Origin of the sequence: Nonomuraea montanisoli (assembly GCF_013363975.1) — a bacterium.
Lineage (GTDB): Bacteria > Actinomycetota > Actinomycetes > Streptosporangiales > Streptosporangiaceae > Nonomuraea > Nonomuraea montanisoli.
In genome coordinates this window covers 1-56,880 of sequence record NZ_JABWGN010000009.1, presented here as the reverse complement: position 1 = coordinate 56,880, position 56,880 = coordinate 1, and the positions used below count along the sequence as shown (strand labels likewise).

47 protein-coding genes, 1 tRNA gene and 2 pseudogenes (1 of these 50 only partly in view) are annotated in these 56,880 nt (G+C 72.3%); 24 read left to right on the top strand and 26 right to left on the bottom strand.

What is annotated here, in order from left to right; genetic code table 11:
- Nucleotides 1-3,805, top strand: partial view of a WD40 domain-containing protein gene (locus tag HTZ77_RS23530; protein WP_175591846.1) — the 3' portion only. 1,790 nt of this gene lie to the left of the window's left edge; 3,805 of the gene's 5,595 nt are visible here — the last part of the coding sequence; the start codon falls outside the window, past its left edge; its stop codon occupies nt 3,803-3,805.
- 106 nt (nt 3,806-3,911) lie between these two features.
- Here the strand turns inward: HTZ77_RS23530 and HTZ77_RS23525 are convergent, their stop codons facing one another.
- From HTZ77_RS23525 to polA, 9 genes are all read right to left on the bottom strand, one after another.
- Nucleotides 3,912-4,967, bottom strand: a complete 1,056-nt coding sequence (locus HTZ77_RS23525; RefSeq protein WP_175591845.1) for a pentapeptide repeat-containing protein — start codon at nt 4,965-4,967, stop codon at nt 3,912-3,914.
- Nucleotides 4,968-5,003: 36 nt separating this feature from the next.
- The gene (locus HTZ77_RS23520) at nt 5,004-6,182 is read right to left on the bottom strand and encodes an HD domain-containing protein (RefSeq protein WP_175591844.1); all 1,179 of its coding nucleotides are present in this window, start codon (nt 6,180-6,182) and stop codon (nt 5,004-5,006) included.
- 97 nt (nt 6,183-6,279) lie between these two features.
- Nucleotides 6,280-6,609 carry a PadR family transcriptional regulator gene (locus HTZ77_RS23515; RefSeq protein ID WP_175591843.1) on the bottom strand — a complete coding sequence of 110 codons (330 nt, stop codon included), beginning with the start codon at nt 6,607-6,609 and terminating at the stop codon, nt 6,280-6,282.
- A gap of 84 nt (nt 6,610-6,693) precedes the next feature.
- Nucleotides 6,694-7,296, bottom strand: coding sequence for a dephospho-CoA kinase (gene coaE / locus HTZ77_RS23510; protein ID WP_175591842.1), 603 nt, complete (start codon nt 7,294-7,296; stop codon nt 6,694-6,696).
- Nucleotides 7,297-7,328: 32 nt separating this feature from the next.
- On the bottom strand, nt 7,329-7,781 hold the full coding sequence (locus tag HTZ77_RS23505) for a GNAT family N-acetyltransferase (RefSeq protein WP_175592172.1): 453 nt from the start codon (nt 7,779-7,781) through the stop codon (nt 7,329-7,331).
- 54 nt (nt 7,782-7,835) lie between these two features.
- Nucleotides 7,836-8,972 carry an epoxide hydrolase family protein gene (locus HTZ77_RS23500; RefSeq protein ID WP_175591841.1) on the bottom strand — a complete coding sequence of 379 codons (1,137 nt, stop codon included), beginning with the start codon at nt 8,970-8,972 and terminating at the stop codon, nt 7,836-7,838.
- 351 nt (nt 8,973-9,323) lie between these two features.
- Nucleotides 9,324-10,805, bottom strand: coding sequence for a 30S ribosomal protein S1 (gene rpsA / locus HTZ77_RS23495; RefSeq protein WP_175591840.1), 1,482 nt, complete (start codon nt 10,803-10,805; stop codon nt 9,324-9,326).
- A gap of 213 nt (nt 10,806-11,018) precedes the next feature.
- Complete coding sequence (locus HTZ77_RS23490; RefSeq protein ID WP_328808725.1) at nt 11,019-12,101, bottom strand: polysaccharide deacetylase family protein; 1,083 nt, start codon at nt 12,099-12,101, stop codon at nt 11,019-11,021.
- Nucleotides 12,102-12,941: 840 nt separating this feature from the next.
- Nucleotides 12,942-15,632: a DNA polymerase I gene (gene polA, locus HTZ77_RS23485; RefSeq protein WP_175591839.1), complete on the bottom strand. Its 2,691-nt coding sequence runs from the start codon at nt 15,630-15,632 to the stop codon at nt 12,942-12,944.
- Nucleotides 15,633-15,751: 119 nt separating this feature from the next.
- Here polA and HTZ77_RS23480 point away from each other — a divergent pair, with 119 nt between their 5' ends.
- From HTZ77_RS23480 to HTZ77_RS23455, 6 genes are all read left to right on the top strand, one after another.
- Entirely contained in the window at nt 15,752-16,156 is a 405-nt protein-coding gene (locus HTZ77_RS23480) for a PaaI family thioesterase (protein ID WP_175592170.1), read from the top strand.
- Between the two features lie 568 nt (nt 16,157-16,724).
- Nucleotides 16,725-17,876, top strand: a complete 1,152-nt coding sequence (locus tag HTZ77_RS23475; RefSeq protein ID WP_328808724.1) for a branched-chain amino acid ABC transporter permease — start codon at nt 16,725-16,727, stop codon at nt 17,874-17,876.
- 11 nt (nt 17,877-17,887) lie between these two features.
- Nucleotides 17,888-18,874 carry a branched-chain amino acid ABC transporter permease gene (locus HTZ77_RS23470; protein ID WP_175591837.1) on the top strand — a complete coding sequence of 329 codons (987 nt, stop codon included), beginning with the start codon at nt 17,888-17,890 and terminating at the stop codon, nt 18,872-18,874.
- Nucleotides 18,864-19,820 carry an ABC transporter ATP-binding protein gene (locus tag HTZ77_RS23465; protein WP_175591836.1) on the top strand — a complete coding sequence of 319 codons (957 nt, stop codon included), beginning with the start codon at nt 18,864-18,866 and terminating at the stop codon, nt 19,818-19,820. The genes HTZ77_RS23470 and HTZ77_RS23465 overlap by 11 nt, the downstream gene beginning before the upstream one ends.
- On the top strand, nt 19,817-20,692 hold the full coding sequence (locus HTZ77_RS23460) for an ABC transporter ATP-binding protein (RefSeq protein ID WP_175591835.1): 876 nt from the start codon (nt 19,817-19,819) through the stop codon (nt 20,690-20,692). Before HTZ77_RS23465 ends, HTZ77_RS23460 begins: the two co-directional genes overlap by 4 nt.
- Nucleotides 20,693-20,775: 83 nt before the next feature.
- Nucleotides 20,776-21,186, top strand: a complete 411-nt coding sequence (locus HTZ77_RS23455) for a hypothetical protein (RefSeq protein ID WP_175591834.1) — start codon at nt 20,776-20,778, stop codon at nt 21,184-21,186.
- Nucleotides 21,187-21,252: 66 nt separating this feature from the next.
- Here HTZ77_RS23455 and HTZ77_RS23450 read toward each other — a convergent pair whose 3' ends face one another.
- The gene (locus tag HTZ77_RS23450; RefSeq protein ID WP_175591833.1) at nt 21,253-22,548 is read right to left on the bottom strand and encodes an ABC transporter substrate-binding protein; all 1,296 of its coding nucleotides are present in this window, start codon (nt 22,546-22,548) and stop codon (nt 21,253-21,255) included.
- A gap of 215 nt (nt 22,549-22,763) precedes the next feature.
- Between HTZ77_RS23450 and HTZ77_RS23445 the strand changes: the two genes are divergently transcribed.
- Complete coding sequence (locus HTZ77_RS23445; RefSeq protein WP_205303284.1) at nt 22,764-23,585, top strand: hypothetical protein; 822 nt, start codon at nt 22,764-22,766, stop codon at nt 23,583-23,585.
- Nucleotides 23,586-23,607: 22 nt separating this feature from the next.
- Here the strand turns inward: HTZ77_RS23445 and HTZ77_RS23440 are convergent, their stop codons facing one another.
- The gene (locus HTZ77_RS23440; RefSeq protein WP_328808723.1) at nt 23,608-24,192 is read right to left on the bottom strand and encodes an ANTAR domain-containing response regulator; all 585 of its coding nucleotides are present in this window, start codon (nt 24,190-24,192) and stop codon (nt 23,608-23,610) included.
- A 115-nt stretch (nt 24,193-24,307) separates the two neighbouring features.
- Between HTZ77_RS23440 and HTZ77_RS23435 the strand changes: the two genes are divergently transcribed.
- The 3 genes from HTZ77_RS23435 to dapD all read left to right on the top strand — a co-directional run bounded on the left by HTZ77_RS23435 (nt 24,308) and on the right by dapD (nt 26,008).
- Nucleotides 24,308-24,381, top strand: a tRNA-Leu gene (locus HTZ77_RS23435).
- A 229-nt stretch (nt 24,382-24,610) separates the two neighbouring features.
- Entirely contained in the window at nt 24,611-25,030 is a 420-nt protein-coding gene (locus HTZ77_RS23430; RefSeq protein ID WP_175591831.1) for a pyridoxamine 5'-phosphate oxidase family protein, read from the top strand.
- A 15-nt stretch (nt 25,031-25,045) separates the two neighbouring features.
- A complete protein-coding gene (dapD, locus tag HTZ77_RS23425; RefSeq protein ID WP_328808722.1) occupies nt 25,046-26,008 on the top strand; it encodes a 2,3,4,5-tetrahydropyridine-2,6-dicarboxylate N-succinyltransferase in 963 nt (320 codons plus the stop codon).
- 478 nt (nt 26,009-26,486) lie between these two features.
- Here the strand turns inward: dapD and pyk are convergent, their stop codons facing one another.
- The 4 genes from pyk to HTZ77_RS23405 form a co-directional block, all read right to left on the bottom strand.
- A complete protein-coding gene (gene pyk / locus HTZ77_RS23420; RefSeq protein WP_175591829.1) occupies nt 26,487-27,917 on the bottom strand; it encodes a pyruvate kinase in 1,431 nt (476 codons plus the stop codon).
- 35 nt (nt 27,918-27,952) lie between these two features.
- Nucleotides 27,953-28,300 carry a DUF2784 domain-containing protein gene (locus tag HTZ77_RS23415; protein WP_205303391.1) on the bottom strand — a complete coding sequence of 116 codons (348 nt, stop codon included), beginning with the start codon at nt 28,298-28,300 and terminating at the stop codon, nt 27,953-27,955.
- Nucleotides 28,300-30,054 carry a S8 family peptidase gene (locus HTZ77_RS23410; RefSeq protein ID WP_175591827.1) on the bottom strand — a complete coding sequence of 585 codons (1,755 nt, stop codon included), beginning with the start codon at nt 30,052-30,054 and terminating at the stop codon, nt 28,300-28,302. The genes HTZ77_RS23415 and HTZ77_RS23410 overlap by 1 nt, the downstream gene beginning before the upstream one ends.
- A gap of 64 nt (nt 30,055-30,118) precedes the next feature.
- Nucleotides 30,119-31,342, bottom strand: a complete 1,224-nt coding sequence (locus tag HTZ77_RS23405) for a cytochrome P450 (protein WP_328808721.1) — start codon at nt 31,340-31,342, stop codon at nt 30,119-30,121.
- 174 nt (nt 31,343-31,516) lie between these two features.
- Between HTZ77_RS23405 and HTZ77_RS23400 the strand changes: the two genes are divergently transcribed.
- The gene (locus HTZ77_RS23400; RefSeq protein ID WP_175591826.1) at nt 31,517-32,707 is read left to right on the top strand and encodes a glycoside hydrolase family 16 protein; all 1,191 of its coding nucleotides are present in this window, start codon (nt 31,517-31,519) and stop codon (nt 32,705-32,707) included.
- 73 nt (nt 32,708-32,780) lie between these two features.
- Here HTZ77_RS23400 and HTZ77_RS23395 read toward each other — a convergent pair whose 3' ends face one another.
- Nucleotides 32,781-34,259 (bottom strand): glutamate synthase subunit beta, encoded by a 1,479-nt coding sequence (locus HTZ77_RS23395; RefSeq protein ID WP_175591825.1) that lies wholly within the window; start codon nt 34,257-34,259, stop codon nt 32,781-32,783.
- 14 nt (nt 34,260-34,273) lie between these two features.
- Entirely contained in the window at nt 34,274-38,782 is a 4,509-nt protein-coding gene (gltB, locus tag HTZ77_RS23390; protein WP_175591824.1) for a glutamate synthase large subunit, read from the bottom strand.
- 222 nt (nt 38,783-39,004) lie between these two features.
- Between gltB and HTZ77_RS23385 the strand changes: the two genes are divergently transcribed.
- Entirely contained in the window at nt 39,005-40,549 is a 1,545-nt protein-coding gene (locus HTZ77_RS23385) for a bis-aminopropyl spermidine synthase family protein (RefSeq protein WP_235995047.1), read from the top strand.
- 144 nt (nt 40,550-40,693) lie between these two features.
- Here the strand turns inward: HTZ77_RS23385 and HTZ77_RS23380 are convergent, their stop codons facing one another.
- From HTZ77_RS23380 to HTZ77_RS23370, 3 genes and pseudogenes are all read right to left on the bottom strand, one after another.
- Nucleotides 40,694-41,377, bottom strand: a complete 684-nt coding sequence (locus tag HTZ77_RS23380) for a hypothetical protein (RefSeq protein WP_175591823.1) — start codon at nt 41,375-41,377, stop codon at nt 40,694-40,696.
- Nucleotides 41,378-41,516: 139 nt separating this feature from the next.
- Nucleotides 41,517-42,737: an RNA-guided endonuclease InsQ/TnpB family protein gene (locus HTZ77_RS23375; RefSeq protein ID WP_175591822.1), complete on the bottom strand. Its 1,221-nt coding sequence runs from the start codon at nt 42,735-42,737 to the stop codon at nt 41,517-41,519.
- Nucleotides 42,734-42,859: pseudogene (locus tag HTZ77_RS23370) on the bottom strand (IS607 family transposase); the annotation flags it as partial. The gene HTZ77_RS23375 and the pseudogene HTZ77_RS23370, both read right to left, overlap by 4 nt.
- A 189-nt stretch (nt 42,860-43,048) precedes the next feature.
- Between HTZ77_RS23370 and HTZ77_RS23365 the strand changes: the two are divergent.
- Nucleotides 43,049-43,534 (top strand): inorganic diphosphatase, encoded by a 486-nt coding sequence (locus tag HTZ77_RS23365; RefSeq protein WP_175591821.1) that lies wholly within the window; start codon nt 43,049-43,051, stop codon nt 43,532-43,534.
- Nucleotides 43,535-43,555: 21 nt separating this feature from the next.
- Here the strand turns inward: HTZ77_RS23365 and HTZ77_RS23360 are convergent, their stop codons facing one another.
- Nucleotides 43,556-44,356, bottom strand: a complete 801-nt coding sequence (locus HTZ77_RS23360) for an SDR family NAD(P)-dependent oxidoreductase (RefSeq protein WP_175591820.1) — start codon at nt 44,354-44,356, stop codon at nt 43,556-43,558.
- A 91-nt stretch (nt 44,357-44,447) separates the two neighbouring features.
- Between HTZ77_RS23360 and HTZ77_RS23355 the strand changes: the two genes are divergently transcribed.
- Complete coding sequence (locus HTZ77_RS23355; RefSeq protein ID WP_175591819.1) at nt 44,448-45,065, top strand: TetR family transcriptional regulator; 618 nt, start codon at nt 44,448-44,450, stop codon at nt 45,063-45,065.
- 175 nt (nt 45,066-45,240) lie between these two features.
- Complete coding sequence (locus HTZ77_RS23350; protein ID WP_175591818.1) at nt 45,241-46,215, top strand: NAD(P)-dependent alcohol dehydrogenase; 975 nt, start codon at nt 45,241-45,243, stop codon at nt 46,213-46,215.
- A gap of 21 nt (nt 46,216-46,236) precedes the next feature.
- Here HTZ77_RS23350 and HTZ77_RS23345 read toward each other — a convergent pair whose 3' ends face one another.
- The gene (locus tag HTZ77_RS23345) at nt 46,237-47,184 is read right to left on the bottom strand and encodes a LysR family transcriptional regulator (RefSeq protein ID WP_175591817.1); all 948 of its coding nucleotides are present in this window, start codon (nt 47,182-47,184) and stop codon (nt 46,237-46,239) included.
- Nucleotides 47,185-47,303: 119 nt separating this feature from the next.
- Between HTZ77_RS23345 and HTZ77_RS23340 the strand changes: the two genes are divergently transcribed.
- Nucleotides 47,304-47,996, top strand: coding sequence for an MBL fold metallo-hydrolase (locus HTZ77_RS23340; RefSeq protein ID WP_175591816.1), 693 nt, complete (start codon nt 47,304-47,306; stop codon nt 47,994-47,996).
- A 67-nt stretch (nt 47,997-48,063) separates the two neighbouring features.
- Here HTZ77_RS23340 and HTZ77_RS23335 read toward each other — a convergent pair whose 3' ends face one another.
- A complete protein-coding gene (locus HTZ77_RS23335) occupies nt 48,064-48,765 on the bottom strand; it encodes an SDR family NAD(P)-dependent oxidoreductase (RefSeq protein ID WP_175591815.1) in 702 nt (233 codons plus the stop codon).
- 106 nt (nt 48,766-48,871) lie between these two features.
- Here HTZ77_RS23335 and HTZ77_RS23330 point away from each other — a divergent pair, with 106 nt between their 5' ends.
- From HTZ77_RS23330 to HTZ77_RS23315, 4 genes are read left to right on the top strand one after another with little or no spacing between them, the layout of a single operon-like run.
- Nucleotides 48,872-49,264: a winged helix-turn-helix transcriptional regulator gene (locus HTZ77_RS23330; RefSeq protein WP_205303273.1), complete on the top strand. Its 393-nt coding sequence runs from the start codon at nt 48,872-48,874 to the stop codon at nt 49,262-49,264.
- Nucleotides 49,265-49,315: 51 nt separating this feature from the next.
- Nucleotides 49,316-50,584, top strand: coding sequence for a CoA transferase (locus HTZ77_RS23325; protein ID WP_175591814.1), 1,269 nt, complete (start codon nt 49,316-49,318; stop codon nt 50,582-50,584).
- Between the two features lie 43 nt (nt 50,585-50,627).
- The gene (locus tag HTZ77_RS23320; RefSeq protein WP_175591813.1) at nt 50,628-51,548 is read left to right on the top strand and encodes an FAS1-like dehydratase domain-containing protein; all 921 of its coding nucleotides are present in this window, start codon (nt 50,628-50,630) and stop codon (nt 51,546-51,548) included.
- 48 nt (nt 51,549-51,596) lie between these two features.
- On the top strand, nt 51,597-52,037 hold the full coding sequence (locus HTZ77_RS23315; RefSeq protein WP_175591812.1) for a PaaI family thioesterase: 441 nt from the start codon (nt 51,597-51,599) through the stop codon (nt 52,035-52,037).
- 172 nt (nt 52,038-52,209) lie between these two features.
- Here the strand turns inward: HTZ77_RS23315 and HTZ77_RS23310 are convergent, their stop codons facing one another.
- On the bottom strand, nt 52,210-52,968 hold the full coding sequence (locus HTZ77_RS23310; RefSeq protein ID WP_175591811.1) for an SDR family NAD(P)-dependent oxidoreductase: 759 nt from the start codon (nt 52,966-52,968) through the stop codon (nt 52,210-52,212).
- 61 nt (nt 52,969-53,029) lie between these two features.
- Between HTZ77_RS23310 and HTZ77_RS23305 the strand changes: the two genes are divergently transcribed.
- The gene (locus HTZ77_RS23305; RefSeq protein ID WP_175591810.1) at nt 53,030-53,491 is read left to right on the top strand and encodes a MarR family winged helix-turn-helix transcriptional regulator; all 462 of its coding nucleotides are present in this window, start codon (nt 53,030-53,032) and stop codon (nt 53,489-53,491) included.
- A 322-nt stretch (nt 53,492-53,813) separates the two neighbouring features.
- Nucleotides 53,814-54,710, top strand: a complete 897-nt coding sequence (locus HTZ77_RS23300; RefSeq protein ID WP_175591809.1) for a hypothetical protein — start codon at nt 53,814-53,816, stop codon at nt 54,708-54,710.
- A 9-nt stretch (nt 54,711-54,719) separates the two neighbouring features.
- Here the strand turns inward: HTZ77_RS23300 and HTZ77_RS23295 are convergent, their stop codons facing one another.
- Nucleotides 54,720-55,946, bottom strand: coding sequence for an MFS transporter (locus HTZ77_RS23295; RefSeq protein WP_175591808.1), 1,227 nt, complete (start codon nt 55,944-55,946; stop codon nt 54,720-54,722).
- 101 nt (nt 55,947-56,047) lie between these two features.
- Here HTZ77_RS23295 and HTZ77_RS23290 point away from each other — a divergent pair, with 101 nt between their 5' ends.
- Nucleotides 56,048-56,752, top strand: coding sequence for a hypothetical protein (locus HTZ77_RS23290; RefSeq protein ID WP_175591807.1), 705 nt, complete (start codon nt 56,048-56,050; stop codon nt 56,750-56,752).
- Here HTZ77_RS23290 and HTZ77_RS23285 read toward each other — a convergent pair.
- Nucleotides 56,749-56,880, bottom strand: a pseudogene (locus HTZ77_RS23285) (integrase core domain-containing protein); the annotation flags it as partial. The gene HTZ77_RS23290 and the pseudogene HTZ77_RS23285 sit on opposite strands and share 4 nt — an antisense overlap.

Genomic DNA, 56,880 nt, shown 5'->3' with positions numbered 1-56,880 from the left:
GCTGCGCAGCTTCACCGAGTTCCAGGGGCTGCTCGACCTGTCCGGGTACGTCGCCGAGCAGACCTCCCGGCTGACCGGCGACCGGCGCTACCCTCCCGGCCTGTACGTGCCCCAGCGCTACCGCGAGCTGGACCGCCCCGGCCACCCGGTCAGGGACGGGCTCACCGACGAGCTGATGCGGCTGCTCGCCAGCGACCACGGCCGGTTCCTGCTGCTGCTCGGCGACTTCGGCCACGGCAAGACCTTCGCGCTGCGCGAGCTCGCCCGGCGCCTGCCGGCGGAGCTGCCGCACCTGACGCCGCTGTTCATCGAGCTGCGGGCCCTCGACAAGGCGCACTCGGTGGACGCGCTCGTGGCCGCCCACCTCGCCACCCACGGCGAGGAGCTGATCGACCTCAAGGCGTTCCGCTACCTGCTGCGCCAGGGGCGCATCGTGCTGCTGTTCGACGGCTTCGACGAACTGGTCGCCCGGCTCACCTACGACCGGGCCGCCGACCACCTCGCGACCCTGCTCGCCGCGGCCGAGGACAAGGCGAAGATCGTGGTGGCCAGCCGCACCCAGCACTTCCGCTCGCACGGCCAGGTGTTGCGCTCGCTCGGCGAGATGGTCGGCGTGCTGCCGCAGCGGCGGCTGCTGGCCGTCGAGGACTTCTCCCGCGACCAGATCCACTCCTACCTGGTCAACCGCTACGACGACGGCGACGAGGCGGCGGCCCGCATGTCGCTGCTGGAGAGCATCGAGGACCTGCTCGACCTGGCGCAGAACCCGCGCATGCTGAGCTTCATCGCCGACCTCGACGCCGACCGGCTGCGCACCGTGGCCCGGGCCCGCCACACCACCAGCCCCGCGCAGCTCTACCAGGAGATCCTCACCTCCTGGCTGATGTTCGAGGCGCGGCGGGCGGCGCTGCCCGGCTCGGCCGCCGGCCTGACGCTGGAGGAGCTGTGGCAGGCGGTCACGGCCCTGGCGCTGCGTCTGTGGGAGTCGAACGAGGCGCTGCTCGGCGTGGAGGAGCTGACCGAGTTCGCCGAGACGCTGACGGACCTGGCCGGCGGGCAGATGTCGGCGGCGCACGCCGCGTACGCGATGGGCTCGGGCACCCTGCTGGTGCGCACCGAGGAGGGCATGTTCGGGTTCATCCACTCCTCCGTGATGGAGTGGCTGGTCGCCAAGCACGTCGCCGACACCCTCGACGACCCGGTGACCCTGGCGCGGGGGCCGCTGACGCCGCTGAGCGTGGAGTTCCTGTGCGACCTGGCCGACGTGCGGGCCCTGCGGGCGTGGGTGAACGACCCGCCGCCCGGGCGGCACGCCGGCGCCAACGCCGTCAAGATCGCCGGCCGGCTGCGCACGCCGGCGCAGTCCGACCTGCGCGGCGCCAACTTCAAGGGCGAGGACCTGTCGGAACGCGACCTGCAGGAGGTCGACCTGACCGGCGCCGACCTGTCGGAGGCGACGCTGGCCCGCACCAACCTGTCCAGGGCCGTCCTGCGCGACGCCCGGCTCACCGGCGCCCGGCTCGACGGCGCCTCGCTGGCGGGGGCCGACCTGCGGGGCGCCGACCTGTCCGGCACGCGGCTCGTCCACACCGACCTGAGCGACGTGACCGCCGAGGGCGCCCGCTGGCACCGCGCGGCGCTCATCCACGTCACCGGCACGCTGCCCGACCTGCCGGGCGCCGCCGTGGTGCCCGGCACGCCGGTCGAGGTGCAGCTCGCGCCCGCCGCCATCGGCGTCCCGTACGGCTACCACTTCCAGACCAGCCGCCTGCCCGAGCCCATCGCCTACAACCCCGACGGCACCACGATCGCCATCGGCAACGAGGACGGCGGCGTGCTGCTCTGCGTGGGCGGCGCGCCCGTGCGCACCCTCCAGGGCCACCACGGCCGCGTCTACGCCGTCTCCTTCGCCGGCGACCTGCTCGCCTCCGGCGCGAGCGACGGCAGCCTGCTGCTGTGGGACGCGGTGACCGGCACGCTGCTGCGGCGGCTGGAGGGCCACCCCGACGGCGTCTGGCCGGTACGCCTCAGCCCCACCGGTGAGCTGGTGGCGGCGGGCGGCGGCGACGGCGTCGTCCGCGTCTGGGAGACCGCCACGGGCCGCGAGGTCCACCACCTGGCCGGGCACCGGGCGCCCATCTACACGGCCTCCTTCGGGCACGCGGAGCTGGTGACGGGCGACTCCGCGGGCGTCGTACGGGTCTGGGACCTCGGCACCGGCAAGGTGACGGCCACCCTCGACGGCCACGACGGCTCGGTCTTCCGCGCGGTCCACAGCCCCGACGGCACCCTGCTGGCCACCGGAGACGAGGCGGGCACGGTGCGGCTGTGGGACACCGCGACGTGGACCCTGCGCCGCGCCCTGACCGGTCACGCCGGGTCGATCTACTGCGTCGCGTTCTCCCCCGACGGCACCCTGCTGGCCACCGGCGACACGGCCGGTGCCGTCCGCCTGTGGGACCCGGTCGCGGGCGAGCCGCGCGGCCCGCACACGATCCACTCCGCGAGCGTCTACCAGGTGACCTTCAGCCCCGACGGCCGTACCATCGCCAGCGGCGACTCCAACGGCGTGGTCCGCCTCCAGGAGGCCGGCGCCACGACCCGCGTCGAGCTGACCGGCCACCGCAGCTCCGTCTGGCCGTTCGCCTTCCGCCCCGACGGCCAGCAGCTCGCCACCAGCAGCAACGACGGCACCGTCCGCCTGTGGGACCCGGGAAGCGGCAAGTGCCAGCGGATCCTGCGCGGCCACGGCCGGCGCATCTCGTCGGTCCGCTTCAGCGCCGACGGCACCATGCTGGCCACCAGCGGCAACGACGGGGTCGTCCGCGTGTGGGAGGCGGCCACGGGGCGGCGGCTGCGCGAGTTCACGGGGGCCTCCGACCGGCTCGTCTCCGCGCTGTTCTCGCCCGCCGGGCCAGTGCTCGCCACCTCCAGCAACGACGGCGGCGTCCATTTCTGGAACGCCACCACCGGCGAGTACGAGCGCGAGCTCAACGCCGAGACCGACCACGTCTGGGCCGAGGCGTTCAGCCCCGACGGCACCCTGCTGGCCACGGCCAACGACGACGACAGCGTCCGCGTCTGGTACCGCGCGACGGGCCGCCTGGTCAGCAACCTGGCCGACCACCGGGGCCGGGTCCGCTCGATCGCGTTCAGCCCCGACGGCCGCCACGTGGCGACGGGCTGCGACGACCGGCTGGTCCGCGTCTGGCACGTGGAGTCTGGCGGGCTCGTGGCCACCCTCGAAGGGCACAAGGACCGGGTGTACGCGGTGGTCTTCTCGCCGTCCGGCCGCTACCTGGCCAGCGCCAGCAACGACGGGACGGCCCGCGTGTGGGAGCTGCGGCCCGGCCAGCCCTGGCAGCCGGTGCTGCGGCACACCCTCGACGAGCACACCGGGCGGCTCTGGTCGGTGGCCTTCGACCTCACCGGGGAGCGTCTGGCGACCGCGGGCGACGACCTGACCGTGCGCGTGTGGGACACGGTCACGGGGCGGCTGCTGCACTCGCTGAAGGGGCACACGCGGCGGGTCTGGTCGGTGGCCTACAGCCCGTCCGACCCGGACCTGCTGGCCACGGCCGGGGACGACGGCGTGGTGATCCTCTGGAGGGGGGAGAGCCGCCACGCCACGCTCCTCGGTTTACCGGAGGGCTGGGCGGCGCTGTCGCCGAGCGGCCGGTACAAGGTGGAGGGGGAGGTGGCGGGGCAGTTCTGGCACGTGATCGGGATGTCCCGGTTCGAGCCGGGGGAGCTTGATCCGTATCTGCCGGACGTACGGCCCGTGCCCCTCGACGCCCCGTTCTGACCCGCCCGCCACCGGGCGCCCGTCCGATCGTTCGGATCCGCCTCCTCGGAGGCGCGGGCGCCCGTCTCGTGTCCGGCGGCGTCCAGCGGGCGCCCCGGGGCGGGGGTCACTTCTCGTCGCGGCCCCGGTCCTTCGGACGGCCGCCGCGCCGTCCGCCGGGCGCGTCCTGACGCTTGCCGCGACCTCGCCCGCGCGCCGAGCTCGCCTGGTCGCGGCCCTGGCCCTGTTTGCGGCCCTGAGGGGTGCGCTGGGCGGGGCCGCTCGCCGTGGCGCTCCAGTGGTCGGGACGGGTGAGCCCCGGCGGGATGCGCGTGGCCGCGTCGCCGCGGGCCGCGTTGAGCTGCGGCTGCGTGAGGAAGACGCTGCCCGTCAGGTCGGCGCCGGACAGGTCGGCCCCCCTGAGGTCGGCCCCGATGAGGTCGGCCAGGCGGAGGTCGGCTCCCCTGAGGTCGGCGCCGATGAGGTACGCCCCCCGCAGGTCGGCGCCGTGCAGGTCGGCTCCCCGCAGGCGCGCCCCGATGAGGTCGGCGCCCCGGCGGTCCTTCTTCCGATCGCGCCCGCCCTTGCCGCCCGCCACCGCGGGCGCCCGGACGAGCTCGCTGACGCGCAGCAGCAGCGGGTTGACCCGCCCCCGCCGCTCGGCCACGTCGAGCCCGGCCAGCTCCTCCGGGCCCAGCCGGGTGAGGGCGTCGATCTCGTCCCTGGCCCGCAGGACCTCCTGGCGCACCGGCTCGGCCCCGGGCAGCGTCAGGGCCTCGGTGAGGTACCACAGCAGCTCGTGAAGCTGCCGTACGACCGGGAACACCGCGAACATCCGCCCGGCCGTGCCCGGCTCGCTCCGCCAGTCGTGCCCGCCGAAGGTGACCTGGGAGACCTTCTGGCCCGCGCCGAAGCAGTCGTACACCGTGCACCCCGGGAAGCCCTCCCCGCGGAGGTGCCGGTGGATGCCGCAGCGGAAGTCGTCCTGGAGGTTGTGGCAGGGCCGGCCCGCGTCCTTGTCGACGGCGAAGTCGGCGGACCTGGAGAACGGCAGCGCGACGCAGCACAGGGCGAAGCAGCTCGCGCAGTCGGCCCGCAGGTCACGCAGCTCCAGCGCGGCGCCCCGCGCCCCGGCGGCGCCCTGAGCCCCGGTGTCCTCCCCGCCCGCCTGCCCGACCGTCATGTCCTGCCTCGCCCCCCGATCCGAACTCCCGCGATCCTACCCGCCTGGTGAGCGGCGGGATCCGGGGACGCCCAGCCGTTCCCGGAGGGCCCGGACGCCGGAGGCCAGGACGGGCGGGGCGGTGATCAGCAGGGTCAGCGCGTCGGCGAGCCGCGTCGCCGCCGCGTCGGCCGTCAGCCAGAGCACCGGCGGGCCGAGCACCGCGCAGACGCGGGCATCCGTCGCGAGCACCCACCGCAGCGCCCGCAAGGCCCAGGCGCGGACACCGCGCCCTGCCGCCCCGATCCGGGCGCGCATCCCGGCGATCCGGGGGCGAACGCCGATCCCTCGGCGCGGGGCGACCTGGTAGCCCGCGGCGATTTCGTGGCCCGCGGCCGAGGCGGTCCCGGGCGTTGCGGCGATCTCATGAGCCGCGGCCGCCGTACGACGCCGGAGGGCGATCGCCATGCGGGGCATCCCCCCGAGCAGCCCCGCCACGAAACGGGCACGCTCCAGGCCCCCGTCCGCCCGGCGCAGCTCCCCCAGCCACTCCTCCAGCCACCGGCCCCGCGCCCCGGCGGGCAGCACGATCGCGGCGGCCTCCACCACGCCGAAGGAGACCCGGACGCCGTCGCGGGCCAGGGCCGACAGCCTCGCCTCGGCCAGCCGGCGCAGCTCGCGCTCCACCCCGCGCATCCCCAGACGCGCGGCGGCGGGCGCGAACACCCGCAAGGTCTGCAGGCTCTTGACGCGCTGCCTGGCCGGGGAGATCCAGCGCATCGTGCGCTGGTTGTGCAGCCGGTCGGCCAGCTTGAGCGTCAGCACCCGGGGGTCGGCGCACCGCTCCCACTCCCCGCCCAGGTCCTCGCCCTCCGCGCACTCCTCCAGCCGCCCCAGGTCCCGCAGCAGCGCGGCGATCCGCCCGCCGAAATCCCGCTCCAGGTCGGCCGCCGGGCAGGCGGTGTCGCGGAGCACGTCGTGGAGCAGCGCGGCGCACACCAGCTCATGGTCCGCGCCGAGGTCCGCGAGGATCGCCGCCACCGCGACGGGGTGGGTGATGTAGGGGTCGCCGCTGTGGCGGGTCTGGTCCCGGTGCCAGAACGCGGCGGTCGCGTGGGCCCGCTCGACCGCGCGGAGCCGCTCGGCGTCCAACCGGCCGGCCAGAAGGGCCCGTAACCGCTCGAACGACCCTTCGTAGGCGAAACCGCCATAGCGGCGGATCATCAGGGCCCTCATGAGCCGTCACCTGACGCGCGGCGGCGGGCTTCCAGGGCGCTCACGACACCCCTCCCGAGGCGCGGCGACGCATGAGGCCGCCCGCGGCCGCGGCGGTTCATGACGCGCTCCCCGTCGTGCCCAAGGGACGCGCCCAGTCGGGGACGAGCTGGCGGCGGGAGCGGTAGGCCGCGGCGATCGCGTCCCGGGCCTGCTCGGCGCCCCCGGAGGTCAGCAGGTAGTAGCGCCGCCGGGGGCGTCCCTCGCGGACGTGGACGTCCGGGTCCTCCCACCGGCTCTCCACCCAGCCGATCTCCTCCAGCGTCGCCAGGATCGGGTACACCGTGCCGCTCGCCAGCCCGGCCTCCGCGCACAGGTCGAGACCGTACCGCTCGCGGGCGGGGTCGGAGAGGAACACGCGCAACACGTCCCGTACGGACGTCGTCATACGAGGTCTTCTCGTCATATCTCGAACTCTACATAGCCCCCCGAACGGCGGATGTCTCCGTCCGGGACAGGAATCCCTACCCTGTCAGCCGCGGGCCGCCCGGCGCAGGAGGTCGTCCCACACCTCGTCGACCCGGGCCTCCAGCGCGTCGAGCGCGCCCTCGTTGTCGATCACGATGTGCGCGACCGCGAGCCGTTCCTCGCGGGTGGCCTGGGCGGCGATGCGGGCCCTCGCGTCGCTCTCGGCCATGCCGCGGTGCTCGGCCAGGCGGGCGACGCGCGTCTCGTCGGAGGCGTCCACGACGATCACCACGTCGTACATCGGGGCCAGCTTGTTCTCGGCCAGCAGCGGCACGTCGTACACCACGATCGCGTCATCGGCGGCCTGTCCCTGCAACTCGGCGACCCGCTCCCCCACCAGGGGATGGACGATCGCGTTGAGCGCGGCGAGCCGCTCGGGGTCGCTGAAGACGATGGAGCCCAGCCTCTCGCGGTCGAGCGAGCCGTCGGCGCGCAGCACCTCGTCGCCGAACGCCGCCACCACCCGCGCCAGGCCGGGCGTGCCCGGCTCGACGACCTCGCGGGCTATCTTGTCGGCGTCGATCACCACGGCGCCGCGGGCGGCCAGCCGCCGCGACACCTCACTCTTGCCGGATCCGATGCCGCCGGTCAGTCCGATCTTCAGCACCCGCAAAGCCTATCCGGCCTCCTCCTCGATGCTCACCGCCGCAGGTGGACGAGTGTCAGGTGGTCGTCCATGCGCTCGCGGCGGGTCTCCCGGTAGCCGAGGCGGCGGTAGAGCCGCAGGTTGCCCTCGGACAGGTGGCCGGTGAACAGGTCGAACGCCGACGCCTCGGCCACCTGCTCGTGCAGCGCCCGTAACAGGGCCGTGCCCAGTCCCCGCCCCTGCTGGTCGGGCGCCACGACGAGCCGGCCCACGAGGCAGGTGGCGCCGGAGAGCCGGCCGCGGACGGAGCCGACGACCCGTCCGCTCTCGACGGCCTTGAGCACGACGCCGTCGCGGATCGCCTCGCGGACCTGCTCGACGGACTCGACGAGCGGCGGGATGAACGGATCGCCGTAGAGCTGGGCCTCGGTGACGTACGCCGCCCGCTGCACCGTGAGAATCTCGCCCGCGTCGGCTTGCTCGGCCCGCTGGATCTCCACGCCCAGCACCCTAGCGGAGGGGCTCCGTCCCGGGACACCGGTCCGGTCGAACCGGATACGTCAGGCGTTCAGGGCGAAGAACGTCCGGAGGCTCCGCACCAGGGACTCCGGGGTCGCCATGGCCACCATGTGGCTGGGGCTGTGCTCGCCCGCCCAGTGGACGACGCGGTTGCGGCGCTCGGCGAGCCGGCGGAACAGGTCGGGACCGCCGTGGGAGACGCCCGTCGGGACGCCGGTCTGGTCGATCGGCAGGCCGGCCGCCCCTTCGTAGTACGTCCACGACGACGAGCCGCCCGTGCCGGTGAACCAGTAGATGCTCGCGTTGGTCAGCAGCAGGTCGCGGTCGACGGGCTCGGCCGGCTCGCCCTTGCCGCCGGGCCACCCGTCGAACTCCTTGAACCGTTCGACCAGGTACGCCAGTTGCATGACGGGCGAGTCGGCGAAGCCGAAGGCGAGCGTCTGCGGCCGGTTGGACAGGTACGGGCCGTAGCCGCTGCCTCCCGCCCAGGTCTCGCCGATGTGGCGGGCCGTCTCCCGCTCCTCCTCGGTCGCGTCCCGCAGCTCGGCCGGGTCGCCGGTGGGTATGCCGAGGCCGGCGGTGATGTGCGAGCCGATGACGTGCTCGCTGTCGAGGGCGGCCAGGCGCGGGGTGACGAGCGCCCCGGCGTCGTTGCCGTGCGCGCCGTACCGCTCGTAGCCGAGGCCGCCCATCAGCTCCGCCCACGTACGGGCGACGCGTTCGATGCTCCAGGGCCGCTCGTCGGCGGGCTCGGGGAACGGCGAGAACCCGAACCCGGGCAGCGACGGCGCGACCACGTGGAAGGCGATGGCGGGGTCGAGCCCGTGCGCGCGCGGGTCGGTGAGCGGGCCGATGACGTTCATGAACTCGGCGACCGAGTTCGGCCAGCTGTGGGTGACGATCAGCGGCACCGCGCCGGGCTCGGGCGAGCGGGCGTGCACGTAGTGGACGGTCTGGCCGTCGATCTCGGTCGTGTACTGGGGGAAGGCGTTGAGCCGCGCCTCCTGGGCCCGCCAGTCGAAGCCGTCGGCCCAGTACGCGGCCAGCTCCCGCAGGTAGCCGACCGGGACGCCCCGGCTCCAGCCACCGGGCAACTGCCCGGCCCAGCGGGTGCGGTGGAGGCGGTCACGCAGGTCGTCGAGGTCTGCCTGGGGGATGTCGATCACGAAGGACTTCATGTCTGCGACGATAGACAGCAAAGCGGAAGAATCCGTTCCGCGTTTCGCGACGTCCTGCCCATGACCCGGTGGCATGCCGCTCCCTCCCGGGGCGAGCGGGGGGCGGTGGCTTGGGGAGGCACGCCGCCGCCGCTGCGTGTCGTTCCCGCGCGAGGGCGGCACTCGCGTACAGGATGCGGCACGCGCACACGGGCACGGCGGCGAAGAGCGGGCCATGCGCGCGCCCCGGGCAGCCGGACGAGGCCGCATATCCGCACAAAGCGTCCCGCGCCCGGATGAAGAGCGGGAAGCCCCGCACGGATGATCCGTGCGGGGCTTCCCTCAGGACGCGCCTGTGGTCGGGCTGCTACCTCAGCTCTGGCCGCCGGCCAGCTTCTCGCGAAGCGCGGCGAGCGCCTCGTCCGAGGCGAGGGCGCCACCCGCGGGAGCGGAGGAGCTGCTCGACGAAGGAGCCGCGGACTCGCCGGTGTAGGACGAGGGAGCGGCCTCGCCGGCCTCCGCCTCGGCCCGGCGGGCCTCCTCGATCTGCTTCTTGTGAGCCTCGAAGCGGGTCTGAGCCTCGGCGTACTGCCGCTCCCACTCCTCGCGCTGCTTGTCGAAGCCCTCGAGCCACTCCCCGGTCTCCGGGTCGAAGCCCTCGGGGTAGATGTAGTTGCCTTGGTCGTCGTAGGTCGCCGCCATGCCGTACAGCGTGGGGTCGAACTCGACCTCGGTGCCGACACCCTCGTTGGCCTGCTTCAGCGAGAGGCTGATGCGACGGCGGTCGAGGTCGATGTCGATGATCTTGACGAAGATCTCGTCGCCGACCTGGACGACCTGCTCCGGGATCTCCACGTGGCGCTCGGCCAGCTCGGAGATGTGGACCAGGCCCTCGATGCCCTCCTCGACCCGGACGAACGCACCGAACGGCACCAGCTTGGTGACGCGGCCCGGCACGACCTGGCCGATCTGGTGGGTGCGGGCGAACTGCTGCCACGGGTCTTCCTGGGTGGCCTTGAGCGACAGGGAGACGCGCTCGCGCTCCATGTCGACGTCGAGGACCTCGACCGTGACCTCCTGGCCGACCTCGACGACCTCGGAGGGGTGGTCGATGTGCTTCCAGGACAGCTCGGACACGTGGACCAGACCGTCGACGCCGCCGAGGTCCACGAACGCACCGAAGTTGACGATCGAGGACACGACGCCCTTGCGGACCTGGCCCTTCTGGAGGGTGTTGAGGAACGTCTGACGAACCTCGGACTGCGTCTGCTCAAGCCAGGCGCGACGCGACAGAACCACGTTGTTGCGGTTCTTGTCGAGCTCGATGATCTTCGCCTCGAGCTCGCGGCCGACGTACGGCTGCAGGTCGCGGACACGCCGCATCTCGACCAGGGACGCCGGGAGGAAGCCACGGAGGCCGATGTCGAGGATGAGACCACCCTTGACGACCTCGATGACGGTGCCGGTGACGATGCCGTCCTCGTCCTTGATCTTCTCGATCGTGCCCCAGGCCCGCTCGTACTGAGCGCGCTTCTTGGACAGGATCAGGCGGCCCTCCTTGTCCTCCTTCTGGAGAACCAGGGCCTCGACGTGCTCGCCGACCTCCACGACGTCAGCGGGATCGACATCGTGCTTGATGGAGAGCTCACGCGAGGGAATGACACCCTCGGTCTTGTAGCCGATATCGAGAAGGACCTCGTCTCGATCGACCTTGACGACGGTGCCCTCAACAATGTCACCGTCGTTGAAGTACTTGATGGTCTCGTCGATCGCGGCGAGGAAGGCTTCCTCGGACCCGATGTCGTTGACCGCTACCTGCGGGGTGCTCGAGGTGGCCTCAGTGCTGGACGTCATGTGTGGAAGTGCTCCGAACGCGGACAGGATGTCGATGTGGCGGATGCGCGGCAGGCCCTCTTCCGCATCAAGCCGAGGAGTTACGACATCGACGTGACCGAGCGCGAGCCCGCTCCGTCTGAGGCGCGCGCGAGCCCACAGCGCAGCGATCAGCATATGAGACGTCGGCCACGGGGTCAATCCAAGTCACGCACGCCACCTGATCGACAAGCATCAGTAGGCGTTGATGCGGCCGCGCCACTTGGCGTCAACATTACCCTGAAGTCGTGACGGGATGGAGATCCGCCCGGGGTCGCCATCCGAGACGTAGCGGTCGTCAGGGTGCTTGTCCAGCCACTCCAGCCAGTACTGCGAGCACCATTTGCGACACTCGCCCTTTTTGCCATTGCTCTGGATGCGCTGGATCGCACCGGGACGGAACTTTTTCGCGTAGGGCGAAAGCGACGGCTCGGCCCCGGCCAGGAAGACGCCCGTGAAGTCGTACCGGGTGCCGTCCCACTTGCCCTTGCGGGCCAGCTCGCGCGGGTGCGGCGCCACGCCGAAGGGCAGGGCGAGCGTGCGCGGGGTGCCCGCGCCGAGCTTCTCCAGCATCCGCTGGACCCTGACGATCTGCTTCTGGACCGTCTTCTTCGGCAGCACGCCCAGGTTGGGGTGGGACCAGGTGTGGTTGGCCACCTCGAACCCGTGGCCGACGAGCCAGCGCACGGCCGCCGCCTGAGACGCCTCGTCCCGCAGCCCGAACGGCTCCCGGTTGACCCAGAACGTGGCCGTGGGCCGGAACGACGGGTAGCGCCGGGCCACGTCGAGGATGACCCCCGCCGCGGTGTCGGGCGCCGGGTTGCCGGAGGCGTCCAGCCGGAAGTGGCTCTCGTGCCCGTCGTCGAAGGTCAGCACCACAGGGAACTTCCCGGCGGGCACCCGGATGTCGCCCGCGACGAACTCGGCCGCGGTGATCGGCACGTAGCCGCGCTTGGCGAGGCCCTCCAGCTCCTGCCGGAGCTGCTCGGGGGTGCGGTCGATGGAGGCGTAGCGCTTCTTGATGATGCGGTGGTACATCAGCACCGGCACCACGCCGGCCTCGTTGGCCTTGACCTGGCGGGCGAACTCGGGCGTGGCCGCCACGCCGGGCGGCTGCCCCGTGGGGGACGCCGAGGGGCCCGGTGAGGGCGTTCCCTGGGGTGGGGTGGGGTCGTGGGGCGGTTTCGCGGTCGGCGGCGCCGCGAGGGCCGCCTGGGGGCGCGGGACGGGCTCCCCGCTCGAGGGGACCACCGTCAGCCCGACGATGGCCACGGCCACCACCACGACGTTCGCAACGCCGATGAGGGGGCCGACGATCGGGGGGAGAGACGACGCTGACCGCACAGAACTCCCGTGCACTCGGGGGACCTAGCCTTCAGGGTAGTGCAGGGCCACCCGGAGAGCGGCCCTCCGTACGGAGGCCCATCTGCCCCGCCATATCGCGAGGAAACCGCCTCAGGGACCGGAGAACACCCGTCGCGGCACACAACCGGACACCTCTCCCCTGCTCCACTCCTGCTCCCCGCCCGCTCGTGCCCCGTCCCGATCCCCCACCTTCGTCCCGATCTCTCACGTCCACCCCTCGCCCGGGTCTCTCACATCAGCTCTTCGTCCCGGTCTCTCGCATCCGGGCCCGGTCTGCTTCGCGACGCGATCCGGCCCCTCTCCGCCCCGGCTCCGGCCCGCGGCCGCCCTGCCCGTCCTGTCCGCCCCGATCTCCCGAATCGCAGCCGGGCACCGTGAGGGCGTCGGCCTCGTCAGGACATGCGGGTTACGGAGGGCGTAGGCGTCTCGGGAGCGCGGGCCGGACGGCGCGAGCTAGCGGTCAGCGGCTGGGCCTCGCGGGCTGGGCGTCGCGGGCTAGAGACGTCGCGGGATGGGCCTCGCGGAGTGGACGGCGGCGTGAGGGCGTGAGAGTCGTGAAGGCACAGGCGGCGTGGGAGTCGTGAAGGCACAGGCGGCGTGGAGGTGTGGAGGGCAAGGTGGAGTGTGCCCCGGGTGGCGTGAGCAGCGCGCCCGGAAACGCGCTCACGCCGGCCAGGCCAGGCATCGTGTCACCTGACCGGACCGGCGTGCCGCACGATCATCACGGCGACCGCGCCGGACGGCCGCGAACCGTCAGTGGCCCGCGTCCTCCCACGTACGGCCCACGCCGACCGAGACCTCCAGCGGCACCCGAAGGTGGTAGGCCGCGTTCATCTGGTCGCACACGAGCTGCCTCAGCGCCTCCAGCTCGCCCGGCGCCACCTCGAACACCAGCTCGTCGTGGACCTGCAGCAGCATCCGCGAGGCCAGCCGCTCCTCGGCGATCGCCTGGCGGACGTGCAGCATGGCGACCTTGATGATGTCGGCCGCCGAGCCCTGGATCGGGGCGTTGAGCGCCATCCGCTCGGCCATCTCGCGGCGCTGGCGGTTGTCGCTGGTCAGGTCGGGCAGGTAGCGGCGACGGCCCATGATGGTCTCGGTGTAGCCGTCGGTGCGGGCCTGGCGGACGATGTCCTGCAGGAAGTCGCGGACCCCGCCGAACTCCTGGAAGTACTCCTCCTTGAGCGCCCGCGCCTCGGCCACCGGGATGTTGAGCTGCCCGGACAGCCCGAAGTCGGACAGGCCGTAGGCGAGGCCGTAGTTCATGGCCTTGATGCGCGCCCGCAGCTCGCCGTCGACCTGCTCCGGCGGCAGGTCGAAGACGCGCGCCGCGGTGGCCTGGTGGAAGTCGTGCCCGGACTCGAAGGCCGCGATCAGCGACTCGTCGCCCGACAGGTGGGCCATGATGCGCAGCTCGATCTGGCTGTAGTCGGCGGTGAGCAGCGTCTCGTAGCCCTCGCCCACCACGAAGCCCTGCCGGATGCGCCGGCCCTCGGCGGTGCGGATGGGGATGTTCTGCAGGTTGGGCTTCTCGGACGACAGCCGGCCGGTGGCCGCGATGATCTGGTTGAAGGTGGTGTGGATGCGCCCGTCGTCGGCGACCTCCTTGATCAGCCCCTCGACGGTGGTGCGCAGCTTCTGCTGGTCGCGGTGGCGCAGCATGATGGTCGGCAGCTCGTGCTCGGTCTGGGTGGCGAGCCAGGCGAGCTGGTCGGCGTCGGTGCTGTAGCCGGTCTTGATCTTCTTGGTCTTGGGCAGGTTGAGCCGGACGAAGAGGATCTCCTGGAGCTGCTTGGGCGAGCCGAGGTTGAACTGCTCGCCGACGACCCGGTGGGCCTCCTCGACGGCGTGCTTGACCGCGGCGCCGAACTCCGCCTCCAGGCCCGAGAAGTACGGGCTGTCGACGGCGATGCCGGCCCGCTCCATCTCGGCCAGCACGGTCACCAGCGGCAGCTCCACGTCGGCCAGGAGCTGGGTGCCGCCGCGCCCGGCCAGGAAGCCCTCCAGGGCCTCGGCCAGCTCGCGCACCACGTGGGCGCGCAGCGCGAGGTCCTTGGCCGGGGCGTCCTCGTCGTCGCCGAACAGCGCGGCCTGGCCGTCGGACTCCTCCTCGGCCCGCAGGTCGCGGTTGAGGTAGCGGCGGGCGAGGTCCTCCAGCGTGAACGTGCGCTGGCCCGGCATCGCGAGGTAGGCGGCCAGCGCGGTGTCGCAGGCCAGCCCGCGCAGCGTCAGGCCCTGCGCCCACAGCGCGAGCATGGGGCCCTTGGCGTCGTGGACGGCCTTGGGCCGGGCCTCGTCCTCCAGCCAGGCGCGCAGCGCGCTCTCGTCGGCCTCGGTGAGCTTGACCGGGTCGATGTGGGCGGCCGTGCCGTCGGGCGAGGCGATCGCGATGCCGTCGACGCGTCCGGTGCCGCGGCCGTAGACGCCGCGGAAGGCCAGCCCGGCGCGGCCCTCGGGCATCGCGGCCAGCCAGCCGGCCACCCGGTCGGGGCCGAGCAGGACGGTCTCGACCTCGAAGCCCTGGTCGGGCTCGCGCTCGCCGGAGCCGAGCGTCTTGAAGACGCGCTCGCGCAGCTCGCCGCGGATCTGCAGGCTGTCGAAGAGCTTGTTGACCTCCTCGCGCTCCCAGGCGCCCTGCTGGAGGTCGGCCAGGTCGACGTCGAGGGCGACGTCGCGCAGCAGCTCGGTGAGGCGGCGGTTCATGAGCACCTGGGCGACGTGCTCGCGCAGCTTGTCGCCCACCTTGCCCTTGACCTCGTCGACCCGGTCGATCAGCGCGGTGAGCGAGCCGAACTCGCGCACCCACTTGGCCGCGGTCTTCTCCCCCACGCTCGGGATGCTGAGCAGGTTGTCGCTGGGGTCGCCGCGCAGCGCCGCGAAGTCGGGGTACTGGGCGGGCGTCAGGCCGTACTTCTCCTCGACCGCCTCCGGCGTGAAGCGGGTCATGTCGCTGATGCCGCGGCGGGTCATGAGCACGGTGACGTGCTCGTCGACGAGCTGGAGCGCGTCGCGGTCGCCGGTGACGACCAGCACGTTCATGCCCTCGGCCGAGGCGCGGGTGGCCAGCGTGGCGATGAGGTCGTCGGCCTCGAAGCCGGCCTTGGACAGGTGCGGGATGCGCAGCGTGTCGAGCAGCTCGTAGATGAGCTGCATCTGGCCGCGGAAGTCCTCGGGCGTCTCGCTGCGGTTGGCCTTGTAGGCGGCGTACTCCTCGTGCCGGAACGTGGGCTCGGACCGGTCGAAGGCCACGGCCACGTGCGAGGGCTGCTCGTCGCGCAAAATGTTGGTCAGCATCGAGGTGAACCCGTAGACCGCCTCGGTGTGCTGACCATCGGAGGTCATCAGGTTGGCGTCCTTGAGCGCGTAGAAGGCGCGGTAGGCCAACGAGTGCCCGTCGAGCAGCAGCAGGCACGGTCGGCTGGGGGTCACTTCAACTTTCGGCACACCCGCAGCCTAGTCTGCGACTGCGACAGAAAACCGCTGCCCCGAAGACTGGAGGCCACCTCTTGACGCAGACGGACCCCGCCGACGCGACGCGGACGGATCCTGCCGGCACGACGCGCATGGACGCCGCCGACATCGGCCTGTTCAACGCCGTCCACGAAGGCACGCTCCCCGAGCGCATGGGCATCGAGTTCGTGGAGGCCGGCGCGGAGCGGGTGGTGGCCCGCATGCCGGTGGAGGGGAACACGCAGCCGTACGGGCTGCTGCACGGCGGCGCCTCGGCGGTGCTGGCCGAGACGCTGGGCTCGGTGGGCGCGGCGATCCACGCGGGCCCGGAGCGGATCGCGGTCGGCATCGAGCTCAACGCGACCCATCACCGCTCCGCCACCTCCGGTCACGTGACGGGCGTGGCCACGCGCCTGCACGGCGGGCGGACGCTGGCGACGTACCACATCGAGATCACCGACGACCAGGGACGACTCGTCTGCACGTCGCGTTTGACCTGTATCTTGCGCGATCGTTGAACGCCACGCGCTCACGTCTCCCTTTGCACAGGGCCCCCGTGGGTCGCTACCGTTGTTCCCGAGCAGAGCCCGCAGGGGCGACCGAGTAGATAACGTGTGAGGCCGGGGAAGCCCCGCACGGTCCCAAAGGTCGCCCCTCGGGCTCGTTCTCGTTACGGGCCCGCGGCCCCGGCGCCGGCGCGGCGCGCGGGGCCGCTCGTCACCGGCCTGTCACAGCAGGGTCCTCGGCGTCAGCGACGATTCACCGCCTGACCTGCTGCGTTGTTTGCTCACGCCTGCGACACGCACATGTCACTAATTGGTGACGGACGATAGATAAGGTCCTCCTTCCCGCAATAAGCTCCCGCAACAGCATCGAGTTGTGCCTGCGATGCGCGCGTGTCGAGATGGAGGGGCACCCATACCCCGCCTTGACCTAATAGAGGGAGCACCATTGCGCAGAGCCGTGATCGCGTTCACGGCCTTCCTGAGTGGACTCGTCCTCCTGCTCACCGCCCCGGCCCAAGCGGCCACGGCGGACCAGGGCCTCAGAGGAACACTCACATTCCAAGGCCAGCCAGTGAATGGCGTGAAAATCGTCGTGACCACCGAGAGCGGACAACCCGTCGCGCAGGTCACCACCAACGCGCAAGGTACGTGGCAGGTGCCGGTCGAGAAGGCCGGCAGGTACAAGGTCACGCTGGACGTCGCCACGCTGCCCAAGAACGCGGCGGTCCGAGGCGGGAACAACGTCCGGACCCCGACGGTGTACGAGGGCAACATGTCCACCGTGCTGTTCGCCCTGCAGCCCAAGGGAGCGCCGGGGCAGCCCGCGGAGGAGGCGGGCGGCGAGGGCAGCTTCTGGACCCAGGCGGCGCAGCTCGCCTTCGAGGGCCTCAACCTCGGCCTCATCATCGCGCTCGCGGCGCTCGGTCTGTCGCTCATCTACGGCACGACCGGCCTGACCAACTTCGCCCACGGCGAGCTGGTCACGCTCGGCGCCATCCTCGCCTACGCCTTCAACGTCGGCGTCGGCCTGCACCTCATCCCCGCCGCGGTGATCGCGGTGATCCTCGCGGGCGGTCTCGGCTACGCGCAGGACCGGTTCTTCTGGGGGGCGCTGCGCAAACGGGGCACCGGCACCATCGCCATGATGATCATCTCGATCGGTGTGGCCCTCTTCCTGCGCTACGTGTTCCTCATCTTCTTCGGCGGCCAGAACGAGGCGTTCGCCCAGTACACCGCCCAGCCCGGCATCGAGATCGGCCCGATCTCGGCGGCGCCCAAGAACTTCGTCGCCATGGGCATCGAGCTGCTCGTCCTGATCGTGGTCGGTGTCGCGCTGCTGCGCACCCGCACCGGCAAGGCGGCCCGCGCCGTCGCCGACAACCCGGCGCTGGCCTCGTCGTCCGGCATCAACGTCGACCGGGTCATCCGCATCATCTGGACCATGGGCGGCGCCATCGCCGCGCTGGCCGGCATCATGCTCGGCCTGTCGCAGAACCTGAAGTACACGATGGGCCAGGACATCCTGCTGCTCATCTTCGCCGGCGTCACGCTCGGCGGCCTCGGCACCGCGTTCGGCGCCCTCGTCGGCTCCCTCATCGTCGGCCTGTTCATCCAGCTGTCCACCCTCTGGGTGCCGCCGGAGCTCAAGTCGGTCGGCGCGCTCGCCGTGCTCATCATCGTGCTCCTCTTCCGGCCGCAGGGCATCCTCGGCCGCCGAGAGCGGATCGGCTGACGGGGGGAACCATGGACTGGGTAACGATCATCTCCACCACCGTCAAGGCCGCCGTCGGCGTCGAGACGGTGCTCTACGCGCTCGCCGCCATCGGCATCAACGTCCACTTCGGCTACACGGGCCTGCTGAACTTCGGCCAGGCGGCGTTCATGGCCGTGGCCGGCTACGGCCTCGCGGTCACCGTCACCGTGCTCGGGCTGCCGTTCTGGGTCGGCATCGGCGTCGGCCTGCTGGCCGCCGTCCTGCTGGCGATCATCCTCGGCATCCCGACCCTGCGCCTGCGCGCCGACTACCTGGCCATCGTCACGATCGCCGCGGCCGAGATCATCCGGCTCATCTTCCGGTCGGTGGCCTTCAAGAACGTCTTCGGCGGCTCCGACGGCCAGCGCGGCTTCTCCGATGGCTTCTACGCGCTCAACCCCTTCCCGGAGGGCGACTACGGCTTCGGCTGGTTCACCTTCAACAACCGGGTCACCTGGGTGCTGTTCGTGGGCTGGATCCTCATCGCCCTGTCGTGCCTCATCGTGTACCTGCTGATGAAGAGCCCGTGGGGCCGGGTGCTCAAGGCCATCCGCGAGGACGAGGACGCGGTGCGCGCCCTCGGCAAGAACGTCTTCTCGTACAAGATGCAGTCGCTCATCCTCGGCGGCGTCATCGGCGCGCTCGGCGGTTTCATCTACGGCCTGGCCTTCGCCTCCGTCCAGCCGGACATCTTCGGCACCGAGACCACCTTCTTCGCGTACACGATCGTCATCCTCGGCGGCGCGGCCCGCGTCCTCGGCCCCGTCGTCGGCTCGATGATCTTCTGGGTGCTGCTGGTCCTGGTCAACGGCATCCTGAGCGGCGCGGTCGAGGCCGGCTACCTGCCCTTCATGGCGCCCACCCAGGTGGGCCCGGTGCGCTTCCTCCTGGTCGGCATAGGACTCATCCTCTTGCTCGTCTACCGGCCACAGGGCATCTTCGGTGACAAGAGGGAGATTGCAATCGATGCACGCTGACAGCACCACCAACCCCGTGACGGCGACGACCGAGCGCAAGGCCGCGGCCCTGGCCGCGTTCAAGGACCTCGCCCGCGACCCCGGCGTGCCCAAGCCCGACCCGATCCTCGTGGTGGACAAGGTGGTGCGCCGCTTCGGCGGCCTGACCGCCGTCGAGGTGGAGCACGTCGAGATCCAGCGCGGCTCCATCACCGCGCTGATCGGCCCGAACGGCGCCGGCAAGACGACCTTCTTCAACCAGCTCACCGGCTTCGACACCGCCGACGCCGGCGAGTGGACGTTCAAGGGCCGCCCGATGAACGGCGTGCCCGCCCACAAGGTGGCGCGCGCCGGCATGGTCCGCACCTTCCAGCTCACCAAGGCGCTGTCGCGGCTCACCGTCATGGAGAACATGCGCCTCGGCGCCCAGCAGCAGAAGGGCGAGAGCTTCTTCCGGGCGCTCCTGCCGAACCTGTGGCGCGGCCAGGAGGACGAGATCACCGAGCGGGCCGAGGACCTGCTCACCAGGTTCAAGCTCGCCGCCAAGCGCGACGACTTCGCCGGAGCCCTGTCGGGCGGCCAGCGCAAGCTGCTGGAGATGGCCCGCGCGCTGATGGTGCAGCCCGAGCTGGTCATGCTTGACGAGCCCATGGCCGGCGTCAACCCCGCCCTCACCCAGTCGCTGCTCGGCCACGTGAAGGACCTGCGCGAGCAGGGTATGACCGTGCTGTTCGTCGAGCACGACATGGACATGGTCCGCGACATCAGCGACTGGGTCATCGTCATGGCCCAGGGTGCGGTGATCGCCGAGGGGCCGCCGGACACCATCATGTCCGACCCCCGCGTCATCGACGCCTACCTGGGCGCGCACCACGACGCGCCGCTGTCGGAGACGGAGCTGCAGGAGCAGCTTCACGAGGCGGAGGCGGAGCTCGAGGCAGAGATCGAGGAGGAGACTCAGAAGTGAACACCGTCCCCGAGTCCTCGAAGGCCGAGCAGCCCGCTCAGGAGGGCGCCGAGGCCCCCGAGAGCCCCTCTGCGACGGCCGCGACCGCCGAGGCGGCCGAGACGTCCCGGCAGGCCGTCACGGACCGCAGCGCGCACCTCAAGGGCGCGGAGAGCGCCGTGCTGCGCTGCGACGAGCTGATCGCCGGCTATCTGCCCGGCGTCAACATCCTCAACGGCTCCGACCTGTACGTCGGCGAGGGCGAGCTGATCGGCATCATCGGCCCCAACGGCGCCGGCAAGTCGACGCTGCTCAAGGCCATGTTCGGGCTCGTCACCATCCGCAGCGGCACGGTGAAGCTCAAGGGTGAGGACATCACCAACATGAAGGCGCACCAGCTGGTCTCGCGTGGCGTGGGCTACGTCCCGCAGACCAACAACGTCTTCCCGAGCCTCACCATCGAGGAGAACCTCGAGATGGGCGCCTTCCAGGTGCCCGGCAAGTTCAAGGAGCGCTTCGAGTTCGTCGCCGAGCTGTTCCCCGCGCTCAAGGAGCGGCGCAAGCAGCGCGCCGGCTCCCTGTCGGGCGGCGAGCGGCAGATGGTGGCCATGGCCCGGGCGCTCATGACCGAGCCGTCGGTGCTGCTGCTCGACGAGCCGTCGGCCGGCCTGTCGCCCAAGCTGCAGGACCTGGTGTTCATCCAGGCCCAGCAGATCAACAAGGCGGGCGTCACGGTCATCATGGTCGAGCAGAACGCCCGGCGCTGCCTGCAGATCTGCCACCGGGGCTACGTCCTCGACCAGGGCCGCAACGCCTACACCGGCACCGGCCGGCAGCTCGCCAACGACCCCAAGGTGATCGAGCTGTACCTCGGCACCCTGGCCAAGGCGTGACAGCCGCGTTCGCGGCATAACGGTTATCGCACAACGGCGAAGGGGCTCCCCACGGGAGCTCCTTCGCCGTTTCAATGACGGGTGTGAGACGAATCGTGGTGACCGCGCTGCTCGTGCCGCTCCTGTCGATCCTCGCCGCCTGCCAGAACACGCCCGCCGCCACGGCCGGCAGGTACAGCACGGGCGGGGACCCCACCGACGACCCGTGCGCCCGGGTCGTCTCCGCCATCGGGTACGCCGACCTCCTGCTGAAGCCCAGGGGGCAGGAGGGCGACCAGTACTTCGAGGACGCCGTGCTGGGACGCCTGGCCGAGGCCCGGGGCATCACGCTGCAGTACGGCCCCTCCCTGCCCGACTCGCTGGCGCCCGCCGTGAAGGACGTCGAGGCCGCGACGGCGGGGCTGTCGCGCGCCGACGTGCCCCGCGCCCGGCAGGTGGAGCTGCTGAAGAAGTACCGCGCCGCGACCGACCGGATCAAGGCCGGCTGCGCCTGACCCCGGCGGACAGCGACGGGGCCCGGTCCGTGCGGACCGGGCCCCTTCGACGGCTTGCGCGAGCGGTCAGCCGGAGATGTTGCCGGTGCGGTACTCGAGCGCCTTGGTGGCGTACTTGTTGTCCTTGCCGTACTGGTAGATGCCGATCGTGGCGACGGCCGGGTCACCGGCGTCGTTGAACTCGACCGGGCCGCTGACGCCCTCGTAGTCGATGTCCTTGCCGGCCTTCAGCAGCTCCACGCACGACTTGAAGTCGTTGCACTTCTCGCCGCCCTTGCTGACCTCGGCCAGCTTCTTGGCGATGTCGGTGCCCGCGTCGCTCTTGGCGGCCTCGGCGGCCAGCGCCAGCAGGTTGGTCGCGTCGTAGGACTCGGGGCCGTAGCTGAAGTCCTGGAGCTTCGGGTTGGTGGCCATGAGCTTCTTCTGGAACTCCTCCGGAGCCGCGGCGCCCGGGATCGTGCCCTTCACGCCCGTGAGGGTGCCCGCGGGCATCTTCACGTAGTTGGTGTTGGAGGTGTTGCCGTCGACCATGTACCACTTGTGCTTGCTGGCGGGCATGCCCTGCTTGACCAGCTCCTGCACGACCTTCGAGGTCTCCTCGAAGCCGATGAGCACGATGCCCTTCGGGTTCTTGGCCTTGATCTTCGCCACGTCGGCGGAGAAGTCGGCGGCCTTCGGGTCGTAGTCGACCCGCTCGACGACCTGGCCACCGGAGTCGGTGATGGTCTTGGAGACCTGGTCGGCCAGGCCGGTGCCGTAGGAGTCCTGCATCGCCAGGATGCCGACCGTGTCGTTGCCGTCGGCCACCACGAGGTCACCCAGCACGCGGCCCTGCAGCTTGTCCGGCGGGGACGTGCGGAAGTAGAGGCCCTTGTCCTCGATCGTGGTGAACTTGTCGGAGGTGTTGGCGGGCGAGAACTGGATCACACCGGCACCGGTGATCTTGTCGATCACCGACTCCGACACCGAGGACGACGCCGCGCCGATGATGGCGTCGGCCTTCTGCGCGAGCAGCTTGTCGACCGACTGCGAGGCGATGTTGGTGGTCGTGTCACCCGAGTCGGTGTCGTACTTGACCACGGGCTTGCCGAGCACGCCGCCTGCCTCGTTGATCTCCTTGACCGCAGCGTCCACGCCCGCGGTCTCAGGCGGGCCGAGGAAGGCCAGCGAGCCCGTCTGCGGCAGTAGCGTGCCAAGCGTGAGCGTGCCGTCACCCTTAGCCGCGGGGGCCGCGGAAGACGGCGCCGCCGCGGACTCGGACGGCTGAGTGGCGGTGTCGCTGCCACCACCGCAAGCCGTAAGAGCGAGGCTGGCGGCAGCGGCGACTGCCAGCGCCCGCCCCACGGGAGCAATGCGGACCATGAAGTGTCTCCTTCATCTCCAGGCCGGGACCGGTCAGCACCGCCGACGTTCCCGATCGAATGACGGAAACGTACAAAACCGCCATGGCCCGGAACCAGATGCCGTCCTGAACTGTCGGCACTTGGATGCGGAGTCGTAATCAGTCCTCAACTTACGAGAGCCGCTCAAGGTTGCCTAATGTGCGTGCCGTGAAGCACTTTAGGGTCCCCCTGGTCATGGTGGTTGTGCTGACGGGTTGCGGCAGCCCCGGCAGACCGGCCGAACCCTCGTCACGACCACCCTACGGGGTCTCCGTCTCCCTGGCCCAATGGCGCTCCGACGAGCCCGCGCACGCCATCGAGGTCGCTGTCCGCAATACCACGGACACGCCCGTACATTTCACCGACGTCCAGCTGATCTCGCCGTCATTCAAAACTCTTCCACCGGAAAGCAAGGACTCCACCATCGGGCGCACCGAGCGCACCGATCTCCGCATTCCCTTCGGTGAGGCGAACTGCTCGCCCCGGGGGCTGCCGGAGGTCCGGCCCGCCACGGTCGCGGCCCGCGTCCGCGTCGGCTCCGAGCCGCCGCGCAGGGTCGTCTTCCCGGTGCCGCACCCGGACCCGCTGCTGGCCCGGCTGCTGCGCGACGAGTGCTCGGCCTTCCTCGTCAAGCAGGCCGCCGACATCGCCTTCGGCCCGGACTGGAAGCGGGACGGCGACCTGATGCGCGGCACCCTCGTGCTGACCAGGCGCGGGGCGGGCCGGGTGGCGGTCGGCTCCGTGGACGGCACGACCCACTACATCGTGACGCCCGCCCGCAGGGCCAGGCCGCTGGTGGTGCTGGAGGCGGGGGCCGCGCGGGCCGAGGCGCCGATCGCGCTCTCGCCCGGCCGCTGCGACCCGCACGCGTTCGCCGAGGCCAAGAAGGCGTTCCTGTTCCCCGTGCGGGCCTCGGTGGACGGCGGCGAGGAGCGCGTGGTCATCGTGCAGCCGCCAGCCGAGCGGCAGAAGGAGCTGATCGACTACGCGCTGGAGGTGTGCGGCCTGAAGAAGTGAGCCTCCGGGCCGCGCCCGGCCCTCAGGCGCGGGGCGCCGCGTCCTCGATGACGATCTGCGCGACCTCGCGCATGCTCAGCCGGCGGTCCATGGACGCCTTCTGGATCCACCGGAACGCCTGCGGCTCGCTCCACCCGTGGGCCGCCATGAGCAGCCCCTTGGCGCGCTCGACCAGCTTGCGGGTCTCCAGCCGCTCGGAGAGGCTCGACACCTCCGCGCTCAGGGCCACCATCTCCTCGTGCCGGCTGACCGCCATCTCGATGGCGGGCACGAGGTCGGCCTTGGTGAACGGCTTGACGAGGTAGGCCATGGCCCCCGCGTCCCTGGCCCGCTCGACCAGGTCGCGCTGGGAGAAGGCGGTCAGGATGAGGCACGGCGCGATCCGGTCGGCCGCGATCCGCTCGGCGGCCGAGATGCCGTCGAGGACGGGCATCTTGACGTCGAGGATCACGAGGTCGGGCTTGAGCTCGGCCGCCAGCCTGATGGCCTGCTCACCGTCACCGGCCTCGCCGACGACGACGTAGCCGTCCTCCTCGAGCATCTCCTTGAGATCGAGGCGGATCAGTGCCTCGTCTTCCGCGATCACCACTCGCCGCTGCGTACTCACGAGCAGAAGAGTACAGATGTCCGCTAGATTAGAGCCACGTCGGTGCTGGCCGGCCGCCGAGTTGGGCTACGCTTTGGCCGTGCGAGACTGTTGATCCGGACTTGTCCGGATCTTTGCCTCGGTATCCCAATTGGCAGAGGAAGCGGATTCAAAACCCGCGCAGTGTGGGTTCGAGTCCCACCCGAGGCACCTGACGAACCGCTCGGCGCGACCGCCGGGCGGTTTCGCCGTTCTCCGGGGAGCGTGGCCAGGCGCACGACGGTCCGGGCGCACGAGAGGTAGTGACGCGGGCGGGCCGGGAGCGGCCCAAGTCTTCGTAAAACCTCCTTGAGACGTACCGATATGGGGCTCTTGCGGCATATGTGACATGCGTAGGGAATGTCGGCGGCGGTGATGTATCCCGGCAGGAGGTGGGACGATGGCGCTGAGCGAGGCCGAGCGGCAGGCGTTCCTGGCCGGCCCGCACATCGCGGCGCTGTCGGTCGAGGCCGGGACGGAGCGGGCGCCGCTGGTCGTGCCCGTCTGGTACGCCTACAGCCCCGGCGGCGAGGTGTGCCTGCTCACCGGCGGCGACTCGCGCAAGGCCCGGCTGATCGGCAAGGCGGGCCGCTTCTCGCTGCTGGTCCAGCGGTCCAGCCCGACCTACCGGTACGTGTCGGTCGAGGGCCCCGTCGTCGGGTCGAGCCCGACCACGCCGGAGGACCTCACCCTGATCGCGGCCCGGTACCTGGCGGCCGACGCGCTGCCCGGCTACGTGGGCGGCTCGGACACGAGGGCGCTGGTGACGTTCCGGATGCGGCCCGAGCACTGGCTCTCCGCCGACCTCGGCTCCGTGTGACGGTATTTTGTGCCCGTGACTGCTATCGACCCCACCGTGACCGGCGCGTACGGCATCGGCCTGGCCACCGTCGCCGCCGACGGCACCGTTCTCGACACCTGGTTCCCGGCCCCCGAGCTGGGCGAGCCGCCCGCGGCCGGCACCGAGCGGCTCGACGCCGCCGAGGCCGGCGACCTCGCCTCCCTGGTCGGGCCCGACCCGCTGCGGGGCGTGGAGGTGGTGGCGGTGCGCACCGGCATCGCCAAGCTCTCCGAGCCGCCCGCGGACGCCCACGACGCCTACCTCAGGCTGCACCTGCTGTCGGCCCGCCTGGTCAGGCCGCACGGGCTGAACCTCGACGGGTTGTTCGGCGTGCTGGCGAACGTGGCCTGGACCAACCACGGGCCGTGCGCGGTCGAGGGCTTCGAGCAGACGCGGGTGCGGCTGCGGGCGAGGGGCCCGGTCACGGTGTACGGGGTGGACAAGTTCCCGCGGATGGTCGACTACGTGCTCCCCACGGGGGTCCGCGTGGCCGACGCCGACCGGGTGCGGCTCGGCGCGCACCTGGCCAGTGGCACGACGGTGATGCACGAGGGCTTCGTGAACTTCAACGCCGGCACGCTGGGCGCCTCGATGGTGGAGGGCCGCATCTCGGCCGGCGTGGTCGTGGGCGACGGCTCCGACGTGGGCGGCGGCGCGTCGATCATGGGCACGCTCTCGGGCGGCGGCAAGGAGGTCATCTCCATCGGCGAGCGCTGCCTGCTCGGCGCCAACGCCGGGGTGGGCATCTCGCTGGGCGACGACTGCGTGGTCGAGGCCGGCCTGTACGTGACGGCCGGCACCAAGGTGGGCCTCCCGGACGGGCGCGTGGTCAAGGCCAGGGAGCTGTCCGGGAGCAACGGCCTGCTGCTGCGCAGGAACTCGCGGACCGGCGCGGTCGAGGCGGTGCCGCGCACGGGCCAGGGCATCGAGCTGAACGCGGCCCTGCACCAGAACTGACGCAGGCGAACGGCCGGGCCCCCGGATGGGGTCCGGCCGTTCGCTTCGGACGCGTGCTCAGTCGCGCGCCGGCCACAGGCCGGGGCCGAAGACGTCGTAGTGGACGTCACGGGGCGCGACACCCGCCGCGACGAGCCGGGCCCGGGCGTCGCGCAGCGACACCACGTCGGCCGTCTCCTGGCGCCGCTCGACGACCCGCCGGCGCCGCCAGGTGACGCCGCCGCTCGCGCCGGCCGCGGCGTAGCGCCGGGCCTCCAGGGAGATGTCGGCGAAGGCGGTCAGTCGCGTACCCCTACGGTAGGCGCCGGGTCCACGGGCTGGTGATCGCGCGCGTGCCGGGAGGCTCCGGCCACGCGTCGTCCTGCGGGAGCGCGGCCGGCCTCTCCTCGGTCATGGCCGCGCTTCCGGACGGTGCGCGCCTCGGGCCGGGCCGCCCCGGAAGGCCGGGGCCCGGTGGGGCGGTCAGTCGGCGGGGCGGTCAGTTGGCGTGGGAGACCGCGGAGCCGATGGTGTGGACGCGCAGGGCGTTGGTGGAGCCGGGCGTGCCGGGAGGGGACCCGGCGACGATGACGACCTTGTCGCCCTTCTCCAGCCGGCCGAGCGACAGCAGCGACGCCTCGACCTGCCGCACCATGTCGTCGGTGTGGTGGACGAACGGCACGTGGAACGTCTCCACGCCCCACGTCAGCGAGAGCTGGCCGCGCACGTGCGGCGCCGAGGTGAAGGCGAGCAGCGGGATCGGCGAGCGGTAGCGGGCCAGGCGGCGGGCCGTCTCACCCGACATGGTGAACGCCACCAGGGCCTTGGCGCCGACGATGGCGCCGACCTCGGCGGCGGCCCGGGCGATGGCGCCGCCGGTGGTCTCGGGCATGCGCTCCAGGGTGTGGGTGGCGTGCAGCGAGTGCTTCTCGGCGGCGCACGCGATGCGGTCCATGGTGGACACGGCCTCGATCGGATAGCTGCCGACCGAGGTCTCGCCGGAGAGCATGACCGCGTCGGCGCCGTCCATGACCGCGTAGGCGACGTCGGACGCCTCGGCGCGGGTGGGGCGCGGCGCGCTCATCATCGAGTCGAGCATCTGGGTGGCGACGATGACCGGGCGGGCCTTCTCGCGGCACAGCTCGATGATGCGCCGCTGCACGATCGGCACCTGCTCCAGCGGGAGCTCCACGCCGAGGTCGCCGCGGGCGACCATGATGCCGTCGAACGCCTCGACGATCTCGGGCAGTCGGTCGACCGCCTGCGGCTTCTCGATCTTGGCGAGCAGGGGCAGGCGGACGGCCTCCTGCTCCATGATGTTGCGCACCACGTCGGCGTCGGAGGGGCGGCGGACGAACGACAGGGCGATCATGTCGAAGCCCGTGCGCAGCGCCCAGCGCAGGTCGGCCTCGTCCTTGTCGGTGAGCGCGGGCGCGCTGACGTTGACGCCCGGCAGGTTGAGGCCCTTGTTGTCGGAGATCATGCCGCCGATGACCACGCGGGTGATCACGCGGTCGCCGTCGACGCGGGTGACCTCCAGCACGAGGCGGCCGTCGTCGACGAGGATCGTGTCGCCGGGGCGCACGTCGCCCGGCAGCCCCTTGTACGTCGTGGAGACCTGGTCGCGGTCGCCCGGCACGTCCTCGGTGGTGATGGTGAAGACGTCGCCGAAGCCGAGCCGGACCGGGCCCTCCTCGAACTTGCCGACGCGGATCTTGGGGCCCTGCAGGTCGGCGAGCACGCCTACGCCGCGGCCGAGGTCGGCCGCCACCTCCCTGACCCGGTCGTAGATCTCCCGGTGCACCTCGTGGGTGCCGTGGCTGAGGTTGAACCGGGCCACGTCCATGCCGGCGGAGATCAGCTCGCGCAGGCGTTCAGGGGACGACGTGGCGGGGCCTAGGGTGCAGACGATTTTCGCGCGACGAGTCACGAGTCCTACCTTAATTGGTACAGACCACTTGGCAGTCACGGACGACGGAGAAGGTAGCCGCCGTAGCTCAGCGCGATCACGGCCGCGAGGGCCGCGCGCACCACGTCGGTGTACTGCTCCGGGTAGATGACTCCCTCGATGTAGTGGTCGATGAAGCCGCTGGGAGGCAGAGCCGGCAGGCCGGCCCCGCGGCGGCCCCAGTCTTCCAGAACCGTCAGCGGGCAGTCGACGCCCGCGAGGACGGACAGCAGTGCCCAGCATACGACGGCCACGTGCGCCCAGATCGCCCGCCTCCACCTCCAGGCGAGGAACCCGCCCACGGCGAGGTAGGCGAGGAAGGCGAAGTGCACCACCATCGCCAGGTCCGCGACCAGGCGATACATCACCTCTTCACGGTAGCCGCCTTCAGCGCGTCCACGATGCCGTGGCCGTAGAAGCCGTTCTTGGACTTCCCGCCCTCGCAGGTCTGGGTCTCGCTCTCGCCGTACACCTTGTAGACGTAGCCGCGGGGCCGCGGGCACGCCTTGTGCCGGGCGGTGCCGTAGAGCAGCCGCTGCGTCTCGGCGGGGTCGAGCTGAAGTCCGCCCTTGCCGGGCTTGCCGAAGCGGCCGACGAGCAGGGCCGCGACGCCGGTGGCGTGCGGCGCGGCCATGGAGGTGCCCTCCATGTACTGGTAGTACGAGCACGGGCCCTTGGAGCAGTCGCGGACGACCTCGGAGGACTTGGGCTTGCCCGAGGCGTCGAGCTTGCCGGCGGCGCGCAGCGCCGCCTCCGGGGCCGCGGCCAGGATGCCGCGACCGACGGAGGTGCCCTTGCCGTCGAGGGTGTCGCCGCCGGGCGCCGCCAGGTCGGTCTGCTCGGTCCCGTAGTCGCTGTAGATGGCCTTGCGCCCGGACGGGCCCACCGAGGAGATCGAGATGGCGCCCTTGGACTCGGCGGGCACGTTGATGCAGGAGTTGTCGACCTTGCGGACCTTCTCGTCGCCGCGCGGGTAGCCGGGGCTGTCCTTGTCGAGCTTGGGCCTGCCGAGGTCGGTGGCGCCGTTGCCGAGGGCGGAGATCAGCGTGACGCCCCGCTTGCGGGCGTAGTCGAGGGCGCGCTGCATGCCGGTGACGATGGCGCGCTGCTCCAGTTGCTCCTTCTTGCTGTCGGCCTTGTTGTGGGCGCAGTTGAACAGCCACGGGTCCACGTAGTAGCTCATGTTGACGACGTCCACGCCGATGTCCCCGGCGTAGGTGAGCGCGTCGAGGCTGGCCTTGAGGAAGAAGTACCCGGAGTCCTGTCCGGCCCGGATGTTGACCAGGCTGACGCCGGGGGCCACGCCGGCGATGCCGATGCCGTTGATCGGCGAGCCGATGGTGCTGGCGACGTGGGTGCCGTGGCCGTCGTCGTCGCGGTCGACGGGGTCCTTGCAGCCGCTGACCTCGCAGGGGCCGTCGAGGGTGTCGCCGTTCAGGTCCTTGGGCCGGTCGGTGACGAAGTTGCGGCTGAGGGCGCGGTCGAAGTTCGGGGCGATGTCGGGATGGGTGCCGTCGACGCCGGTGTCGATGATGCCGACGAGCACCTTCCTGTTGCCGCCGGCCTTGGCGTGCGCCTTGTCGGCGCCGATCATCCGCATGTCCCACTGGCGGGAGGCCAGCGGTTCGCCGGAGGAGTCGCCGGTCGCGATCGACGGCCCGTCGGGGAAGGCCCGCGCCGTGAGGCGGCTCGCCCCGTCCGCGGAGGAGCCGGAGGAGGCGGAGGAACCGGAGGAGGCCACGGGAGCGGTGAGGGCGCTCCTGGGGGCGGACAGGGCCGAGGGGAAGCCGCGCCAGGAGGCGCCGGTGGAGGAGGCGTAGCCGATCGCCCGGTCGGTGGACACGCCGACGACGGCCGGGTCGTCGCCCAGCGCGCCGACGAAGGCGTCTCCCCCGCCCTCGGCGATCAGGTAGCCGAGCCTGGCGTCGCCGCCCACGGCCCTGCCTCCCGCGCGGTCCACGGCGGAGCGGGCGTCCCCCTGGTGCCCGCCGGCGTAGAAGACGAGGTAGGAGGCCATCGGCGCGGCGGCGGTCGCGGCAGTGGGCGCTCCGGCGGGCGCACAGGCGGCGAGCGCCGCCGCCGTGGTGAGCACCGTGAGGCCAGCGACAAGTCCCCGCATTCTTCCCCCATTCGCCCGCATACGCAGATTTCGCATCCTTCCGGCACGGGGCGCAGGATGCAACTCATGCGCCGACGGGTGCCGACGGGGTGAAGCGCACGGGCATCGACTCGTAGCCGGAGATGAAGTTGGCCGGACGGAACGCCGGCTCCCCCGCGCCGACCGGCTCCAGGTCGGGCATCCGCCGCAGCAGCCGCTCGACCATGGTCCTGACCTCCAGCCGGGCCAGGCTGTTGCCCAGGCAGAAGTGGCTGCCGAAGCCGAAGGCGATGTGGTCGTTCGGGGTGCGGGCCACGTCGAAGCGGTACGGGTCGGCGAACACCGTCTCGTCGCGGTTGGCCGACGGGTAGAGCAGCAGCACCTGGTCGCCCGCGCGCAGGTGCTGCCCGCCCAGCTCGGTGTCCGCGACGACGGTGCGGTTCATGTTCTTGATCGGCGAGACCCAGCGGAGCATCTCCTCGACCGCCGCCGGGATGCGGGAGAGGTCCTCGGCGAGGGCGCGGCGCTGGTCGGGGTGGACGAGGAGCTGGTACACGCCTCCGGACAGGACGTGGCGGGTGGTCTCGTCGCCGCCGATGAGGATGAGCAGGCACTCGTACAGCAGCGAGTCGCGGTCCAGGCGGTCGCCGTCCACCTCCGCGTGCACGAGGGTGCTGATGAGGTCGTCGCGGGGGCAGCCGCGCCGGTCGTCGATCACCCGGGTCGCGTACTCCTCGTACTGCTCGAACGCCTCGCCGGCCCGGACGAGCAGCTCGCTGTCGGCCTGCCCGACCAGGCCGCGCAGCATGTCGTCGGACCAGCGCATCAGCGCGTCACGGTCCTCGGGGGCCACGCCGAGGGCGTCGCCGATGACGATCAGCGGGAGCGGCGCGGCGATGTCCCAGACGAAGTCGCACTCCCCGCGCTCGCACACCCGGTCGAGGATCTGGTCGCACAACTGCCCGATCCGCTCGGCCTGGGCCGCCACGCGGCGCGGCGTGAAGCCCCGGCTGACGAGCCGGCGGCGCAGCATGTGCGCCGGGTCGTCCATGTCGATCATCATGGGGAGCGGGCCGGAGTCGGGCCGGATGCCCTGGGCGCTGGAGAACGCCCGGGGGTTCAGGGAGACCCGGCGGACGTCGCGGTAGGACGCGACGCCCCACACCTTCCCGTCCCAGTAGACCGGGGCGTTCTCCCGCATCCAGCGCAGCTCCTCGTGCGGGTCGCGGCCCCAGAAGGCGCCGCTGGTGAGATCGATGGCGTCGTTGACCGGATGGTCGACGGCGTGCCCGACCGAATGATCCGTCACCGCTCGTCCTTTCGCCGGAGGCTGTGCGTCACCACTCAACCAACCAAGCGATAGGTTGACAAGTCCCGGCGGCACCCACCGTAACGGCCGTGACCGAAAATCCGGGAACGCGTTGACGGAGATGATCAGAGGATGGGAGAAAGATCGCGAACCTCCCCCTCCGGAAGGCAGTACATGCGCGCTCTCCTACGCGGACTGGTGGCGGCGGCCCTGCTGGGCACGACCGCCGTCGCCCCGGCCGCGCCCGCGTCGGCGGCGGCCGTGACGGTCACCGTCGACGCCCTGACCGTGAGCCTCGCCTCCCCCGTGGAGCACCGCCCCTTCACCGCCACCGCCAAGGTCCGCGCCTCGCAGCCGCTGGCCGTCGAGGCGCTCACCGTCGCCGTACGCGACGCCGCGGGCGAGATCGTCGACTTTCCCGGCGCGATCGCGACCACCCTCACCACCACCGCGAAGACGTTCACGACCGAGCCCCGGGCCTACCCGGCGGGCACCTACACCTACCGGGTCGCCTACCTGGCCGGCGGCGTGTGGACGAACCTGACGCCGGCCAGGTCGTTCACCGTGGCGCCCAACCCGGTGACGTTCGAGCAGACCTTCGACGGCGCCCAGGGCGGCGGCCCCAACACCGGTTTGAGCAAGCCGGTGTGGTTCAACGATCCCTGCTGGCAGGCGGCCTGCACCGGCAGCATCGCCGAGTACAGGATGGACCACGCCAAGCTCGACGGGCAGGGCCACCTCGTGCTCACCGCCGACACCGCCGTCACGCCGGGCGCCAGGTGCGGCGACAAGGCGTGCCGGTACGCCGCGGCCCGCCTGACCATGCTCGACTGGGAGAACAACGAGGGCCTGCCCGCCTGGTCGCAGACGGGCGGCCACTTCGAGGTGCGGATGCGGGCGCCGGTGGGCAAGGGCCTGTGGCCCGCGTTCTGGACGGTCGGCGGGAACAACGCCACGGTCGAGTGGCCGCTCAGCGGCGAGATCGACGTCGTCGAGACCCGCGGCCACGAGCCCGCGCTGGTCGAGCAGCACGTCCACGGCGGCGACCCGTACAGGCAGTGGGGCGACAGCACCCCGCTGCCCGCCGGGCAGACCATCGACGGCTGGCACACCTACGCCGTGGACTGGGACGCGGGCGCGAACGGCTCCATCAAGTGGTCGGTGGACGGCGTGGTCACCCGCACGCTGACGGCCGCCGAGGCCGGCGCCACGTGGGGGCAGTCCTTCCGCCACGCGCACACGCTGATCCTCAACCTGGCCGTGGGCGGCGCCGGCGACTGGGTCGGCGACCCGGACGCGAACACGGTGTTCCCGGCCAAGCTCGTGGTGGACCACGTACGGGTCTACCAGAAGCCGCTGGCCTGACGAGAGCAGGACAAGCCGGAAGCGCCCGCCCGGAACGGGTTCCGGGCGGGCGCTTCTCGTTCGGGGCGGCGCGTCAGACGAGCGGGCGCGCCGTCGGCAGGATCGGGTACGGCAGCGCCGTCTCGCCCGTCAGGTACCGGTCGACGCCGGAGGCGGCGGCCCGGCCCTCGGCGATGGCCCAGACGATGAGCGACTGACCGCGGCCCATGTCGCCCGCCACGAAGACGCCGTCCACCTTCGACATGTACGTCTTGTCGCGCGCGACGTTGCCCCGGGCGTCGTAGAAACCGTCGCCCGCGACCTCGGACAGGTCCTCCAGCAGGGAGCCCTTCTCCGGGCCGACGAAGCCCATGGAGAGGGTGACCAGCTCGGCGGGGATCTCCCGCTCGGTGCCGGGGACGGGCCTGAAGCCGTTCTGGGGGCCCTCGACCTCGACCAGGCGCAGCGCGCGGACGTTGCCCGCCTCGTCGCCGACGAACTCGGTGGTGGAGACGGCGTAGACGCGGTCGCCGGCGCCGTCCTCCAGCTCCTCGTGCGCGCTCTCCATCTTGAACAGGATGGGGAACGTCGGCCACGGCTGGCTGCCCGGCCGCGACGCCGGCGGCCTCGGCATGATCTCCAGCTGGGTGACCGAGAGCGCGCCCTGGCGGATGGCGGTGCCGATGCAGTCGGCGCCGGTGTCGCCGCCGCCGATGACGACGACGTGCTTGCCCTCGGCCGTGATGGGCGGCTCGGCGAGGTCGCCCTCCTGCACCTTGTTGGACAGCGGCAGGTACTCCATCGCCTGGTGGACGCCGTTCAGCTCGCGGCCGGTGACGGGCAGGTCGCGCCACTGGGTGGCGCCGCCCGACAGCACGACCGCGTCGAACTGCTCGCGGAGCTGGGCGGCCGTGACGTCCACGCCGACGTTGACGCCGGTGCGGAACTCGGTGCCCTCGGCCCGCATCTGGGCGAGGCGGCGGTCGATGTGCCGCTTCTCCATCTTGAACTCGGGGATGCCGTAGCGCAGCAGGCCGCCGATGCGGTCGGCCCGCTCGAAGACCACCACGTCATGCCCGGCGCGGGTGAGCTGCTGGGCGGCGGCCAGCCCGGCGGGGCCGGAGCCGACCACGGCGACGCGCTTGCCGGTCCTGCGGGCCGGCGGCTGCGGCGTCACCCAGCCCTCGGCGAACGCCCGGTCGATGATCTCGACCTCGACCCGCTTGATCGCCACCGGGTCGGAGTTGATGCCGAGCACGCACGCCGCCTCGCACGGGGCGGGGCAGAGCCGACCGGTGAACTCCGGGAAGTTGTTGGTGGCGTGCAGCCGCTCGATCGCCTCGCGCCAGTCGGTGCGGTAGACGAGGTCGTTCCACTCGGGGATGAGGTTGCCGAGCGGGCAGCCGTTGTGGCAGAACGGGATGCCGCAGTCCATGCAGCGGGCCGCCTGCTTCGTCAGCTTCTCCTGCGGGAAGTCCTGGTAGACCTCCTGCCAGTCGCTGATGCGGACGTCCACGGGGCGGCGCGCCGGCAGCTCGCGGTCGTACGTGAGAAACCCCTTGGGGTCGGCCATCGGTTACGCCTCCCTTAACCCTTGATCGCAGCGGACATGACCGCCTCGTCGACGTCGCGGCCCTCGATGCGGGCGGCCTCGGCCGCGCGCAGGACCCTCTTGTAGTCGGTCGGCATGACCTTGCCGAACCGGCCGAGCGCGGACTGCCAGTCGGCGAGCAGCTCCTTGGCCGCCGGCGAGCCGGTCTCGGCGAAGTGCTTCTCGACCGTCTCGCGCAGGAACTCGGCGTCCTCCTCGGTGAGCTGCTCGATGGCCACCATCTCGCGGTTGACCCGCTCGGGCCGGAGGTCGAGCAGGTAGGCGACGCCGCCGGACATGCCGGCCGCGAAGTTGCGGCCGGTGGGCCCGAGGACGACGACCCGGCCGCCGGTCATGTACTCGCAGCCGTGGTCGCCGACGCCCTCGACGACCGCGGTGGCGCCGGAGTTGCGCACGCAGAACCGCTCGCCGACGACGCCGCGGACGAACACCTCGCCGGAGGTCGCGCCGTACAGGGCGACGTTGCCGGCGATGATGTGGCCGTCGAGCGGCGCCTCGTCGTGCGGGCGGACCGTGAGGCGGCCGCCGGACAGGCCCTTGCCGAGGTAGTCGTTGGCGTCGCCGGCCAGCCGCAGCGTGACGCCGCGGGGCAGGAAGGCGCCGAGCGAGTTGCCGGCCGAGCCGGTGAACGAGATGTCGATCGTGTTGTCGGGCAGGCCGGCTCCGCCGTACCGCTTGGTCACCTGGTGGCCGAGCATGGTGCCGACCGTGCGGTTGACGTTGCGGATGGGCAGCTCCAGCGTGACCGGGGTGCCGTGCTCCAGCGCGCCCTCGGCGAGCTGGATGAGCGTGTTGTCGAGGGCGTGCCGCAGCCCGTGGTCCTGCTCGACCGTGCGGCGCAGCGGGGTGCCCTCGGGCAGCTCGGGCCGGTGCAGGATCGGCGACAGGTCCAGGCCGTTGGCCTTCCAGTGGTTCTCGGCCGCCGCCACGTCGAGCAGCTCGACGTGGCCGATGGCCTCCTCCAGCGAGCGGAAGCCGAGCTGGGCGAGGTACTCGCGGATCTCCTCGGCGATGAACTCGAAGAAGTTCACCACGAACTCGGGCTTGCCGCTGAAGCGCTTGCGCAGCTCGGGGTTCTGCGTGGCGACGCCCACCGGGCAGGTGTCGAGGTGGCAGACCCGCATCATCACGCAGCCGGACACGACGAGCGGAGCGGTGGCGAAGCCGTACTCCTCGGCGCCGAGCAGGGCGGCGATGACGACGTCGCGGCCGGTCTTGAGCTGGCCGTCGACCTGCACGACGATGCGGTCGCGCAGCCCGTTGAGCAGCAGCGTCTGCTGGGTCTCGGCCAGGCCGAGCTCCCAGGGGGCGCCCGCGTGCTTGAGCGAGGTCAGCGGGGAGGCGCCGGTGCCGCCGTCGTGGCCGGAGATGAGCACGACGTCGGCGTGCGCCTTGGACACGCCCGCCGCGACCGTGCCGACCCCGACCTCGGCGACGAGCTTGACGTGCACGCGCGCCTCGGGGTTGGAGTTCTTCAGGTCGTGGATGAGCTGGGCGAGGTCCTCGATCGAGTAGATGTCGTGGTGCGGCGGCGGCGAGATGAGGCCGACGCCGGGCGTGGAGTGCCGGGTCTTGGCCACCCACGGGTAGACCTTGTGGCCGGGAAGCTGGCCGCCCTCGCCGGGCTTGGCGCCCTGGGCCATCTTGATCTGCAGGTCGGCGGCGTTGACGAGGTACTCGCTGGTGACGCCGAAGCGGCCGGAGGCCACCTGCTTGATGGCCGACCTGCGCTCGGGGTCGTACAGGCGCTCGGGGTCCTCGCCGCCCTCGCCGGTGTTGGACTTGCCGCCCAGGCGGTTCATCGCGATGGCGAGCGTCTCGTGCGCCTCGCGCGAGATCGAGCCGTACGACATCGCGCCGGTGGAGAACCGCTTGACGATCTCGGAGACCGGCTCGACCTCCTCGATGGGGATCGGCGTCCGGTCCGACTTCAGCTTGAACAGGCCGCGCAGGGTCATGAGCCGCTCGGACTGGGAGTCCACCAGGTCGGTGTACTCCTTGAAGATCTCGTAGCGGCGGGTCCTGGTGGCGTGCTGGAGCTTGAAGACGGTCTCGGGGTTGAACAGGTGCGGCTCGCCCTCGCGCCGCCACTGGTACTCGCCGCCGATCTGGAGGCTGCGGTGCGCGTTGGGCACGCGCGGGTAGGCGTGGCGGTGCCGCTCGGCGACCTCGCGGGCCAGCACGTCGAAGCCGACGCCGCCGAGCCGGGAGGTGGTGCCGGTGAAGCAGGAGTCGATGACCTCCTGGCTCAGGCCGAGCGCCTCGAAGATCTGCGCGCCGGTGTAGGAGGCCACGGTCGACACGCCCATCTTGGACATGACCTTGATGACGCCCTTGCCGTACGCCTTGATCAGGTTGCGGACGGCCTTGCGCCGGTCGCCCGCCAGCACGCCGGTCTCGACGAGGTCCTCGACGGTCTCGATCGCGAGGTACGGGTTGACCGCGCCGGCGCCGTAGCCGATGAGCAGCGCCATGTGGTGGCACTCGCGGGCCTCGCCGGTCTCGATGACCAGGCCGATCTTGGTGCGGGTCTTCTCCTGGATCAGGTGGTGGTGGACCGCGCCGGTCAGCAGCAGCGACGGGATCGGGGCGAGCTCGGCGGAGGAGCCGCGGTCGGACAGCACGATGATCCGCGCGCCCTCCGCGATCGCCGCGGACACCTCGGCGCGGATCTCCTCCAGGCGGTGGAGCAGCGCCTCGCCGCCGCCCGAGACCTGGTAGAGGCCCGAGACGACGTGCGGGTGGAAGCCGGGCAGGTCGCCCTCGTCGTTGATGTGGATGATCTTTGCGAGCTCGTCGTTGTCGATCACCGGGTACGGCAGGACGAGCTGGCGGCAGGAGGTGGGGCCGGGGTCGAGCAGGTTGCCCTCGGGGCCGAGCACGCTGGCCAGCGAGGTGACCAGCTCCTCACGGATGGCGTCCAGCGGCGGGTTGGTGACCTGCGCGAAGAGCTGCGTGAAGTAGTCGAACAGCAGCCGCGGCTTCTCGCTGAGCACGGCGACGGGCGTGTCGGTGCCCATCGATCCGATCGGCTCGGCGCCGGTCCTGGCCATCGGGCTCAGGATGATCCGCAGCTCCTCCTCGGTGTAGCCGAAGGTCTGCTGGCGCTTGATCAGCGCCTCGTGGGTGGGGATCTCCCGCTGGCGGGCGGGCAGCTCCTCGAAGCGGACCAGGCCGGCGTGCAGCCAGTCCTCGTACGGCAGCTCGGCGGCGAGCTCGGCCTTGATCTCGTCGTCCTCGATGATCTTGCCGCGGGCGGTGTCGATGAGGAACATCCGGCCGGGCTGCAGGCGGCCCTTGCGGACCACGTCGCCGGGGGCGAAGTCGAGCACGCCCGCCTCGGAGGCCAGCACGACGAGGCCGTCGGCGGTCACCCAGAAGCGGCCGGGGCGCAGGCCGTTGCGGTCGAGGACGGCGCCGGCCAGCGTGCCGTCGGTGAAGGTGATCGAGGCGGGGCCGTCCCACGCCTCCATCATCGAGGAGTGGAACTCGTAGAAGGACCGGCGGGCCGGATCCATCTCGGTGTGGTTCTCCCACGCCTCGGGGATCATCATGAGCACCGCGTGCGGCAGGCTCCGGCCGCCGATGTGCAGCAGCTCCAGGGCCTCGTCGAAGCTGGCGGTGTCGCTGCCGTCCGGGTCGCAGATCGGGAAGAGCCGCGAGATGTCGCCCGGGATGTGGGCGGAGGCCAGCATCGCCTCGCGGGCGCGCATCCAGTTGCGGTTGCCCTTGACCGTGTTGATCTCGCCGTTGTGGGCGATGTAGCGGTACGGGTGGGCCAGCGGCCAGCTCGGGAAGGTGTTGGTGGAGAAGCGGGAGTGGACCAGCGCGATGGCCGTGTCGTACCGCTCGTCGCTCAGGTCGGGGAAGAACGGCTCGACCTGCTCCGGGGTGAGCATGCCCTTGTAGACGATCGTCCGGGCGCTCAGCGAGGGGAAGTAGACGCGGGCCTCGTGCTCGGCGCGCTTGCGCAGGCAGAAGGCCAGCCGGTCGAGCTCGACGCCCGACTCGCCGGCGGGGCCGGCGACGAAGAGCTGCGCGAAGTGCGGCATGACCGCCCGCGCGCTGGGGCCCGGCAGGGCCCGGTCGACCGGCACCTCGCGCCAGCCGAGCACGGTCAGGCGCTCCTCGGCCGCGATCTCCTCGATCAGCCGCACGGCGGCGGCGCGCTCCTCCTCGCCGGCCGGCAGGAACGCCGTGCCGGCGGCGTAGCGCCCGGCCTCGGGCAGCTCGAAGGGCACGTTCGCGCGCAGGAAGGCGTCGGGGATCTGCGTGAGGATGCCGGCTCCGTCGCCGGTGTCCGGCTCGCTACCCTTGGCCCCCCGGTGGTCGAGATTGAGCAGGGCCGTCAGCGCCTTCACCACGATCCCGTGCCCACGGCGGCCGGCGACGTCGGCCACCATGGCCACACCGCAGGCGTCATGCTCGTTGGCGGGGTGGTAGAGGCCCTGGGGCTCGGGGAACCCGAGGCGGGCAGCAGGCATTGAATCCCTCCCGTCGTCATCGTCTGTTCGAAACTGCTCAACAGGCGGGGACGACGTTGGCCCTGCTGCGTTGTGCGTAGAGGTTACCGCACCCATCTCACATGGTGCCCGCTCTGTCCGCATTGCGAACATTGCCCCTATCTGGAGCTGGGCATTTCCACTGACGCAACACCGTAAACCATGGCCGAATTCCCATGCACGCGGGCCGATAAGGTTGCAGTCATGGACCGTGACGGGCTGGAGCGACTGCTCAGCGAGGCCGGGGTGGACAGCAGGCGGCTCAGGCACGCCCTCACCCTCCTGTGCGACGGCCAGTGGTGGACCCTGGCCGACCTGGTGCGCGACAGCGCCACCTCCCGGCGCACGGTCGAGGCGCTGCTGCGCGAGGTGCGGCTGGAGCGCTCCGGCGACCGGTTCCGGGTGCCGCCCGCCGACTCCCCCGCCTACCAGGACCTGCTGGCCATGGCGCCGCCGCCCGCCGACCCGGTCGCCCACCTGCTGCCCCACTACGAGCACGCGCTGGAGCGGCTGGCCGGGTTCGTCGCCTCCGGGCCGCGCTCGCGCCAGGCGCTCGACCACGTCGCGGCCACGCCCGAGACCGTGCTGCGCCGGGCGCTGCTGCTCGGCGCCCGGTTCTGGCTGCCCGGGGCGCGCCTGCTGTGCGTGGGCGACCACGACCTGACCTCGCTGGCCGTCAAGCTCGTCCACCCCGAGACGGACGTCACGGTCGTCGACATCGACGAGCGCATCCTGCGCCACATCGACACCCAGGGCCTCGGGGTGCGCACCCGCTGGGCCGACCTGCGGCTCGGCCTGCCGCCGTCCGCGCTGGACCACGACCTGGCCCTGACCGACCCGCCGTACACGCCGGAGGGGATCGGGCTGTTCGTGGCGCGCGCCCTGGAGGGGCTCAAGCCCGACGGGCGGGTGCTGCTGGCGTACGGGGCGAGCGAGCGCACGCCCGCGCTGGCGCTGAAGGTGCAGGGGGCGCTGGCCGAGCTCAACCTGGTCAACGAGGCGATCTACCCCGATTTCAACCGCTACGACGGCGCGGAGGCCATCGGCTCGGCCGCCGACCTGTACGTGCTGCGGCCCACCTCCCGCACGCGGCCCGCGGTGGCCGCCCGCGTCGAGCGGCTCGCGACCGCCATCTACACGCAGGGCCCGCAGTCGGTCGAGTCGGCCGCTGCCTCCCCGGTTCCGGCGGGGGCCGCGGAGGGGGCCGACCTGCTGGTGGGCGACTGGCCCAAGGAGCTGCCGCAGCCGCGGGTCAAGCTCACCACGTGGCTGGCCAAGCCGTACGCCGCGGCCGTCCGCCGGGTGGCCGTCGCGGTGCCGCCCGGCCTGGAGGCGGCGCTGCCGCGCCTGCTCCTGGCCACCCGGGCCGAGCACGTGCGGGCCGTCCTCGCCGCGCCGCCCGGCCCGCTGCCCGGCTTCCTGTCCGAGGTGTACGCGACGACGGTCGCGGGCGAGACCGTGGAGGCCGCGCGGCGGCCGCAGCCGGAGGACGCGGCGCGGGCGGTGCTGCGGCGCGTCCTCGACAACGCCCACGGACGGCTGGCCAACACCTGGCGCGAGGCGCTCATCGCCCTGGCCAGGGAGCAGGACACGACGCTCACCAAGAACGAGGCCCGCGCCCTGATCCGGCAGGCCGCCCCGTGGGCCGAGGGCCTGACGCCGCTGGAGGCGCCGCTGCACCGGCTGTCGGCCCTTCCCGGCGAGGTCGCCGCCACGGTGGCCGCGCTGACCGGCACGCTTCCCGGCTGACCGCCGCGCGGGCGGATCGTGAAGGTTTTTCCGGCATCGGTGGGGCGGGAGCAAGGTCTGGCTGGACGCCCGGCCCCTTGACCGCTCGCCGGGCCCCTTCTTCCCGAGGGGGCCCGGTTCCCGGACAGGAGTCGTGGCGGCGCGCTACGGCGCCACGGGCGCCGGATCGGGGGCCGCGCTCGGTCGCCTGTCGGCGGCCAGGGCAAACGTCTCCACCAGCTCCGTGCAGGTTCCGTGCTCGCCCATCACGCACAGCGCCAGCGTGTCGTACGTCGCGGTGAACTCCGCGGCCGGTGGCAGCGCCCCGTCCCCGGGCCGCCACGCCCGTTCCCGGAACCGGGTGATCGTGACGTGCGGACGGAACAGCTCGCCCACCTCGTCGTAGCCGTACCGGTCGAGGTTTTCGGGGGCGGGCGGCGGGGCGGTGAGCCGGTGGTCGGCGAGCACCCGGCCCACCGGGTCGAGGCGGCGCAGCCCGGTGCGCAGCGGGGCGACGGCGGCGATGACGTCCTCCTGCAGGCGCGTGACGGCGTCCGTCTTGACGTAGAACAGCTCGAACATGCCGTGCTCGTTGCCCGCGAACCGGTCGGCCGCCAGGTGGAGCGCGGGGGTGCGCGCGGCGATGCCGGCCAGCAGCCGGACCGCCTCGGCGCAGTCGCCGGGCGTGAGGTTGGCCATGTAGAGCGAGATGTGCGGATAGGGCCCGTCCTCGCGCAGGACGAACTCCGTGGGCGCCGGTTCGGCGCAGCTCCGGCTCAGGTCGGCGGATCGGGCGTTGACGTCCGGTGGCGGAAGGAGCACCACGTCGTACACCGGGAGATCGTCCATACCGCTCATGGTAGGGACTGTTCGGAGAATCTCAGTGATCCTCATTCCTGCTTCGCAGGCATCTGCCCCGATCGCTCGAGGTCTTACATCACCTCCACAGGCAGTTGGCGTCTCCGGGGAACTGCCCGGCGACGTGGATCTACGTCGCGTCCCGCACGAGACTCATAGCGTTGAGCAAGTTGCGGGCGGCGTTGACATCCCGGTTGTGCCTGAGGCCGCACCCACACGTCCACGACCTGTCGGCAAGCGTCAACTCCTGGTTGATGGCTCCGCAGCCGCCGCACAGCCTCGAGGACGGGAACCAGCGGTCGGCCGCCCACACACTCGATCCGTACCACGCGGCTTTGTACTCAAGTTGGCGGAAGAACTCGCCGAACCCGAGATCGGAGATCGCTCGAGCGAGCCGCCGGTTCTTCACGAGCCCGGCGACGTTGAGGGTTTCGACAGCGATGGCCCGCTTGGATCTCGCGAGCATCGTCGTCGTCTTGTGCAGGAAGTCCGCCCTCCGGTTGGCCACCTCAAAGTGGACCCTGGCAAGCCTCTTGACGGCCTTGGCCCGGTTGCTCGAGCCGAGACGTTTCCTCGAGACCGCCCTGCCCGCCTTGCGCACCTTGCGGAGCGCGGCCTTGAGCGGCTTGGGAGCGTCGATCTGCGTCACAGTGCCGTCGTCGTCCACGATCGTGGCGAACGTCTTCACCCCGACATCTATCCCGCACGCTGGCGCGTCGCTCGAGACTGCGCGCTTGGAGTTGATGTCGGTCCGGTCGATCTCGAGTTGGAACGACACCCACCAGCGGCCCGCCCGCTCGCGGACCGTGGAGCCGATGACCCGAGCCTGGCCATCCGCGATGCGATCGGCCAGCCACGACATGTCCTCGAACGTACGCACCTTGCCGACGCCTGGCAGCCTGACCATTCGAGCTGTCTCGGGTCGAGCGCGGTCAGCGTCGTAGCGGAACCTCGAACCGTGCTTGCGCTTGCGCCAGCCCGGAAAGCCGACCTTCCGACCTTTGCGTCTACCGGATCTGGAGTCGAAGAAGTTCTTGAACCCTGCCGCCCGGACCCTGCACGCCTCCTTCGGCACCCTCGATGACAGGCTCTCCCCGGCGAACCATGGGTAGCGGTCGCGGTGCCCGAGGCGCCACAGGCGCTCGAACGCGGGAGCCGACCATGGGACAGGAGTCAGATCTGCGGCGGGAATGCCGTAGGTCTTCTCAGCCTCGCGCTGCTCAAGTGCGGCCTTCACCTTCTCCAGGCAGAAGTTCTCCACCACCCGGGAAAGACCCGCGTGCTGCCCGAGCCGTGCGCGTTGCCCGCGAGTCGGGGCCAGTTCGACACGGTAGCCCTGCCGGACGCTCACGCGACCTCCCGCGCGGCGCGGCATGCGGCCTTGGCGCAGCGTGCGACTGAACACCGCCCGTACAGGCGGGCGCAGAACGAGGCGAGGACTTCGGTCATATCGCGCATCAGATCGTCGTCCACCTCAGCGTGTGGGCGATCTGGTAGCGCACACCGTTCCGCCGCCCCACTCGGGAATTTTCACACGCCCATGATCCCAGCCGAAGCCTCAGAAACACGCGACTTCGCCAACAGCAAAGGCCCCCAGGCCTGATCCGCTCGCCCTCGGAGGGCCGACTTATCATGGGAGGAGCGCCGTAAGGGGGTGCCGGGATGCGTGTCGACGTGGTCGTGGAGACGCCCGGGGGCTCGCGCAACAAGTACGAGATGGACCAGGCCAAGCAGCGGATCCGGCTGGACCGGCTGCTGTTCACCTCGACCGCCTACCCCTACGACTACGGCTACGTCACCCGCACCCTGGCCGAGGACGGCGACCCGCTGGACGCCATGGTGCTCCTGGACACCCCCACGTTCCCGGGGTGCGTGATCTGCGCGCGGCCGATCGCGGCGTTCTGGATGACCGACGAGCACGGCCCCGACGCGAAGATCCTCTGTGTCCCGGCCGGCGACCCGCGCGTCGAGCACGTGCGCGACCTGGAGGACGTCCAGTGGTACGTGCTCAACGAGATCGGCCACTTCTTCGACGTGTACAAGGACCTGGAGCCCGGCAAGAGCAGCAACACCCGGGGCTGGGAGCCCCGGGCGTGCGCCGAGGAGATCATCGGCGAGGCGTTCCGGCGGGCCGGCTGGAGCGGCTGACGCCCCGCCGGGTCCCCTCCCTCACACGAGGCTCTGGCCACCGTCCACGGTGATCACCTGGCCGGTGACGTACGGGTTGGCCATGAGGAACAGCGCGGAGGCGGCGGCCTCCTCCGCCGTGCCGTACCTGCCGAGGAGCGTGCCGGCCCCGGCGGCGGCCATGGCGGCGTCGGTGGCCAGTCCCGAGGCGCCGCGCATCAGCGGCGTGTCGACGACGCCGTAACGGACGGCGTTCACCCGCAGCCGGCGGGGGGCCAGCTCGACGGCGAGCGCCCGGGTGAACGTCTCCACTCCGCCGATGGCCGCGAGCGGCGCGGTCATGCCCGGCACGGGACGGATCACGTACGTGCCGGAGCTGAGTGTGATCGTGCCGCCCGCCGAGAGCCGCGCGGCGGCCAGGCGGGCGGCGGTGAAGGCGCCCAGGACGCGCTCCTCGAAGGCCGCGCGCAGGTCGCCGGCCGAGACGTCCGTGACGGGCCCCGCGCCGGTGAGGCCGCCGCTGGTGACGAGCACGTGGTCCACGGAGCCGGCCAGGTCGAACGCCTCCGCGAGCGCCGCCTCGTCGGCCCCGTCGGCCGCCACTCCCAGCACCTCCGCGTCCGCACCCGGGTTCACGTCGCGGACGCGGGCGACGGCGGCGGCCAGCCGCTCGGGGTCGCGGCCGACCAGCACCACCCGGCCGCCGAGGCGGCGCAGCAGGGTCGCGGCGGCCAGGCCGATCCCCGAGCTGCCTCCCACGATGACGGCGGCCGAGCCGGCCAGCCCCTCGGGCAGCGGCGAACGCACGGGAACGGCGGCGACAGCAGAGGCGACAGCAGACATGACGAGTTCCTCTCAAGAAATAAACCATCCGGTTGGTTTTGATTCTGCGCCCATCGCCCCCACAAGTCAACTGGATGGTTTAATTCAGGGCATGAGCTACGACGCGGAGGCCACCCGGCGGCGCATCTTCGACGCCGCCACCGGCGAGTTCGCCACCCACGGCCTGGCCGGGGCGCGGGTCGAGCGCATCGCCGCCGCCGCCAAGGCCAACAAGCAGGCCATCTACCTCTACTTCGGCGGCAAGGAGAAGCTGTTCGGCGCGGTCGTGCGCGCCAAGGTGGACGAGGTGTGCCACAGCAGCTCGATCGACCCGAACGCGCTGGGCGAGTCCGTCGGGCAGCTCTTCGACTGGTACCAGGAGCACCCGGAGCTGATCCGGCTGCTGCTCTGGGAGGCGCTGGAGAGCGGGCCGGGACCGGTCCTGGGCGAGGACGAGCGGCGCGCGGCGTACCGGGACAACGTGCGCGACCTGCTCGGCGCGGGCGTCGCCGCCGGCCTGGACGAGCCGGCGCGCACCCACGCCGCGCAGGACTGGATGTTCACACTGCTCGGCCTGGTGGCGTGGAACTTCGCGGTGCCGCAGCTCTGCCGCCTGGTCCTGGACGAGGACGACGAGCGGACGGCCCTGGCCCGCCGCCGCTCGGCCGTGGTCGGCGCCGTCCGCGCCCTGGCCGCGCAGCGACAGGAGGAGACCACCGGCCAGGGGTAGCGCCCGGAGGAGACCAGCAGCCAGGGGGAGGCGCGTCTCAGGGTCGCCCCAGGGTTGCCCGGGGGCCGTCCCCGATGCCCGCGCGGCGGCCCCCTGCCTACGCTGCCGCTGGGACCGATGCTCGGGGACGGCCCCACCTCATGCAGCACCTCTCTCGCGCGCCCTTGGAGGCCCGATGAAGGCGATCGTCCAGGACCGTTACGGCCCGCCCGCCGTCCTCGAACTGAGGGAGGTGGACAAGCCGTCGCCCGCCGCCGACGAGGTGCTGGTGCGGGTCCACGCCGCCTCGGTCAACGCCCTCGACTGGCACTTCATGCGCGGCCACCCGTACGTGCCGCGCGTGGTCATGGGGCTGCGCAGGCCGAGGGTGCCGATCAGGGGCAGGGACTTCGCCGGGCGGGTGGAGGCCGTCGGCCGCGAGGTGACGCGGCTGCGTCCTGGTGACGAGGTGTACGGGGAGGCCGACGGGACGTTCGCCGAGTACGTGTGCGCCCGCGCCGACGCGGTGGACCTCAAGCCGGCCAACCTGACGTTCGAGCAGGCGGCGGCGATGCCGCTGGCGGCCAACACCGCGCTGCTGGGCCTGCGCGACGCCGGACAGGTGCGGCCGGGGCAGAAGGTGCTCATCAACGGCGCCTCGGGAGGCGTGGGGACCTTCGCCGTCCAGGTCGCGGCGGCGCTGGGGGCCGAGGTGACCGCCGTGTGCCGGGCCCGCAACGCCGACCTGGCCAGGTCGCTCGGCGCGGAGCACGTGATCGACTACACCAGCGAGGACTTCACCCGGTCCGGGCGGCGCTACGACGTCGTCTTCGACGGGGTGGCGACCCGCAGGCTGACCGACCTGCGCCGCGCGGTGACGCCCACGGGGACGCTCCTGCTGGCCGGCGGGGGCGAGCCGGGCGGCGTTCTCGGGGCGATGGGGCTGCTGTTCAAGGCGCTGGCGGTCAAGCCGTTCGTCCGCCAGCGGCTCGTGCCGGTCATGGGGCCCGCGCCGCGCCGGGAGAACCTCGCGGCGCTGCGGGAGCTCGCCGAGGCCGGGAAGATCACGCCGGTGATCGAGCGGTCGTACCCGCTGGACGAGGCGCCCGCAGCGATCCGGCACATGGAGGTCGAGCACGCCCGGGCCAAGCTGGTCATCAACGTCGCCTGACGCCCGGCCCGCGGGGGCTGGTCAGGCGTTCACGGGGCTGCGGTCGGTGTCGGGCACCCATCGCAGCGGGTCGGCGGGCGCCGGGAGCCGGGGGGCGCGGCCCAGGCGCCGCAGCAGCGCGCGCAGCGGCGGCGGGGGGTCGCGGCGCCGCCACACGATCCACCAGGGCAAGAGGATCTCCGGCTCGACGATCGGGACGCGGCGCAGCCCGCTGCCTCCCGCGTCGATGCTCCGCTCCCCCAGCCCCACCGCGGCCTTCTCGCGGAGGAACAGCTCGACCAGGTGCCGCTGCCCGATGGCCGGCTCGGTGAAGCGGAGCGGGAGGCCGAACCGCTCGCACAGCCGCGTCAGGTAGCCGCGCCACTCCACGGCGCCCGCCGGGTCCGGCATGGCGATCCCGTGCTCCCTCAGGTCGGCGGGCCGCAGCGCCTCCCGGCCGGCGAGGAGGTGGTCGCCGGGCACGAACGCGTCCAGCGGCTCCAGCCGTACGAGCCGGCAGGCGAGCTCGGCCGGCCAGGGCCCCGGCGTGTCGTGCACCCGGCCGAACGCGGCGTCGATCTCCCCGCGCCGCAGGGCGGGCAGCGCCGCGGACAGCCCCTGCCGCATGCTCAGCTCGATCCGCAGGGGCGGTTCGGCCGCGCTCGCCTCGCGGAGCAGCCGCAACGGGGTGAACCGCTCGTCGTAGACGTCCACGCGCAGCGGCTCGCCGCCCGGCCGCACGGACTCCACGGCCCGGTCGAACGCGGACACGGCGTCCACGGCCCGCGGCAGGAACCGGCGCCCGGCCGCGGTCAGCTCCACGCTGCGCGTGGTCCGCTCGAACAGCCGCGTCCCGAGCGCGTCCTCCAGCCTGCGGATCCTCTTCGACAGCGCCTGCTGGCTGAGGTGCAGCCGGACGGCCGCCCGACCGAAGTGCAGCTCCTCGGCGGCGACGGCGAACGCCCGGAGGCCATGGATGTCCACGTCCATGGCGGACGAGCCTGGACCGACAACCCCCGGTTGTCAATGCGGGCGGAACCGCTGTTGGACGTCGCGGCCGGCGAGCCGCTTCGCTGGGAGCCCGGTCAGGCGTGAGAGGGGACATGGGCATGGACATCGTGGCGATCCGCCCGGAGCTGCACATGGTGGTGCTGGAGTTCGGGCAGATGTACGTGTGGGACGACGCGGGCGCGCTGACGCTCGTGGACACCGGCGTCGCCACGTCCGGACCGGACATCGCCGAGGCGCTGCGCCGGCTCGGCCGCCGTACGGACGAGGTGCGGCAGGCCGTGCTCACCCACTTCCACGAGGATCACTGCGGCGCGGCGGCCGAGATCGCCGGCTGGGGCGAGGTCACCGTGATGGCGCACCGGCGGGAGGCCCCGGTGATCCGCGGGGACGTGCCCGGTCCGCCGCCGGCGTTCACCGACGAGGAGCGCGCCCTGCACCGCCACCTGGGCGCCCACCTGCTGCCGCCCGCGCCGCCCTGCCGGGTGGACCGCGAGCTGGAGGACGGGGACGTGATCGGGTTCGGGGGCGGCGCCCACGTGATCGCCACGCCCGGCCACACCGACGGGAGCATCGCCGTCCACCTGCCCGGACCGGGAGTGCTGTTCACCGGGGACACCGTGGCGCACGTCGGAGGGCGGGTGATGCCCGGGGTGTTCAACCTGGACCAGGCGGGGACGCTGCGCTCGTTCGCCCGGCTGGCGCGGCTCGACGTGGAGGTCGCCTGCGTCGGGCACGGCGAGCCGATCCCGGACGCGGGCGCCGCCCTGGCCGCCGCCGCGGCCGCCCTCTGACCCGGACCGGGAACCCCCACGCCCTCTGTCCCGGCCCCTGGGACTCACCTGGACGTCCGTGCTCGCCTCAGGAGACGCCTGTCCGCTCCGCGACGAGGGCGCGGAAGGCGTCCAGGTCTCCCACGACCTCCTCGACCCGGTCGCGTTCCTCGTGCATCCGCAGGTAGCGGGCGCCGATGGCGTCCGGGTCGCCCTCCCCGCCACCGGGCACGACGCCCGTGGCGATCGTCACCGTGCCCACGTGCACCCCCTCGGGCCGCAGCTCGGCGTGCAAGGTGTGGGCCCAGTTGCGCAGGGCGGCCATGGCCAGGCCGACGTTGGCGAGGAAGGGCGCGGGGACCGCCGACGAGACACCCGTGGTCAGCAGCACCGTGCCCGCGCCTCGCGCCCGCATGGAGGGCAGCACCCGGCCCACGGCCGTGACCGCGCCCAGCACGTGCAGCTCGATCTGCGCGGCGGCGGACTCCGCCGTGGTCGCCACCGCTCCGGTGATGGGTCCGGTGGGGCTCGGACCGTAGGTGAGCACGTCCACCGGCCCCAGCCTGTCGCGCGCCGCGTCCAGAGCGGCGGCCAGGGCGTCGCGGTCGCGGATGTCGGCGGGGAACACGGCCGCGGTCGCACCCGTCCCCTCCAGCTCGCGGGCCATGGCCTCCAGCTTCTCCCTGGTACGGGCGACGAGCCCGATCCGGAACCCGCGGCGCCCGAACGCCCGGGCCAGCCCCATCCCCAGCCCGGGCCCCGCCCCCACGATCACCAGTGTCTTGCCCACGATGAACCTCCATGCTTACTGTTTGTGCGTAGCAGCATGATTTGTCACCATGGGGACGACGAACAAGACGGCACATTTCTGTGAGCTGCGCACACGGAGGTAACTCTTGGCCGAGGCCGCCGAGGCTCCCGGAGCCCCCCAGGAGTCGGAGGACGACGTCTGCCGGCAGGTGCTCCAGATCCTCTCGGTGATCGGCGACAAGTGGAGCATCCTGGTCATCGGCCAGCTCCGGGACGGCACGCTGCGCTTCGGCGAGCTCCACCGCGCCGTCAAGGGCATCTCCCAGCGCATGCTCACCCTCACGCTGCGACAGCTCGAACGCGACGGCCTCGTCACGCGCACGGTTCACCCGAGCGTGCCGCCGCGGGTGGACTACGCGCTCACCGAACTGGGCACGACGCTCCTGGACTCGGTCGTCGCCCTCGGCCACTGGGCCACCGCGCACCGGCAGGAGATCACCACCCACCGCCGCCGCTACGACGCCGCCCGGCGTCCCTGAGGCGTCCCTCCCGCGACCACCCACCGTCAGGAGGCGGGCAGAACCGTGGACATGGAAGCGTCGCAGGAGCCGCCCGGCCCTCCGGCCGGGCGGCGCTCACGGCCGCTGCGCGGCATGCGGGTCGTCGAGGTCTCCGGGTACGTGGCGACCCCGCTGAGCGGCATGACGCTGGCCCAGCTCGGCGCGGACGTGATCCGGGTCGAGCCGATCGGCGGCGCGCCCGACCGTACCCGCCTGCCGCGGGCCGCGAGCGGGACGAGCCTGTACTGGTCGGGGCTGAACAAGGGCAAGCGCGCCGTCGAGGTGGACCTGTCGCGCGAGGCGGGACGCCGGCTCGTCGCCGACCTGGTCGTCAGCGGCGGGGCGCGCGGCGGAATCGTGATCGTCAACTTCGAGGGGTTCCCGGAGCTGGGCTACGAGCGGCTGAGGGCGCGCCGCCCCGACGTGATCCGCGTGCTGCTCACCGGCCGCCGGGACGGCGGGGCCGCGGTGGACTACACCGTCCAGGCGGCCACCGGATTCCCGCTGCTGGCCGGGCCCGAGGGCGACCCGCGGCCGGTCAACAGCGTCGTGCCCGCCTGGGACGTCGCCGCCGGCCTCTACCTGGCGACGGGGCTGCTGGCGGCCGAACGGCACCGGCTGCTGACCGGCGAGGGGCAGCAGGTGCGGGTGGCGCTGGAGGACGTCGCCCTGGCCACCGCCGGGAACCTCGGCTACCTCGCCGAGGCGCAGGTGAACGGCACGCCGCGGGAGCGCTGCGGCAACCACGTCCACGGCACCTTCGGCCGCGACTTCGCCACCTCCGACGGCGGCCGGCTCATGGTCGTGGCGCTCACGGCCCGGCACTGGCGCGACCTCCTCGCCGCCACCGGCCTCACCGAGGCGGTCGCGGCGCTGGCCCGAGCGCTCGGGGCGGACTTCGGCGATGAGGCCCAACGTCACCGGCACCGCGGGCTGCTGGCCGAGCTGCTCGCGGGCTGGTTCGGCGCGCGGACGCTGGCCGAGGCCGAGGCGGCCCTGCGGCCCACGCGCGTGCTGTGGTCGGCGTACCGGAGCTTCACCGACCTCGCCGCCCGCGACGCGCTGCGGGACAATCCGCTGATGGCGGAGCTCGTCCAGCCGGGGGTCGGCCGGCACCGGGCGCCCGGCTCGCCGCTGGTGATGGACGGCGAGCAGGCGCCGCCGGTCCCGGCTCCGGCGGTGGGCCGGCACACCGGCGAGGTGCTGCGGGCCGAACTGGGCCTGTCGGAGGAGGACCTGGCGAAGCTGAGGGACGACGGCGTCATCGGCACACACGATGACGAGCGGGAGGTGGGATGAAGCTGGTCACCGGCAGGACGGCGGTCATCTCCGGCGGACGCCGATGAGCCGTGCCCCCGTGCCCCGCTGGGAGCCGCACACGGTCACGACGACGGAGACCGTCGACCCGGGTCCCGTGGCGGCGCTGTGTGCCCTGTTCGACGACGGCACGCCGCCGGTCGGCCCGGGAGACCCCCTGCCGCCGTTGTGGCACTGGCTCGCCCTGGCCCGCTGGCCCCGCTCGTCCACGCTGGGCCCGGACGGCCATCCGGCGCGCGGGACGTTCCTGCCGCCGGTCGAGCTGCCGCGCCGGATGTTCGCGGGCGGCGAGGTCGCCTTCCACGCCCCGCTCACGGTGGGCTCGACGGCGCGCCGCGAGTCGTCCGTCGAGTCGGTCGCCGAGAAGCCTGGGCGTTCGGGCCCGCTGGTCGTCGTGTCCGTCGCCACCCGGGTGTACGACGAGGGCGGCCGGCTCGCGATCGAGGAGCGGCAGGACCTCGTCTACCGGGGCCGCGAGACCGTCCCGCCGCCGCAGCCCTTGCCGGAGACACCGTCGCAGACCCCGACCGAGACCTCGCCGCAACTCCCGCCGGAACCGGCGGTCGGACCGGCCCCCTCCGGCGCGCCCCTCACCCGGACCGGCGCATGGGCCTGGGACCTCGCCACGGACCCGACGCTGCTCATGCGGTTCAGCGCGGCGACGGCCAACCCGCACCGCATCCACTACGACTGGCCGTACGCCACCCGCGTCGAGGGCTATCCCGGCCTGGTGGTGCACGGGCCGCTGATGACGCTCGCCCTGGCCGAGGTGCTGCGGCTGGAGGGACACGGCGGCCGGGTGGAGCGGATGCGGCACCGCAACCGGAGGCCGCTGTTCTGCGGTCAGGCCGCGCGGCTGCGGCGCATCGGAGAGTCCCCGCTCACCCTGGGCGTCCTCACCCCGGACTCTCCCGAGCCCTGCGCCGTCCTGACGGTCGAGGGCTGAGCCGACGCCGGCCGGAAAATGTCGGTGGGGCGCTGTTCAATGCCTCCCATGGACACGGACACCGACCGGCGCGGACCGATCTGGGACATGATCAACGGACGCGTCCCGCCGGCGCCCGCCGCGGCGACCCTCGGGTGGGAGCTCATCGCGGTGGACCCGGAGCAGGGCACCATCGAGGTGGCGTTCGAGGCCGGTGAGCAGTTCACCAACCCTGTCGGGGTGGTCCAGGGCGGTTTCCTGGCCGCGATGCTCGACGACACCATGGGGCCGGCGTTGGTCGTCACGCTTCCGGCCGGCCAGTTCGCGCCGACGCTCGACCTCCACGTCCAGTTCCTCCGCCCGGCCCGTCCCGGACGGCTCGTGGGGCGGGGCCGGGTCGTGCGGCGCGGCAGAGAGGTGTGCTTCCTGGCGGGCGAGCTGACCGGGCCCGACGGCAGGCTGGTGGCCACGGCCACGGCGACCGCCTACATCCAGACGATCCGCCACTGACCGCCGACCGCCCGCATCCGGACGATCCGCCGCTGACCGCCGACCGCCCGCATCCGGACGATCCGCCGCTGACCGCCGCCCACACCCCGTCGACGGGCCCCGGCATTGACGCGCCTCGGCATCGACGCGCCCCGCCCCCTTCCCCCGGCGGCGACCTGCGCCCCGGGGCGTCCTAACGGGTGAGGTGCCGGCCGCCCGCCACGGACAGGATCTCGCCGTTGACGTGCCCGTTGGCCGCCGAGCCGAGGTAGGCCGCCGCCGACGCCACGTCCTCCGGCGTGCAGATCCGGCCCGTCGGCGTCTCCGCGCTCTCGGCGTCCACGGCGTCCTGCCCGAGCCACGGCGTGGACAGCACCCGGTCGGTGAGGGTGAAGCCGGGCCGTACGACGTTGGTGAGCACGCCGTGCCCGGCCTCCCTGACGGCGAGCACCTTCGCGGCCGCCTCCAGCGCGCCCTTGGCCGCCGGATACGTCACGCCCGCCGGCACCGGCTGGTCCACCACGTCGGACGAGATCAGCACCAGCCGTCCCCACCCGGCGCTCCGCATGCCGGGGAGCACCGCGTCGACCAGCGTCAGCGTCCCGGTCACGTTCGCGGTGAAGCCGTCGTTCAGCGTCCGCCAGGTCTCCGGTCCCCTCGCCGGCCAGGCCACCGCGTTGGCGACGAGGACGGCCACGGGGCCCAGCCCGCGCTCGACCTCGCGCACCGCCGACGTGATCGACTCCGGGTCGCTCTGGTCGACCCGCACCGCGGCGGCCTTCCCGCCGGAGCGGGCGATCTCCTCGACGAGGCCGCGCGCTCCCTCCTCGTCGCTGTGCCATCCGGCGGCAACCAGAGCGCCCTCGCGGGCGAACGTCGCGGCGATCGCCCGGCCGATGCCCCCGGACGCCCCGGTGACCAGGACCACGCGTCCTCCGAGTCCCAGATCCATGATCTCTCCAAATAGTTAGCCGACTACTTATTAGCCGACTATACATCTGTAGGATGGCCCCGTGGACACGACCGAGGCGATCCGCGTCAACCGGGCGCTGAACAAGATGAGCAAGCTCTACCGCGCCGCCAAGGCCCGCAAGCTGGCGGCGATCGGGCTGCACCCGGGGCAGGACGTCATGCTGTGGTTCCTCGCGCAGGAGCCGGACGGGATCACGGTCTCGGAGCTCGCGGCCCGGCTCGGGATCGAACCGCCGACCGCCACCCGCAGCCTCGCCCGCCTGGAGGGCGGCGGCTGGTTCCGCCGCGAGCCGGTGCCCACGGACCGCCGCCAGGTGCGCATCGTCGTCACGGAGGCCGGTCACGCGTTGATCCCCCGGATCGAGGGCGCCTGGGCCGAGCTGGCGGAGGAGGCGATGGGCGGGGTGAGCGACGAGCAGCGGGAGAACACCCTGCTCGCCCTCGAACACGCCAACGCCCGCCTGCGCGGCTTGGTCGACGAGACCGCCCTGACGGACGAGTGAGGGACGGACGGCGTCCGGCGGTCGAGTGACGGACGGCGGGGTCCGGCAGGGCGGGGGTCGGCGGGGCGGGGGTCGGCGGAGGTGGCCTCTCCCCCTGGCGGGGGAAGCGGATGCCTCTCCACGGGGAGGCGCGGGCGGCCGTCCGGCCGGGAGGCTCAGGACCATGCACGCCGAGAGCAGGAGCCGCGACGACAGGGGCCGCGGCGTCGTGAGCCAAACCGCCAGGAGCCGAAACGCCTGGAGCCGAAACGCCTGGGGCCAAGACTCCTGGGGCCGAAACGCCAGGAACGGAAGCGTCCGCGGCCGCAGTCGGAGGCGCACGATGCTGCGCCGCGTCGCCGCGTTCACCGCGGCGGGCTCGATGTCCCTCTACCTCATGGTGAAGATCGTCTGGATCGTCCTGGAGCTGCGTCACGGCACGGCCGACTGGGTGATGCTCAACCTGGTCACGGTCGTGATGGCGCTGACCGGCATCACCCTGGGCCTGGCGCTCGGGCAGTCGTGGGGGATGCGGCTGCCGGCCTGGCTCGTGCTGCCGTTCGCCTGGATCGGCAGCGGCTTCCTCGTGTCCCTGCTCCCGTACATGCTGGTCAGCGCCTTCCTGGCGCAGGATTCCCCCTCGCCGGGTGACGGCGCCGCCCTGCCGGCGTGGGAGGGGGTGTTCATCTCGGTGGGGTTCGCCGGGATGGCTGTGGGGCTGGTCGTCGCACTGCCGCTCTACCTGGCGGAGCGGTGGCCGCACGCGTTCGCGGGACGGGTGGGGCGGGTGGGGCTGGTGGGCCTTCCGGCCTCGGAGGCGGGTCGCGCGTGGCCGCTGCTCCCGGCGGCGGCGCTCGCCGTGGTGTGGTCGTTCTGGGCGGCGGGCGGGACGGCCGGCCTGAACCCGGCGACCCTGGACGGATGGGACGCGAACGCGCGGGTCCTGATCGGCGACGGCGCGCTGTGCGCGGCCCTGGCGGCCTGGAGCGTGTGGGCGCTCGGCCGACGGGGCGCCCCGCGGACGCCGCTGTGGCTGCCCATGGCCGCCGGTTTCGTCGCGTCGGGTTCGCTGTTCGCCTGGGGCTCGTGGAAGCTGCTGTGGGTGCTGCTGCCCGGCGCCTACCGCCCGTTCGAGTACCGGGGCGTGGCCGTGGCCGAGCACGCGCTCGCGATCGTCACGGGCGTCGCCGTCCTGCTGACCTTGCTGCGGCAGTACCGCATCCGCGCCTCCGCCCGATGATGACGGTCGTCACCTGCTCACGGGATCGGCGTCCGGGATGTCGCCGGGCGTGCGGAAGTGCGTCATGCCCCGTACCAGCAGCAGCGCCGGGGGCACGAGGAGGATGACGGCCGCCGCGCCCCCGAGCACCGCGTCCGGGCCCGCGAGCCCGGCCAGCGGCCCGGTCAGCGCCTGGCCGAACGGCATGAGCCCGAAACTGCACAGCCAGGCGAACGAGCTGATCCGCCCGATCAGCCGGTCCGGGATCTCGCGCTGCAGGGCGACCTCCCAGTGGATCGCGTAGATCTCCACCCCCGCCCCGGCGACCGCGTACGCCACGAAGACCGGCAGCGGCGACGACGCGAGCAGCAGGGACAGCGGCGCCGCCGCGTAGAGGGCGATCGCGGTCAACGCCACGACCCCTACGGCGCGGGGCCGCCAGGCCAGGGTCACCAGACCGCCGGCCAGGCCGCCGACCCCGTAACAGGTGAGCGCCACGCCGTACACGGCGGGCGATCCGAACGCGGCGGTGCTCACGACGGGCAGCAGCACCTGTGTCGGCGCAAGGACGAACACGAGGTTGACCGCGGAGAAGACGAGGATGGCGCGCACCCATGGGCGGCGCCGCGCCTCGGCGACGCCGGCGCGGATGTCCTCGGCGAACGAGGCGCGGGGAGCCGGGGTTCGCCGCGGCTCGGTGACCCGCCGGAGCGCCACGACCGTGGCCGCGAAGATCATCATGGTGATCGCGCACGCCACCCGGGTCCCGGCCGCGGCGATCAGCCCCACGCACACGGCCGGACCGGCCATGATGCCGCTGCGGATCGACACACCGACCAGAGATCTGCCCGAGACGCGCTCGTCGTCGGTGAGAACGCCGCGCAGGAGCCCGTTGAACGCGGGCCGGACGAACGCCTCGGCGACGCCGGCCAGCAGGACCACGGCCGCCGCGCCCCAGATCGAGGGCGTGGCGGGCAGGGCCAGCGCTCCGGCCAGGAGCGCCTGGGCGCCGTACGCCGCCATCACCAGGCGTCGGCGCGGCACCCGGTCGGCCCACACGCCGCCGACGGGCAGGAAGGCGACGAGCGTGACGCCGCGCGCGGCGAGGACCAGCCCGAGCGAGACCGCGTCGCCACCGGCGCGGAGGACCGAGACGGTGATCGCCACGGCGAACATCTGCTCCCCCATGACCGCGGCCGTCTGACCTAGCAGCAGCAGCCGGAAGCGGGGGTTGGCGAGGGCCGCGACGCCTTTCATGCCGGTGATGCTGCCAGGATCGGGGGACGCCGTCCCGCGTGTCCGCTGCGGGCTGACGGCGGCGGTTGACCGCCGATCCTTCGGCCGCGATCCTGGCCCGCATGACGATCAAGGCCTGGTTCAACACCGACCAGCAGCTTCCGCCGGGCAAGGAGATCTTCCGCAGCCGGCGTGACTTCGTGCTCTGGGCCTACACCGTGAGCCACGGCCAGGCGCTGTTCCGCAGCATGCCGGGCCCCGACGGACTTCCGGAGACCACCGTCGAGGTGCTCTTCAAACCCGTGGACGTCCTGAGGATCAGGGCCAGGTATCACGGCCTGCTGATCAGAGTCGCACCCGCCGACGAAGCCGAACGCGTCAAGGCCGCCTGCCCCAGCCTCACCTTCGGTCCCGGTGATCGGGTCTTCCAGTTGGAGAGCCAAGGAGAGACCGACCACATCATCAGCATGGCGGTCGGCTGGCACGAAGACATCCTCCCTCCCACGCGCCGGAGCTTCTTCAGCAACGTCCTCGCCAGCGACACGCGGTGGCCCACCACGCCGCTGCACGGCGCCGACGCGGGGTTCGGCCGCGCCTCGGCAGCCGACCTGATCACGGCTCTCCGCGACGGTGAAGACGGCCGGCGGGTCCGCCGGGAGAGGTATCGCCACGTCTACGTCGTCATGACCCGCGCCGAGGACCGCGACGGGTCCGACTACTCCGGCTCCGGGGTGTTCCTGACCCGGGAGGACGCGGAGGAGGCGAAAGCCGCGCTCGCTCCCCTCGTCGCCGACTGCTGGATCGAGACACTGCCCGTCGCGATCTAGCTGTATTGACCCGCAGGGTTGTTGACGCGGGTGATCGGTGGTTGGCCTCCGAGCGCGGTGTGGCAGCGGTGGTGGTTGTAGGTGTGCAGGAAGTCTTGCAGAGCGGCGGTGCGTTCGTCGTTGCTGGC

Excerpts from the sequence above, each read along its gene's own strand:
- HTZ77_RS23525 (WP_175591845.1), bottom strand. The coding sequence starts at position 4,967 with ATGACGGTCGGGCAGGCGGGCGGGGAGGACACCGGGGCTCAGGGCGCC.
- HTZ77_RS23520 (WP_175591844.1), bottom strand. The coding sequence starts at position 6,182 with ATGAGGGCCCTGATGATCCGCCGCTATGGCGGTTTCGCCTACGAAGGG.
- HTZ77_RS23515 (WP_175591843.1), bottom strand. The coding sequence starts at position 6,609 with ATGACGACGTCCGTACGGGACGTGTTGCGCGTGTTCCTCTCCGACCCC.
- HTZ77_RS23500 (WP_175591841.1), bottom strand. The coding sequence starts at position 8,972 with ATGAAGTCCTTCGTGATCGACATCCCCCAGGCAGACCTCGACGACCTG.
- rpsA (WP_175591840.1), bottom strand. The coding sequence starts at position 10,805 with ATGACGTCCAGCACTGAGGCCACCTCGAGCACCCCGCAGGTAGCGGTC.
- HTZ77_RS23480 (WP_175592170.1), top strand. The coding sequence starts at position 15,752 with ATGGACGCCGCCGACATCGGCCTGTTCAACGCCGTCCACGAAGGCACG.
- HTZ77_RS23470 (WP_175591837.1), top strand. The coding sequence starts at position 17,888 with ATGGACTGGGTAACGATCATCTCCACCACCGTCAAGGCCGCCGTCGGC.
- HTZ77_RS23465 (WP_175591836.1), top strand. The coding sequence starts at position 18,864 with ATGCACGCTGACAGCACCACCAACCCCGTGACGGCGACGACCGAGCGC.
- HTZ77_RS23450 (WP_175591833.1), bottom strand. The coding sequence starts at position 22,548 with ATGGTCCGCATTGCTCCCGTGGGGCGGGCGCTGGCAGTCGCCGCTGCC.
- HTZ77_RS23445 (WP_205303284.1), top strand. The coding sequence starts at position 22,764 with ATGGTGGTTGTGCTGACGGGTTGCGGCAGCCCCGGCAGACCGGCCGAA.
- HTZ77_RS23430 (WP_175591831.1), top strand. The coding sequence starts at position 24,611 with ATGGCGCTGAGCGAGGCCGAGCGGCAGGCGTTCCTGGCCGGCCCGCAC.
- HTZ77_RS23415 (WP_205303391.1), bottom strand. The coding sequence starts at position 28,300 with ATGTATCGCCTGGTCGCGGACCTGGCGATGGTGGTGCACTTCGCCTTC.
- HTZ77_RS23410 (WP_175591827.1), bottom strand. The coding sequence starts at position 30,054 with ATGCGGGGACTTGTCGCTGGCCTCACGGTGCTCACCACGGCGGCGGCG.
- HTZ77_RS23400 (WP_175591826.1), top strand. The coding sequence starts at position 31,517 with ATGCGCGCTCTCCTACGCGGACTGGTGGCGGCGGCCCTGCTGGGCACG.
- HTZ77_RS23395 (WP_175591825.1), bottom strand. The coding sequence starts at position 34,259 with ATGGCCGACCCCAAGGGGTTTCTCACGTACGACCGCGAGCTGCCGGCG.
- gltB (WP_175591824.1), bottom strand. The coding sequence starts at position 38,782 with ATGCCTGCTGCCCGCCTCGGGTTCCCCGAGCCCCAGGGCCTCTACCAC.
- HTZ77_RS23385 (WP_235995047.1), top strand. The coding sequence starts at position 39,005 with ATGGACCGTGACGGGCTGGAGCGACTGCTCAGCGAGGCCGGGGTGGAC.
- HTZ77_RS23380 (WP_175591823.1), bottom strand. The coding sequence starts at position 41,377 with ATGGACGATCTCCCGGTGTACGACGTGGTGCTCCTTCCGCCACCGGAC.
- HTZ77_RS23365 (WP_175591821.1), top strand. The coding sequence starts at position 43,049 with ATGCGTGTCGACGTGGTCGTGGAGACGCCCGGGGGCTCGCGCAACAAG.
- HTZ77_RS23360 (WP_175591820.1), bottom strand. The coding sequence starts at position 44,356 with ATGTCTGCTGTCGCCTCTGCTGTCGCCGCCGTTCCCGTGCGTTCGCCG.
- HTZ77_RS23355 (WP_175591819.1), top strand. The coding sequence starts at position 44,448 with ATGAGCTACGACGCGGAGGCCACCCGGCGGCGCATCTTCGACGCCGCC.
- HTZ77_RS23350 (WP_175591818.1), top strand. The coding sequence starts at position 45,241 with ATGAAGGCGATCGTCCAGGACCGTTACGGCCCGCCCGCCGTCCTCGAA.
- HTZ77_RS23345 (WP_175591817.1), bottom strand. The coding sequence starts at position 47,184 with ATGGACGTGGACATCCATGGCCTCCGGGCGTTCGCCGTCGCCGCCGAG.
- HTZ77_RS23340 (WP_175591816.1), top strand. The coding sequence starts at position 47,304 with ATGGACATCGTGGCGATCCGCCCGGAGCTGCACATGGTGGTGCTGGAG.
- HTZ77_RS23325 (WP_175591814.1), top strand. The coding sequence starts at position 49,316 with ATGGAAGCGTCGCAGGAGCCGCCCGGCCCTCCGGCCGGGCGGCGCTCA.
- HTZ77_RS23320 (WP_175591813.1), top strand. The coding sequence starts at position 50,628 with ATGAGCCGTGCCCCCGTGCCCCGCTGGGAGCCGCACACGGTCACGACG.
- HTZ77_RS23315 (WP_175591812.1), top strand. The coding sequence starts at position 51,597 with ATGGACACGGACACCGACCGGCGCGGACCGATCTGGGACATGATCAAC.
- HTZ77_RS23310 (WP_175591811.1), bottom strand. The coding sequence starts at position 52,968 with ATGGATCTGGGACTCGGAGGACGCGTGGTCCTGGTCACCGGGGCGTCC.
- HTZ77_RS23300 (WP_175591809.1), top strand. The coding sequence starts at position 53,814 with ATGCTGCGCCGCGTCGCCGCGTTCACCGCGGCGGGCTCGATGTCCCTC.
- HTZ77_RS23295 (WP_175591808.1), bottom strand. The coding sequence starts at position 55,946 with ATGAAAGGCGTCGCGGCCCTCGCCAACCCCCGCTTCCGGCTGCTGCTG.
- HTZ77_RS23290 (WP_175591807.1), top strand. The coding sequence starts at position 56,048 with ATGACGATCAAGGCCTGGTTCAACACCGACCAGCAGCTTCCGCCGGGC.